The sequence below is a fragment of the Micromonospora sp. SCSIO 07396 genome (genome assembly GCF_053667945.1).
In genome coordinates this window covers 7,291,891-7,347,217 of record NZ_CM132210.1, presented here as the reverse complement: position 1 = coordinate 7,347,217, position 55,327 = coordinate 7,291,891, and the positions used below count along the sequence as shown (strand labels likewise).

The window sequence follows — 55,327 nt, the reverse complement described above, 5'->3', positions numbered from 1 at the left end:
GACCGGGTCGAGGATCTCGTCGTGCGGGGAGAACTCGGCCAGCAGCCCCTCGGAGGACTGCTCCCCGGCGGGCACCAGCTCCGGCTGGATACCGAAGGCGCGTACCGCGTCGGCGGTGGCCTCACCGATGCATGCGATCTTGACGCCGCCGAAGTGCCGGGCGTCGAGACCGTGCTCGGCGAACTTCTCCCAGACCGCCCGGACCGCGTTGACCGAGGTGAAGATCACCCAGGCGTACCGGCCGTCGACCAGCCCCTTGACCGCCCGCTCCATCTGGGCGGGGGTGCGCGGCGGCTCGACCGCGATGGTCGGCACCTCGCACGGGATCGCCCCGTACGCGCGCAGCCGGGCACTCATCGCCCCGGCCTGCTCCTTGGTCCGGGGGACGAGCACCTTCCAGCCGTACAGCGGGCGGTTCTCCCACCAGCTCAGCTTGTCCCGCTGGCCGACGCCCTCGCCGACGGTGAGCACCACCCGGCCGGTGAAGCCGAGCGCCGCCGCGACGAACGAGTCGACGCTCGACGTGGTGGTGTACTGCGTCTCGCCGGTGCCGTCGCCGGTCACCCCGACCCCGGTGGTGCCGTCCACCCCGGCGGCCAGCAGGCCGTCCCGCACGGCCGCGAGGTCACCGGCGTCGACCGCCAGCGCCAGCGACCCCCGGGCGACGGCGGCGGCGAGCGCGTCGAAGTCCAGCGTGCCGACGTCCTCGACGTCGGCGGCGGTGCGTACCCCGGGCAGCGGCACCCCGGCGTAGGTGGCGACGCCCTCGGCTTGGCCGACGCCCGGCACCACCTCGAAGTGCGCGGCGGTCCGCGCGACCGCCTGCACCTCCTTGACCACCGAGTCGTGGCCGAACGGGTCGCCGGCGACCAGGTGCACCGCGTTGAGCCCGGAGCGGGCCGCGCTGATGAGCATCTTCGCCACGTCGCCCGGTACGCCCTCGGCGGGGCTGAACTGGGCGTCGGACCGGGCCTGGGCCCGGACCACGTCGAGCAGCGTCTCGGGGACTCCCCGGTCGTAGACCACCTGGTCGGCGTCGACCAGGGCGTCGTGGGCCCGGCGGGTCAGCAGGCCCGGGTCACCGGGTCCGGCGCCGACGAACGCGATGCGGCCGACGGGCTTACGGGTGCGGGTCATTCTGTGCTCCCAAATTGCTGGGTCCCCGGGCCGGTGCTTCCTTCGTGGCCGAGGATCGAGTCGGCGCCGAGTTCGAGGAGTTCGGCGGCGAGTGCCTTGCCGATCTCCGCCGCGTCGGCGGGCGTTCCGGTGCGGGACAGCCGGAGGTCTCGCGAACCGTCCGGGCTGATCACCGCCCCGCGCAGGTAAATCTCGTCACCGTTCTCGCCTTCGGCGAGTTCGGCGTAGGCGGCGACCGGGGCGGAGCACCCGGCCTCCAGGGTGGCCAGCAACGCGCGTTCCGCGACGACCGCGGCCCGCGACGGTGCGTGGTCGAGCACGGCGAGCAGCTCGACCAGGTCGGAGTCGTCGGCCCGGCACTCCACGGCCAGCGCGCCCTGGGCGGGCGCGGGCAGCATGAGCATCGGGTCGAGCGTTTCGGTGATCACGTCGGTGCGGCCGAGCCGGGCCAGCCCGGCCCGCGCCACGACGACGGCGTCGAGGTCGGCGTCCGGGCCGAGCACCCGGGCGAGCCGGCTGTCGACGTTGCCCCGGATCGGGGTGACCTCCAGGTGCAGGCCGAGGGCATGCAGCTGGGCGATACGGCGCAGCGCCCCGGTGCCGACCACGGCCCCCGCCGGCAGCTCGGCGAGGGTACGCCCACCGGTGGCGACCAGCGCGTCGCGCGGGTCCTGCCGGGGTGGCACGGCCGCGACGTGCAGCCCGCTCGCCCCGGCGGTGGGCAGGTCCTTGTACGAGTGCACGGCCAGGTCGATGGTGCCGGCGGTCAACGCGTCGCGCAGCGCCGAGACGAAGACGCCGACGCCGAGGCGTTGCACCGGCGCGGACGACCGGTCCCCGGCGGTGACCACCTCGACCAGCTCGACGGCGCGGCCGGTCGCCGCGGTGACCGCCTCGGCGACGTGGCCGGACTGGGCCATCGCCAGGGCGCTGCCCCGGGTGCCCAGGCGCAGGGGGGTACTCATCGCTCACCTCCGGTGGGCGGCTGGTCGGTGTCGGTCGCCGGCGCGTCGGCGCCCCCGAACGGACCACGGCCGTCGACGGTCTCGACCACGTCGGGCACCGAGTCGACCCCGGAGGTCTGCGGCACCTGGAGGTCGAACAGCTCGCGCAGCAGCGCGGCGTACTGGTCGCCGCCCGGCTCGGCGGCGAGCTGGCGGACCCGGACGGTGGGCTGGTGCAACAGCCGTTGCACCACCCGGTGCACCGTGCGGGCCACCTCGGCACGCTGGTCGTCGCTGAAGTCGGGGCGACGCTGGGCGAGCCGGCGCAGTTCGGCGGTGACCACGTCGTCGGCGCGACCGCGCAGGGCGGCCACGGTGGGTGCCACGTCGGCTCCGCGCAGCCAGCTCAGAAACGCCTCGACCTCGGCGGTCACGATCCGGCCGACCTCGGCGGCGTCGGTGGCGGCTGGGCCGTCGGCGAGCAGGGTGGCCATCCGGTCGATGTCGATCACCTCGACGCCGGGCAGCCCGGCCACCTCGGGGGCGACGTCGCGGGGCACGGCGAGGTCGAGCAGGACCAGCGGTCCACGGTCGGGGTCGCGGCGGTCGAGCGCCTGGGTCACCACGTCGACGGTGAGGACCGGTTCGGTGGCCGCGGTGGCAGCCACTACGATGTCCACTGTGGAGAGCGCGGGGACGAGTCCGGCGATCGGGACGGCGTTCGCGCCGTACGACTCGGCCAGCCGGACGGCCCGGTCGGCCCCCCGGTTGGTGACGGTGAGCGGCCCGGCGGCCCGGCGGGACAGCGTCGCCACGCTCAGCGCGCCCATCGCGCCCGCCCCGACCACCAGGGCCGGCCGGCCGGCGAGGTCGCCGTCGAGCAGTTCGGCGGTGAGGTCCAGGGCTGCGGTGACGACGCTCTGGCCGGCCCGGTCGATGCCGGTCTCGGCGTGCGCCCGCTTGCCGACCCGCAGCGCCTGCTGCATCAGCTCGTGCAGCAGCCGCCCGGCGGTGTCCGCGCCGGAGGCCCAGTGGTAGGCGTCGCGGAGCTGGCCGAGGATCTGCGCCTCGCCGACCACCATCGAGTCCAGCCCGGCGGCGACCCGGAAGACGTGGTCGACGGCGGCCGAGTCGTAGTGCACGTAGAGGTGGCTGGCGAAGGCGGCGGGCGGCGCGCCGGCCTGCTCGGCGAGGACGGCGCAGACGTCGCCGAGACCGCCATGGAAACCGGACACGGCGGCGTACACCTCCACCCGGTTGCAGGTGGAGACGAGCACCGCCTCGGCGACGTACGGCTGGGCGACCAGGCGGTCCAGGGTGCGGGTGAGGTCGGCGGGGGCGACCGCCAACCGCTCCAGCGTCGCCACGGGAGCGGTGCGGTAGGACGCGCCGACGACGAGCAGCTTCACGTGCCGATCGCCTCCTGGGTGTCGGGGGTCGCGAGCCCGCCGGGCAGGGCGGTGAGGGCGGAGCCGCCGGCGGCGGGCAGCGCGGTCAACGACGCCTTGCGGTGCTCGTGGAAGGACAGGATCTGAAGCTCGATGGCGAGATCGACCTTGCGCACGTCGACCCCGTCCGGCACCGAGAGTACGCACGGCGCGAAGTTGAGGATGCTCGTGACGCCGACGGCGACCAGCTGCTCGGCCACCGCCTGGGCGGCCGGCGCGGGGGTGGCGATCACGCCGATCGAGATCGCCTCCTCGGCGGCGACCCGGGGCAGCTCGTCGACGTGCCGGACGACCAGCCCGTTGATCATCTCGCCGACCCGCGACGCGTCGGCGTCGAACAGGGCGGCGATCCGGAAACCCCGGCTGGCGAAGCCGTCGTAGCCGGCCAGGGCGTGACCGAGATTACCCACCCCGACCAGGGCGACCGCCCGGCGCTGGGTGAGCCCGAGCACGAACTCGATCTGGTCGATCAACAGGGCGACGTCGTAGCCGACCCCCCGGGTGCCGTACGAGCCGAGGTGGGAGAGATCCTTGCGGAGCTTGGCCGAGTTGACCCCGGCCGCCCCGGCCAGCCCCTCGCTGGAGACCGTCTCGTGGCCGGCGTCGGCGAGGTTGTGCAGGGCGCGGAGATACTCGGGGAGCCGTGCGACGGTCGCCTCCGGGAGGTCCGGGAGCGCCGGTACGGCACCGGCGCGGCCGGGCGCGCCAGGGTGACGGTGCTGACTCATGAGACTCCGTGCGGTGCGATCCTCGGCCGGCTCCGGTGCCCGCCCGTTGGGGGACCCCCGCCGGTGACCGGGCGAGCCGGCCGTGCTAGCAGGGCGCGTCGAAACTACAGAGTAGGCGCTTGTGAAGACGTGCACAAATCGCGATCTTGCTGAATCGCGGCCGCCCTGCACCTGCTCCCCCATCCCACAAGATCGATCGGGCACGCCAGCGGTGCCGCCGCGCGATTATTGCGCAATCCCGACTTCTCTCACCAATCGCGCTCGCTCGATGACCCAGCGTGATCCACGCCACCCTAGAGCTGGGGGGTGGTCAGGTCGCGCAGCAACCGCTCCTCCTCCACCCGCCAGTAACCGTGCTCCTTGCCGTCGAGCAGCACCACCGGCAGTCGGTCGCCGTACTCGCGCTCCAGCTCGACGTCGCCGGTGACGTCCTTCTCCACCCACCGGTCCCCGGTGACCGCCACCACCCGGTCCAGCGCGGCCTTGGCGTCCTCGCACAGGTGGCAACCGGGCCGGGTGATCAGGGCGAGCCGGGCGGCAGTGGACATCGGGACCTCCGGGTGAGGGCGGCCGGAGTCGGCCGCGACGGGGATGCGCACGGTGGCGGACCGCTGCGCACCGGTGCCGGATGCCCGGCGGCGGGCCGGGCCCACCCGCCCAGTCTCGCCCGTCCCCCGGTGCGGCACACCCGGGACGGCCGAGCCGGTCGCGCGGTGGCTGAGTCTGACACGCCGTCGGCCGCCCGGCCAGGCCCACACACCGGACGGTCACGCAGCGTCGACCGGACCACCCGATCGGGGCCGGCGCAACCACCCGCGCAGCCGCGCCGGGCGGACCTGTGGACACTGCCCGGCGGACCGGACGCGCGGGGCCCCGGCGGCCCTCCACCACCCCCCTGGGCTGCAATTTCCACCAGGGAACAAGCCGTGACGTGAAAGTCAACCGACCACGACGGACAACCGGTCCGCCAGGGGTCGGCGAGCCGGGCAAATACTTTGGCCCTGTGTAACGGACTTGGCACACGCGGGTGACGTTGGCCCTATCATCACTCGGGTCGGCTCACCCCATTTGCCGTGAGTCGACACCCCTCAGCCCGAGGAGGCCCCCGTGCCTGTGCGCGCATTGGACCAGCACCTCAAGGGGATCTGCCGCGCGTCGGCACCCCCCCACACGGCCCTGCCCGTCCGGGGCAGACCCGGCACGGCGGCCGTCCACCGCCGTCCGGTCACCGTCGTGACCCGCTGCGGGGAGGCCCGGTGACCGCCTTCGGCTACCCGGATCGTCCCACCGGACTGACCGGGCCGACGCCCCGGGCCACCGTCAACGAACGGCTCGACCCGGCCCGCCCGGAGGCGACGCCCCGCCGGCCGCACCAGCGTCCGCACCCCAACGAGGCGGCCCCCCGGCCCGCCGCCCCCGGCGGCAACGCCACGCCGGCCGGCCGGGTGACCTCCCACTCCCGGCCCCCGATGCCGACGCAGACCCGACGGATCGGTGAGCCTCCCGCCGTCACCGACCCGGCCGGTGGGGAGACCGCCGTGATCCCGGTGGTGCCGGCCGACGACACCGCCGTCATCCCGGCCGTGCCCGCCGACGACACCGCCCTGATCCCGGCCGTACCCGACGGGCCGCCGCCGGCGCCGGCCGCCGAGCCGGCCGGCACCGCGGCGACGCCCGCCGGCACCTCCCCCACCGGCTTCCCGAGCCGCCCCGACCCCTCCGACCCGGCCACCGAGGTCTGGACCCTGGTGGAACGGGCCCAGGCCGGCGAGGCCGAGGCGTTCGGCCTGATCTACGACCGGTACGTCGACACCGTCTTCCGGTTCGTCTACTTCCGGGTCGGCAACCGGCAACTGGCCGAGGACCTCACCTCGGACACCTTCCTGCGCGCCCTCAAACGGATCGGCAGCTTCACCTGGCAGGGCCGCGACCTGGGCGCCTGGCTGGTCACCATCGCCCGCAACCTGGTCGCCGACCACTTCAAGTCCGGCCGCTACCGGCTGGAGGTGACCACCGGCGACGTGCTCGACGCCGACCGGGAGGACCGGGGGCCGGAGGGCAGCCCCGAGGCCGCGGTGGTCGAGCACATCACCAACGTCGCGCTGCTCACCGCCGTCACCCGGCTCAACCCGGAGCAGCAGGAGTGCATCGTGCTCCGCTTCCTCCAGGGCCTCTCGGTGGCCGAGACCGCCCGCGCGATGGGCAAGAACGAGGGAGCGATCAAGGCGTTGCAGTACCGCGCGGTCCGCGCGCTGGCCCGGCTGCTGCCGGACGGATTCCAGCCCTGACCTGCAGCGACGATCACTCTTCGTGATTTCGCTCCCGACCGCCCCGTAACCGGGGCCCGGCACGGAGCGTTTCTCCGGGTGCGGCCGGTGGTTGTCCGGCGCCCCCGGACCCGTCCCGGTCCGGAGCAGCGCCGCCGACCACGACCCTGGTACGACGGTGCACGCCGCCGCCGGTCGCGTGGAACCACCGCGGCCGACCGGCCGTGACCAGCGAGAGGGGGTGCCTGCGGTGGACAGCGACCTTTTCTCCCGTCGTCGGGCCGTACGCTTCGCCCAGCTTCTCGACGAGGCCAACGGCGGCCGACGCCACCACGTCCGGTCCCGTGCCGACGACCAGCTCACCAGGCTCGTGGCGGTCGGGCAGCGACTCGTCGCCGAACGACCCGACATCCAGGTGGACGTCGAGTTCCGCGCCGGCCTGCGGGCCATGCTGGTGGCCACCGCCGAACGCGAGCACACCGCCGAGGCGGTCACCGACGGCACACCGCAGGCCACCGGCCGGGGTTCCCTGCTGGGCGGGGCGACCGCCCGACGGGCCCGGGCCCGGGGTGCCATCCTGGTCGGCATCGCGGCCGGGGCGGTCGCCGTCTCCGGCATCTCGGCCGCCAGCGAGAACGCGGTGCCGGGTGACGCCCTGTACGGCATGAAGCGCTCCACCGAACGCGCCCAGCTCGCCCTGGCCAGCTCGGACGTCAGCCGGGGGCAACTCTTCCTCGACTTCGCCCGGACCCGGCTCGACGAGGCGGCCACGCTCCGCGACGACGCGACCGGGTTCAGCGCGGTCCTCGACGACATGGACGCCGACACCCGCCAGGGCGTACGACTGCTCACCGGCGGTGCCGTGCAGCACGGCGATCCGGCGGCGCTGGACGCGGTGAACACCTTCGTCAGCGGGCAGCGCCGGGCGGTCGGTGGCCTGCTCGACGGGGCCGGCGTCGCCGAGCGGGACCGCACCCGGCAGTCCCTCGCCCTGCTCGACGCCATCCGCAAGCGCTCCGACGCGCTGCGTACCGCGCTCGCCTGCGCGCTGCCTGCCCCGGTCGGCAGCGACGCCCTCGGCCCGGTGCCCGGCACCTGCCCGACCTACCGCTGACCGGCGACGGAGCCGCACACCACAGTTCCCGCGCCGGCCGGTCGGCCACGGTCCGCGCCGGACTAGGCTCGATCACGCAGGGCCGCTCGTCGCAGGGAGGTGCCATGATGGCCGACACCCGCAGGGTCACGGTCAGCACCGACGCCCACGGGCACACCACCGGCTGGGCGGAGGCGACGGCCACCGGGCCCACGCCGACCCACTCCCGCGCCGCCGCGTTCTTCGACGTCGACAACACGATGATGCGCGGCGCGTCGATCTACTGGTTCGCCCGGGGGCTTGCCGCCCGCCGCTACTTCACCACCGGTGACCTGGCCCGGTTCGCCTGGCGGCAGGCCCGGTACCGGCTGCTGGCCACCGAGCACGCCGGCGACATGTCGCAGGCCCGGCAGGCCGCCCTCGCCTTCGTCGAGGGCTGGCGGGTCGACGCCGTCGAACGGCTCGCCGAGGAGATCTTCGACGAGTTGATGGCACCCCGGATCTGGGCCGGTACCCGTCGGCTCGCCCAACGGCACCTCGACGCCGGGCAGCGGGTCTGGCTGGTCAGCGCCGCGCCCGTGGAGATCGGCCGGGTGATCGCCGCCCGGCTCGGCCTGACCGGCGCGATCGGCACCGTCGCCGAGGTGGTCGACGGGGCCTACACCGGTCGGCTGGTGGGCGAGCTGATGCACGGGCCGGCCAAGGCCGAGGCGGTCACCCAGCTCGCCACCGTCGAAGGGCTCGACCTGCCCCGCTGCACCGCCTACAGCGACTCCTGCAACGACCTGCCGATGCTCACCACGGTGGGACGCGCGGTGGCGGTCAACCCGGACGGCGCGTTGCTGCGGGTGGCCCGGGAACGGGGCTGGGAGGTGCGGGACTTCCGCACCGGTCGCCGGGCCGCGCGGATCGCCGTACCGTCGACGGCCGCGCTCGGGCTGCTGGCCGGCGCGGTCTCCGCCGGTCGGGCGCTGCACCGACGTCGCCGCCCGGCCTGACCCGGACCGCCGCACCGCTGCCGGGGGCCGGGGGCCGGGTTCGCCGCACCGCTGCCCCGGGGGACCGGGCCGCGCAGCACTGCCCCGGGGACCGGGCGGTCGGCGGCGTGGGCTCAGGGGCCGAACGGGTCGGGGCGGCGTTCCAGCAGCTGGTGCAGGGTCTGTTGGATGGTCTCCCGGACCTGGTCGGCGAGGTTGAACACGACGAGCGGGTCGTCCGCCGAGTCGGTCAGGTGGGCGGTCGGGATCGGCGGGCAGAACTCGATCAGCCACTTGCTCGGCAGCGGCACCATGCCCAGCGGCCCCAGCCACGGGAACGTCGGGGTGACCGGGAAGTAGGGCAGTTTGAGCAGCCGGGCCAGCGGCTTGATGTCGGCCAGCATCGGATAGATCTCCTCGCCGCCGACGATGGCGACCGGGACGATCGGGGTGCCGGTGCGCAACGCCGCCGAGACGAAGCCGCCCCGACCGAAGCGTTGCAGCTTGTAACGGTCGGAGTAGAGCTTGCCGATGCCCTTGAACCCCTCGGGGAAGACGCCGACCAGCTCACCGTTGCCGAGCAGCCGCTCGGCGTCCGGGTTGCAGGCGACCGTACCGCCGGTCTTGCGGGCCAGCTCGGAGACCACGGGCATCCGGAAGACCAGGTCCGCGCCGAGCAACCGCAGGTAGCGGTGGGCGGGATGCTGGTCGTGCAGGGCCGCGGAGAGGATCAGCGCGTCCAGGGCCACCGTGCCCGAGTGGTTGCCCACCACCAGGCCGGCGCCGTCGGCGGGCACGTGCTCCAGGCCGGTGACCTCGGTACGGAACCAGTCACGGTAGAGCAGCCGCAGCAGCGGGTGGAAGACCGCCCCGGTCAGCTCCGGGTCGAACCCGAACTCGTCCACCTCGTACTGGCCGGACAGGCGGCGGCGCAGGAACGCCAGCCCGGAGGCGACCCGACGGTCCCACGGGTCACCAGGCCGCTCCACCCCCGGCGAGCGCCCACCCGCCGGATCGGAGGCGGCCGGACCCGGGTTGGCCGGGGTGGGACGGGGCGTCGCGGGGACGGTCGGGTCGGGGCCCGACCCGTTGCGCGAGGCGGGGGTGGGTGACGTGGTGAGCCGGCGGTGGCCGTTCTGCGCGGTCACGTACGTTCCCGGACTGCGGAGCGGACCTGCCGGATGCTCTCCAGCACCAGCTGCTCGGCGGTGGCGAGCTGATCCGGGGTGACCACGACACCGCCGTGGTGGGCCCGGATGAAGTCGTCGAACGCCGCCGCCGTGGTGCGCGGGGTGAAGCCGTACTCCCGGGTCAGCCGGCGGGTGTCGACCACCCGGCCGTGCACGATCAGGTCGACCTGGTCGAGGCCATAGCGGCCGAAGCCGAGGTTACGGGCGATCGCGGCGGCCCCGGACAGCCCCGGCTCCCACACCGGCACGGCCACCCGGCCAGCCCGGCGGATCGCCTGGGACAGCGAGAGCACCCCCGGCCCGGCCACGTTGTACGTCCCCGGATGGTCCTCGGCGACTGACCGGTGCAGCACCTCCAGGGCGTCGTCGAAGTGCACGAACTGGAGCCGGGGGTCCCGGCCGAAGACGGTGGGCACCACCGGCCGGGAGAAGTAGCGGGTGAGCGTGGTGTCGGCGGTGGAGCCGATGAACGGGGCGAACCGCAGCACCGTCGCGGTCACGTCGGGCCGGCGGCGGCGGAAGCCCCGCACGTACCCCTCGATGTCGAGGATGTCCCGGCCGAAACCGCCGCGCGGCACCTCGCGGGGCTCGGTCTCCTCGGTGAAGACCGCCGGGTCGCGGAAGGACGCGCCATAGGCGGCGGTCGACGACCGGACCACCAGCTTGCGCAGCCGGGGTGCCCGCTGGCAGGCGGCGAGCAGTTGCATGGTGCCGATGACGTTCTGTTCCTTCATCGCCGCCCGACCGCCCTGCTGCGGGTCGGGGGCGGTGACCAGGGCGAGGTGGACCACGGCGGCGACGTCGAGGTCGGCCAGCAGGCCGCCGAGCGAGTCGAGGTCCAGCCGGATGCGTTCCACCCGGTCGAGCAGGCCGGCGAACTCGGGGCCGGGGGTGGCCGGGTCGATGCCGATCACCCGTTCGATCCGGGGGTCGGCGGCGAGCCGGGCGGCGACGTGCGCGCCGAGGTAGCGACCGACCCCGGTCACGACGACGACCCCCGGAGCACCTGGGGTGCCACCGGGGGTCATCGCGCACGCCCTGACCGGCAGGCGAGATCGAGCCGGGATGTCCGCGGCCTGATCACTGAGCCTCCGGGGGTCGACAGATGGCAAGTGGTGCCGGACGCCGGGGGTGACCCGGCGTCGGTCACTTGCCGAGACGGCGACGCTGGACGCGGGTCTTGCGCAGCAGCTTGCGGTGCTTCTTCTTAGCCATGCGCTTGCGGCGCTTCTTGACCACCGAGCCCATACGACAGCCTTTCAATGCAACGTTCGGGACGGACCCTCGGCGTCGAGATGGTGACGCCGGTGGCCGCTTACGGACAACGGACCTGGACCAGCCTGGTGGCGTCGGGGCGCACCGGCGCACGGTCAGATCGGGCTCCAGGGTAGCCGGAGAGCGTCAGCAGGACCAACGCGCCCCCGTCGATGCCCGTTACGTCGCGATCGGCGGGCTCAGGCGGTCTCCTGGAACGCCCCCCGCAGATAGTCGTGCACCGCGTGCTCGGGCACCCGGAACGACCGGCCCACCCGCACGGCGGTGAGTTCACCGCTGTGCACCAGGCGGTAGACGGTCATCTTGGAGACCCGCATCACCGAGGCGACCTCGGCGACCGTGAGGAACCTGACATCCGACAGCCGACCGTCGGAGGACTGCGACCCGGCCATGGCTCACCCGACCCATCCCATGCCCGGCGCGCGCCACCCGACGGAGCTCCCGAACGGGCCGGCAACGCGCGTGTTACCAGTACGGTAGCGGGACGGCTGTGACCTGCGCGATCCCTTCCCACAACTGACCGCGCCGCAGGCGTCGTTCACCCGGTCGTGACCCGGTGTTTCCGGGCCGGCCCGGGGCCTACTTCTTCGAGGCCAGGGCCCGGCCGAAGAAGACCAGGTTCGCGGGGCGCTCGGCGAGACGACGCATCAGGTAGCCGTACCAGTCCTCCCCGTACGGCAGGTAGGTGCGTACCGTGTAGCCCTCGCCGGCCAGCCGGGCCTGCTCCTCGGGGCGAATGCCGTACAGCATCTGGAACTCGAACTCGCCCGGCCCCCGGTCGAACCAGCGGGCCCGGTCCTCGCCGATGGCGATCAGGCGCGGGTCGTGGGTGGCCAGCATCGGGTAGCCCGCCCCGGACATCAGCACGTTGAGACAGCGCACGTACGACTTGTCGACCTCGCGGGCCGACTGGTACGCCACCGACTCCGGCTCGGCGTACGCGCCCTTGCACAGCCGGACCCGCGACCCGGCACCCGCCAGCTCCCGGCAGTCCGACTCGGTCCGCCGCAGGTACGCCTGGAGCACCGCGCCTGTCGACGGATGGTCCTTACGCAGCTTGAGCAGCGTGTCCAGGGTCGAGTCGGTGGTGGTGTGGTCCTCCATGTCCAGGGTGACCGTGGTGCCCGCCTGGTCGGCCGCCGCGCAGATCGCCCGCGCGTTGTCGTAGGCCAACTGCTCGTCGAACCGCTGGCCGAGGGCGGAGAGCTTCACGCTCACCTCGGCGGCCGGGGCGAGCCCGGCGGCGTCGAGCGCCCGCAGCAGGGCGAGGTACTCGTCCCGGGTGGCGATGGCCTGCTCTGCGGTGACGGTGTCCTCGCCGAGGTTGTCGAGGGTGACCCGGAGGCCGTCGGCGACGAGTTCGCGGGTGGCGCGCAACGCGTCGTCGGTGCCGGTGCCGGCGACGAACCGGCGGACGACGTCCCGGGTGAACGGGGCCGTCGCGACGAGCCGCTCGACCTGGGATGACCGGGAGGCGGCGAGGATGACGGAACGGAGCATGAGCCGAGCGTAACGCCCGGCCGTGGGACCGCGCCCGGCGGCGGGGCGGACCGGTTCCGGCCGAGGTACGGGCCGGTCAGGGGACGCGCCGGTGGCGTGGATCAGTTACAACCATGAACGTGGAACGACACCCCCGCCGCCGGCTGCGGTCGGCCTCCGTGCAGCTCGGCGCGCTCACCGCGCTGGCACTCGCCCTGTCCGGCTGCAACCTCACCTCCGACGACGACGATGACGACTGCGCCCTCGGGCCGATCGGCGGCGGGGACACCGTGGCGCTCGCCATGCAGGTGCCGACCGTCGGCATCGACCCCCGGGCCGCCGCGCCCGACCCGGTGGCCGGCGCGCTGCCGGAGCGCGGCGGGTTCGGCACCCATCTCGCCTCCTGCGGCGGCTGACGGTGCGCCGGGAGCGGGTCACCCCCCGCCCGGACTCCGACGCGGTGATCCGCACCCAGGGCCTGGTGTACGTCGACACCGAGCTGCCCGACGGCGAGATCATGTCGTACTGGGACGAGTCCGCCGCGTACGCCTTCGACCTCGACGAGGTGCTGCGGCTGGAGGAGGCGACCGAGGAGCTGCACCGGATGTCGGTGGCCGCCGCCGAGCACGTGGTGGCCCGCAACCGGTACGCCGAGTTCGGCATCCCCGCCTGGGCGGCGCAGGCGGTCGCCCGGTCGCTGCACGAGCGCCCACCCACCCTGTACGGCCGGTTCGACCTCGCCTACGACGGCACGTGGCCGCCGAAGCTGCTGGAGTACAACGCCGACACCCCGACCGCCCTGGTCGAGGCGAGCATCGTGCAGTGGTACTGGCTGGAGGACACCCGGCCCGACGCCGACCAGTGGAACAGCCTGCACGAGCGGCTGGTCGGGGCGTGGGCCAAGATCGGGGCGGGGCTGCACGACCGGCGGGTGCACGTGTGCTGGTCCAACGAGGAGGAGTCCGGCGAGGACCAGATCACCGCCGGCTACCTGGCCGAGACGGCCCGGCAGGCCGGGCTGGACGTGACCCTGCTGCCGATCCAGCACGTCGGCTGGGACGGCCGGCGCTTCGTCGACGCCGCCGACCGGCCGGTCACCACCTGCTTCAAGCTCTACCCGTGGGAGTGGATGCTGGCCGAGCCGTACGGCCGACCGGCGCTGGAGCCAGGCACGCCGACCACCTGGATCGAACCGGCCTGGAAGCTGCTGCTGTCGAACAAGGCGCTGCTGGCCGTGCTCTGGGAGCTGTTCCCCGGGCACGAGTACCTGCTGCCGGCGTACCTGGACTCGCCGCGCGGGATGCCGGAGTACGTGGCGAAGCCGCTGCTCGGCCGGGAGGGTGGTTCCGTACGCATCGTGACCGGCGACACGGAGATCAGCAATCCCGGCATCTATGGCGACGAGGGTTTCTGCTATCAGGAGTTCCGGCCGTTGCCGCAGTTCGACGGGGGTCGGATGGTGCTGGGCAGCTGGATCGTCGACGGTGAGTCGGCAGGCGTCGGCATCCGGGAGAGCGAAAGTCTGATCACCGACGGTTACGCGCGCTTCCTGCCGCACTACATCGACGCGCCGCGTGCCGCGTGAGTCGACTACCGTTGGTCGGGTGAACTTCGACGCGTACGCCAGGACCGGGGTTGACCTCGTCAACGCCCGCCTGGACGGCCTCGACGACCTGCGGGCCCTCTTTCCGGACGAGAACGCGTGGATGCGCGACGAGGTGGCCGACCGGGACCTGGCGGTCTTCCGACGGGCGCAGAAGCGGTTGCGCGACGTCTTCGAGTACGGCACCTCGGGGCGCGACGCCCAGGCGGTGGCCGAACTGAACGCCCTGCTGGAGGCGTTCCCGGTGCAGCCGCGCATCTCCGGCCACGACTCCAGCGACTGGCACATGCACGTGACCAGCCGGGGCGCGTCGGTCAGCGCCGAATACCTGGCCGGCGCGGCGTGGGGCCTGTCGGTGTGGCTCTGCGAGTACGGCAGCGCCCGGTTCGGGGTCTGCGCCGACGAACGCTGCGGCAACGTCTACCTGGACACCTCGTCGAACTGCTGCCGCCGGTTCTGCTCGGAGCGCTGCGCCACCCGCTCGCACGTGGCCGCCCACCGCGCCCGCAAACGCGCCGCCGAACAACCCACCCTCACCCCGGTCCCCTGACCCCTCCCCCTCCCTCCCTGCCGCGCCCTGCCCTGCCGTGCCGCCTCGGTGATCAAGAGGTTTACGTCAGATTCACGCCCGAACATGACGCAAACCTCTTGATCACCGGGGCGAAGCGGGCGGGGGACGGGGAGGGGGAGGGAGGGGGCGGGGTGGGGGTTAGGCGTTGAGGGGGGTGGGGGCGGTCAGGTGGGCTCGGGCGAAGGCGAGGGATTCGCGGAGGTCGGACTCGCGGACGGCGCGGCTCTTGGCGCCCCGGGTGGTGACCTCCACCGCGACCGAGCCGGTGAAGCCGCGTCCGGCCAGGGAACGGAGCAGTTCGGCGCAGGGTTGGGTGCCCCGGCCGGGCACCAGGTGCTCGTCGCGGCCCTCGCCGGTGCCGTCGCCGAGGTGGACGTGGGCCAGGCCGGCACCCATCCGGTCGGCCATCGCCAGCGGGTCGCTGTGCGACGCGGCGCAGTGCGACAGGTCGAGGGTGTACGCGGGGTAGCCGACCTCGGTCGGGTCCCAACCGGGCACGTACGGCACGAACTGCCGGCCGGCCATCCGCACCGGGTACATGTTCTCCACCGCGAAGTGCAGCCCGGTGAACCGGTCGGCGACGGTGTGCAGCCCGTCGGCGAAGTTGCGGGCGTAGTCGCGCTGCCAGGTGAACGGCGGGTGCACCACCACCGTGGGCGCCTCCAGCGTGTCGGCCAGCTCGGCGGCCCGGCGCAGCCGTACCCACGGGTCGGGGCTCCACACCCGCTGGGTGACCAGCAGGCAGGGGGCGTGCACCGACAGCACCGGGACGCCGTAGTGCTTGGCGAGCCCACGCAGCGCGCCGGCGTCCTGGCTGACAGCGTCGGTCCAGACCATCACCTCGACCCCGTCGTAGCCGAGTGCCGCGGCGAGCTGGAACGCCGCCGCGGTCCGCTCAGGAAAGACCGAGGAACTGGACAGGAGCACCGGGACGCGGGAAGTCACATCCCCGAGGGTAACCGGGGCCGCCACCACAGTTCCGGACGAGCAGCGGCAAAAGCCGCGCAACGACCGGCGTACGTCACATCGGTTCGAGCTGATCCAACCGTCTGAGGATGACGCCCTCACGCAGCGCCCACGGGCAGATGTCCACCGCCGGCACGTCGAGCCGGCGCAGCACCGCCTCGGCCACCACCGCCCCCGCCAGCAGCTGGTGGGCCCGGCCGGCACTCACCCCCTCCAGCTCGGGCAGTTGGGCCGGCGGGATGTGCCTGACGAACCCCAGCACCTGCCGCAGCCCCGTGCGGGTGAGGCTGCGCCGCGCCCACAGGCCGGCCGAGGAGGGGGCCGCCCCGGTCAGCCGGGCCAGCGTCCGGAACGTCTTGGAGGTGGCCACCGGGCGTTCCCAGCCCACCCCGGCCAGTTTCTCCACCACCGGGTCGAGCTGCGCGTCGACGTACTCGCGCAGTTCCTCCACGGCCTCGGCGGTCGGCGGGGTCAGCCCCGACGGGTCGACGTGCAGCCGGTCCCGGCTCAACCGGCCGGCGCCCAGCGGCAGCGACACCGCCACCTCCGGGTCCTCGTCGATGCCGGCGGCCAGCTCCAGCGAGCCGCCGCCGATGTCCATCGCCAGCAACCGCCCCGCCGACCAGCCGAACCAGCGCCGGACCGCGAGGAACGTCGCCCGCGCCTCGTCCGCCCCGGACAGCACCTCCAGCCGTACGCCGGTCTCCTCGCGGACCCGGGTCAGCACCTCGGCCGCGTTGGTGGCGTCGCGCACCGCGCTGGTCGCGAAGGCCAGCAGGTCGTCGGCGGCCAACGCGGTGGCCGACGCACGGGCCGCCCCGACCGCCTCGACCAGCGCGTCGGCGCCGGCCCGGGTGAGCGCGCCGTCGGGGCCGAGCTGCTCGGCCAGCCGCAGCACCACCTTCTCGGAGTGCGCCGCCCACGGGTGCGCGCCGTGGTGCGCGTCGACCAGTAGCAGATGCACCGTGTTGGAACCGACGTCGAGCACACCCAGCCGCATGAGAAGACCCTAGGGCCGCCACGTTTCGACGGCACGCCGGCCGGCCGGTTCACTCACGCGTACGCTGGTCCGGGTGACGAGCCAGGTGGAGCTGCACGTGCTGGTGGACGACCCCGACGACCCCCGCAGCCGGGAGGTCGGGCTGGACTTTCCCCGGGAGTGGATCGAGTTCGTCGACCCGGCCGACGAGCGGCATCTGGTGCGCGCCGACCTCACCTGGTTGCTGTCCCGCTGGACGTGTGTCTTCGGCCGGGGCTGCCACGGCATCGTCGCCGGGCGGGCCACCGACGGCTGCTGCTCACACGGCGCGTTCTTCACCGACGACGACGACGAGAAGCGGGTCCGGGCGGCCGTCAAGCGGCTCACCCCGCAGACCTGGCAGCACTTCCGCAAGGGTACGAAGAACTGGACCGCGACCGACACGATCGACGGCAAGAACCCGGCCCGGCGGACGGCCACCCGGGGCGAGGACGCCCCGTGCGTGTTCCTCAACGACGCCGACTTCCCCGGCGGGGGCGGGTGCGCGCTGCACGGCCAGGCGCTGCGCGACGGGGTGCACCCGCTGGAGTACAAGCCGGACGTCTGCTGGCAGCTGCCGATCCGTCGGGACCAGGAGTGGACCACCCGCCCCGACGACACGAAGGTGCTGGTGTCGACGCTCGCCGAGTTCGACAGGCGGGGCTGGGGCGCAGGCGGGCACGACCTGGACTGGTGGTGCACCTCGTCGACCGACGCGCACGTCGGCACCGAGCCGATGTACCTGTCGTACGGCCCGGAGCTGACCGCGCTGGTCGGCGCGCCCGCGTACGCGAAGCTGGCCGAGCTGTGCGCGGCCCGGCTGGGCCAGGGCCAGATCGCCCCGCACCCGGCCAGCCCGCAGGGGTGAACGGTGTGCCGGCCTACGGCTCGAACTTGTAGCCCAGCCCGCGCACGGTGACGATGAACCGGGGTGCCGACGGCTCCGGTTCGATCTTGGAACGCAGCCGCTTGACGTGCACGTCGAGGGTCTTGGTGTCACCGACGTAGTCGGCACCCCAGACCCGGTCGATCAGTTGCCCCCGGGTGAGCACCCGGCCGGCGTTGCGCAGCAGCAGCTCCAGCAGCTCGAACTCCTTGAGCGGGAGCTGCACGGCCGCCCCGTCGACGGTCACCACGTGCCGTTCGATGTCCATCCGGACCGGGCCGGCGGCCAGCGTCGGGGCACCCGACTCGGTCACCTCGGGGCTCTGCCGGCGCAGCACCGCCCGGATCCGGGCCACCAGCTCCCGGGGCGAGTACGGCTTGGTGACGTAGTCGTCGGCACCGATCTCCAGCCCGACCACCTTGTCGATCTCGCTGTCCCGGGCGGTCACCATGATGATCGGCACGTGCGAGCGCTGCCGCAGCTGCCGGCAGACCTCCGTCCCGGACATCTCCGGGAGCATCAGGTCGAGCAGCACGATGTCCGCGCCGGTCCGGTCGAACTCGGTGAGGGCGGAGGTGCCCGTCGCGGCGACGGAGACCTCGAAACCCTCCTTGCGGAGCATGTACGACAGGGCGTCGGAGAACGACTCCTCGTCCTCGACCACCAGTACGCGGCTCAACGGGGTGTTTCCTTTCCTACGGTCAGGCCCGGCGCAGGGACGGTCGGGCCGGGCTCGATACCAGCGGACGGCAGTAGCGACTCCAGGGCGTCCGGTGGGCTGGCGGGTAGCCGGAGGGTGAATGTCGACCCCCCACCCAGGGTGCTCGCCACCTCCACCCGGCCGCCATGGTTGCTGGCGATGTGTTTGACGATGGCCAGGCCGAGGCCGGTGCCACCGGTGGCGCGGGACCGGGCCTGGTCGGCCCGGTAGAACCGTTCGAAGATCCGGTCGACGTCGGTGGGGGCGATGCCGATCCCCTGGTCGGTGACGGAGACGGTGACGTGGTCGTCGTCGGCCCGGGTGACGACCCGCACGGTGGTGTCCTCGCCGGAGTAGGTGATCGCGTTCTCCACCAGGTTGGACACGGCGGTGGCGAGCTGGCTGTCGCTGCCGTACGCGGTCAGGCCCCGCTGTCCTTCGGTGACCACCTGGACCCGGCGGGCGGTGGCCGAGGTGCGGGTCCGGTCGAGCACCTCGGCGATCACCCAGTCGACCGCGACGGGTTCCGGCGCGGGTTGCGGCTCGGCGCCCTGGAGCCGGGTCAGCTCCAGCAGTTCCTGCACCAGCCGCCCGAGCCGGGTCGACTCGTGCTGGATGCGCTCGGCGAACCGGCGGGCGGCCAGCATGTCCTCGGAGAGGTCGGGTGCGCCGTCGGCCGGCTCGGTGGCGTCGACGAGCGCCTCGGCGAGCAGTTGCAGCGCCCCGATCGGGGTCTTCAACTCGTGGCTGACGTTGGCCACGAAGTCCCGCCGGACCCGGGCGAGCCGGTGCGACTCGGTGACGTCGGCGGCTTCGACGGCGATGTACCCGCCGCCGATGCCCATCGCCCGCAGGTGCACGCCGAGCGGGTTCTCCCCGGCGTTGTCGCGGCCACGGGGCAGGTCGAGCTCGATCTCGCGGCGCACCCCGGTCCGCCGGACCTGCCCGGCGAGGGTACGGATCAGCGGGTGGGCCGCGATGGAGCCGGGGGTGGCACCGGTACGGAGCAGCCCCATCGCCCGTGCGGCCGGGTTCACCAGCACCGGAACGTCGTCCGGGCCGAGCACCACGACACCGGCGCGCAGCGAGTCGATGGTCTTGCGGCCGAGCCCGCTCAGCCCGCCGGACTGGTCGTCGGGAATCGCACGCCTCCCCAGGTCCCCGTGGGGGCCCTCGCCCCCGGACGGCGTCGCGCGACGCCGCCAGGTCTGGACGGGGCGCGCCAGCAGCAGCCCGGCGACCAGTCCGGTCACCAGGGCCACCACGATCGCCACCGCCCACTCCACCCGGCGATCGTAGGGTCATTGTTAACCTGGCTATCGCCCATAACAGGACGAACCACTCTCGCTTTGGGAGAAATTCACTCCCGGGCCCCGCGTCGTTCATCCGGGTTCATCTGGGCTCCCGTCGCCCCCGCCTACGGTGGGTTCCGCACCTGCTCAACCCGTACGCCAGCGGTCCCCCCGACCACCGGCGGCACCGACCCCAGGAAGTGACGATGCGCGACGAGTTCCGGGCCGACCTGCAGATCGTCAGCCAGCTGCTGGTGGACATGGCCGACGGCGTACGCGCCGCGATGCGCCAGGCCACCCGCGGCCTGCTGACCGCCGACCGCGAGGCGTCCGAGGCCGTGATCGCGCGGGACGCCGAGATCGACGACCTCTACCAGCACGTCGAGGAGCGGGTCTGCGACCTGCTCGCCCGGCAGGCGCCGGTCGCCTCCGACCTGCGCGCGATGATCACCGCGCTGCACGTCGCGGCCGACCTGGAGCGGATGGGCGACCTGGCCGACCACGTGGCGAAGACGGCGCTGCGCCGGCATCCCTCCCCGGCGGTGCCGGCCGAGCTGCGGCCCGTCTTCACCGACATGGCCTCGGTCGCCGACCGGATGGCCGAGAAGATCGCCAAGGTGCTGGCCACCCCCGACGCCGACATCGCCGCCGAACTGGACCGCGACGACGACGTCATGGACGACCTGCACAAGAGCCTGTTCGGCATCCTGCTCGGCGACGGGTGGCCGTACGGGGTGGAGACCGCCATCGACGCCACCCTGCTCGGCCGGTTCTACGAGCGGTTCGCCGACCACGCGGTCAACGCCGGTGAGCGGGTGGTCTACCTGATCACCGGCGAGACCGCTCCCGCCGCGGGCTGACCCGCACCGCGTGAGAGAGGGACCCAGCCCGGCGAGCTCCGCCGGGCCGGGGCCCTTCCGTCAGCTCAGCGGCCCTGGTTGGCGACCGCGGCAGCAGCCTCCTTGGCGGCGGCCGGGTCGAGGTAGGTCCCGCCCAGGGCGAGCGGGCGCAGCTGCGGGTCGAGGTCGTAGCGCAGCGGGATGCCGGTGGGGATGTTCAGCTTGGCGATCGCCTCGTCGGAGATCTGGTCGAGGTGCTTGACCAGGGCACGCAGCGAATTGCCGTGCGCCGCCACCAGCACCGTACGGCCGGCGAGGATGTCCGGCACGATCGAGTCGTACCAGTACGGCAGCATCCGGTGCACCACGTCCTTGAGGCACTCGGTGCGCGGCATCAGCTCGGTCGGCAGCAGCGCGTAGCGCGGGTCACCGACCTGGGAGAACTCGTCGTCGTCGGCGATCGGCGGCGGCGGCGTGTCATACGAGCGACGCCAGAGCATGAACTGCTCCTCGCCGTACTCGTCGAGGGTCTGCTTCTTGTTCTTGCCCTGTAGGGCGCCGTAGTGGCGCTCGTTGAGCCGCCACGACCGACGCACCGCGATCCAGTGCCGGTCGGCGGCGTTCAGCGCCAGCTCGGCGGTGCGGATCGCCCGGCGCATCACGCTGGTGTGCACCACGTCCGGCAGCAGGCCGTGCTCGCGCAGCAGTTCGCCGCCGCGACGCGCCTCCGCCTCGCCCTTGGCCGTCAGGTCGACGTCGACCCAGCCGGTGAAGAGGTTCTTCGCGTTCCAGTCGCTCTCGCCGTGCCGCAGCAGGACCAGCGTCCCGACGGTGGGCCCCTCGCTCGCAGTCATGCCGATCATCCTGCCGCACCGCGTCCGGGGACACGCGGGCGGTGGTGGTGACGACCACCACGTGGAAAAACGGATGACCGGTGTCCGACCCCGGAACTAGGTTGTAAGGCGCTTCAAGGACAGCGGTCATTACCTGAGCGGGGGCGCGGGCGTGCGGACGGTGCGGGGTTGGTTCCGGGAGACCACAGGCGGGCTACCGAGGACCTTCTGGTACCTCTGGACGGGAACGCTGATCAACCGGCTCGGTTCGTTCGTGCTGGTCTTCCTCGCCATCTACCTGACCCAGGCCCGCCATTTCTCGGCCGCCCAGGCCGGCCTGGTGATGGGCCTGTGGGGGGTCGGCGGCGCGGTCGGCACCACCGTGGGCGGCACCCTGGTCGACCGGTGGGGACGGCGGCCCACACTGCTCACCGCCCACCTGGGCGCGGCCACCATGATGCTGATGCTGGGCTTCGCCCGGCCGCTCTGGGCGGTCGCGGTGGGCGCACTGCTGCTCGGCACGTTCGCCGAGGCCGCCCGGCCGGCCTTCGGGGCCATGATGATCGACGTGGTGCCGGAGCGGGACCGGTTGCGCGCGTTCTCGCTCAACTACTGGGCGATCAACCTGGGCTTCGCCTGCGCCGCCGTGCTCGCCGGCCTCGCCGCCGAGGCCGGCTACCTGCTGCTGTTCGTGGTCGACGCGGCCACCACGCTGGTCACCGCGCTGATCATCTTCGTCAAGGTCGGCGAGACCCGCCGCCCGACGGCAGGCACCGCCAAGGGCGTGCCCGCCCCGGCCGGTCCGCCCCGGGTGGGCGCGCTGCGCACCATCGCCGCCGACCGGGTGTTCCTGGGCTTCGTCGTGCTCAACCTGTTCGGCGCGCTGGTCTTCCTCCAGCACCTCTCGATGCTGCCGATCGCGATGGGCGACGCCGGTCTGTCCCCCGCCACCTACGGATCGGTGATCGCGCTCAACGGGGTGCTGATCGTGGTGGGGCAGCTCTTCGTCCCCCGGCTGATCCGGGGACGGAGCCGGTCGCACGTGCTCGCCCTCGCCTCGGTGGTGATGGGCGTCGGCTTCGGGCTGACCGCGTTCGCCGACGCCGCCTGGTTCTTCGGGCTCACCGTGCTGATCTGGACGCTCGGCGAGATGCTCAACTCCCCGTCCAACGCCACCCTGATCGCCGAACTCTCCCCCGCCGAACTGCGCGGTCGCTACCAGGGGGTGTTCTCGCTGTCCTGGCAGGTGGCCGGGGCGGTCGCCCCGCTGCTCGGCGGGCTGGTGCGCGAACACGCCGGCAACGCCACGCTCTGGCTGGGCTGCGCCGGGATCGGCGCGGCGACCGCGCTGGCCCACCTGCTGTCCGGGCCGGCCCGGGAACGTCGGGCGGCCCGCCTGCGCCGCCCCGGGACTCCGGTCGTGCCGGTCACCGCAGTTGCGCCGCCGGCCCCGCCGTCGGCCGAGGCCGGGGTGCGGAGCGCACCCGCCGAGCCGGTCACGGCCCGTACCCCCGCCTGAGTACGCCCACCGCCGCCGACCCCACCCCCTGGGCTGCTTCATCGGCCCCTGCCCGCCCGCACCGACCGAACCCCACCCGCTCGAATCCCACCCGGCCGAACCCCACCCGGCCGGACTTCGCCTGCCAGGACGACCACCTGCCAGGACGACCATCCGGCCGGGCCCGCCCCTGCCCACCGGGATCCACCCCTGCCCGCCCGGATCCGATCCGCCGGAACCCCGGCGACCCGAAGTGCCGCAGGTCATCGCGTAGCTGGGCGGGGCAGACATACACCGAGCGCGTCCTTTAGACCTGATGACCTCAGCGACTCACACCGGCTTCGACGTCGGCACGAGTGCCGCCCAGCACCCGCCGCCCGCCGCCCGGGTGCAGCAGCCCTCTTCGATGAGGGCTTGGGTCCTGTCGCCTGTCACGAGTCACTCATCACCGGTCGCCGGTCGCCCCTCGCCCGTCGCCGGTTGCCGTCGCCGCTCGCCCCTCGCCCCTCGCCGGTCGCCGGTTGCCGTCGCCGGTCGCCGCTCGCCGGTCGCCGCTCGCCGGTCGCCGGTCGCCGGTCGCCGGTCGCCGGTCGCCGGTCGCCGGTCGCCGGTCGCCGGTCGCCGGTCGCCTGAATCGTTGACGACATCAGCTCGAAAGGACGCGCTCGGGCCATCCGGTCCTCCGGGCCGAGGGCTGGAACCACGTTCCGCGACACCATGGAGCTTGCTTGCCCGGTCGGCCGAACGGGGCCGAGGCCGAACGGGGCCGAGGAGGAGCAGGGCCGCGGAGCGGCGGGGCTGCGGAGCGACGGGGGCACGGAGCGACGAAAGAAGCCACAACGGCAGAGCGCCCACCGGCGACCCGATGGTCGCGGTGGGCGCTCGTACCGCCTGCCCGGCGGCGGCGGGCGACCCTCACCCCCGTAAGCGTCGCCCGCTCGCGCCGCCGGTTCCCGGGTGGCACCGTCCCCCAACGGCGTGCTCCACCCGATTTGCGTCTCGCTCGGTGCACGGATCTGATCGATCCGCCGCTCCCCCGAACGTTTCCGAGCGTGACGCGGTGCAATAAAGTTAGTTCGCCCGGATTCCGGATTCAACCTTCGAGCACTGTCTCGCCGGTCACAACACCTACCGTCCCTGCTCGGTGCCGCTGCTCCGGGCTCCGTGACTGCCAACACGCGGCTACCCGGCAGCCATTCCGGTAAACCCCTCAGCCGGCTTCCCGATCGGGTGACTCGGTGCGGAAGAAATTGCTCTGCCGGCCGTCCCGCAACTGCTCCTGGAAGATCAGGTTCAGCCTGCGGCCGTCGAACGTCCGGAACCAGTCGTCCCAGCTCACCACGCGCAGCCGACGACTCTCCCGGTAACCAGGCAGGTCGAAGGTGAGCACCCCCGGCCGGCCGTTACGCTCGGTGCCCGCAATGGTCGCCGGCTTTGCCCCCCGGGCCGCGGCCCAGTTCCGGATCACCTGGTGGTTGGTGGTCACCAGGCTCCGGCCCGGACGTTCCGGACGGTCCGCCGGAGACGTGATGACCTGCGCGGAGCGTACCGAACGGGAGGTGGACCGCCCGGTGCGGACACCGGTGGCGCGGGCGGCCTTCGCCCGCGTCGCCTTCGCCGCTGCCCGCGACGGGGTGGCCTTCGCCGCCCCGGCGGTGCCCGTGCGGGCCGGCGTCTTGCGGGCCGGCGCCCGGCCGGACGGGCCGGTGCTGCGTCGGGCGGCACCGCCGGCCCGACCCTCCGCGCGCAACGTCCGCGCGAGCGTCTTCACCAGTTCCGGCTTGCGCAACGCGGAGATCCCCGAGACCCCCCGCCGGCGCAGTTGACCCCGGATGTCGTCGACCCGCATCCGGGAGATCTCCGACTCGGAGATGCCCGGCGTGTTCGGGGTCCGGTTGCCGGCCTGACGCGTGGTCCTGGTCGCCGTCGCGCCGCGACCTGAGCTGTTCCGCTGAGCCATGACACGCTCCTCGACAGTCCGTCCTCGGCCTGCGGCGGGTCCCACACTGCCGCGCCGCAGCGCTGCGGCATACCCGTCAGGACCGGTCCGAACCACCTGACGACGGGGTGAACAGGTGGGCGAAGGCGGCCAGGTTCGCCGTCGACTCGCCCCGCTTGACCCGCCACTCCCACTCCCGGCGGATGGAACTACCGAAGCCGATCTCCAGCATCGTGTCGAAGGACTCGTCGGCGTAGCTGAGCACCGAGCCGAGCAGCCGGTCCAACTCGTCGGCGTCGACGGCCGACGGATTGACCCGCCCGGTCAGGTAGACGTCCCCGACCGCGTCGATCGAGAACGCGACCCCGTACATCCGGGCGTTGCGTTGCAGCAGCCACGCCCACAGCTCCTCACGCCGCTCGTCGGGTTGACGCATCACGAACGCCTCGACCCGCAGCGCGTGCTCACCGACGATCAGGTTGCAGATCGTCTTCAGCTTGTGGGTGCCCGGCAGGGTGACCGCGTACGAGCCCTCACCGGTGGCTTCCCAGTCCAGCTCCCGTTCGGTGCAGACCGCCTCGATCAGGGCCGCCAGCTCGCTCTTCGCGCTCATCGGACCCACTCTACGGCCGCCGTGGCCGCCCCACCCGACGACGCCGGGCGGGGCACCCGGTCACCAGGAGCCGGTGAGCGCCGGCCCGTCGGCCAGCCGGGCCGCCAACCGCTCCCGGTGCCCGGTGACCGCCTCTCCGTACACGGCGAGCAGCCCGGACACGGTGCGCTCCCAGGAGAAACTGCGGGCGTGCCGGGCAGCCCCCCGGCCCAGCGCCTCCCGGCCGGCCCGGTCGGGCAGCAACCGGGCCAGCGTACGGGCCCAGTCGCCCGGGTCGTGGCCGCGCACGAGCACGCCGCTGACCTGGTCCCGGACGGCGGTCACCAGGCCACCCACGGCGGCGGCGACCACCGGCGTGCCGCAGGCCTGCGCCTCCAGGGCCACCAGCCCGAACGACTCGTTGTGCGAGGGCACCGCCACCAGGTCGGCCGCCCGGTAGAGGGCGGGCAGGTCGTCACCGGTGCGCGGCGGCAGGAAACGCACCCGGTCGGCGACCCCCAACGACCCGGCCAGCTCGATCAGCGAGGTGGGCCGGTCGAGGCCGCTGCCGCTCGGGCCGCCGCAGATCACCACGGTCACCTGGTCGGCGAGGACCGGATCGCGCTCCCGCAACGCGGCGACCGCGCGGACCAGCACGTCCGGGGCCTTCAACGGCTGGATCCGGCCGACGAACGCGACGACGTACCCGTCGGTGGGCAGGCCCAGCCGGCGACGGGCGGCGCGGGTGGCGACCTCCCGGTCCCCGACGACGGGCCGGAACCGCGCCAGGTCCACCCCCGGCTCGACGACCGCCACCCGGGCCGGGTCGGCGGCGTACCTGTCGACCAGGTCGGTGGCCTCCGCCCGGGTGTTCGCGACCAGCCGGTCGGCCTCGGCGACCACCTGCTCCTCGCCGATCACCCGGGCCTTCGGCTCCGGCCGGTCGCCGGCGGCGAGCTGGGCGTTCTTCACCTTCGCCAGGGTGTGCGCGGTGTGCACCAACGGCACCCCCCAGCGCTCCTTGGCCAGCCAGCCGACCTGCCCGGAGAGCCAGTAGTGCGAGTGGATCAGGTCGTAGTGGCCCGGCGGGCGGGCCGCCTCGGCCCGCAGCACCCCGGCGGTGAAGGCACAGAGCTGACCGGGCAGTTCCTCCTTGGTCAGCCCCTCCAGCGGGCCGGAGGTGACGTGCCGGACGTGCACGCCGGGGGCCATCTCCACCACCGGGGGCAGGTCACCGGAGGTGGCCCGGGTGAAGATCTCCACCTCGACGTTCGCCTCGGCGAGCCGCCGGGCGACCTCCAGGATGTAGACGTTCATGCCACCCGCGTCACCGGTGCCCGGTTGGTGCAACGGCGAGGTGTGCACCGACAGGGTGGCGATCCGGCGGGGCCGGGGCCACGGCAGGGCACCTCGCTGACGCCCGACACCGGTGTGCTGATCCGCCACGTCCGCTCCCTCTGTCAGGGTTGATGCCGTCCCGCACGACCGGCGCTCCTCCGTCAACCTGCACGCCGGATGCAATCTTCCCCATCGGGCTTCGGAAATGCCTCGCCCCGGGCCGTGGGCGTGACGGACCTCATCACCGGACCCGGGGCGGCCGGTCCCGTCGCCAGGGTGAGAATGGCGTGATGACCTCTGTCGCGATCGTCACCGGGGCGTCCAGCGGGATCGGCGCGGCCACCGCCCGCCGGCTCGCCGCCGAGGGTTTCCACGTGCTCGCCGCCGCCCGCCGCACCGACCGGCTCGCCGCGCTGGTCGCCGAGATCGCGGCGGCCGGCGGCAGCGCCACCGCCGTGGCCTGCGACGTCACCTCGGACGAGTCGGTGGCCGGGCTGGCCCGCGCCGCCGACGACGCCCCCGGGCCGGTCACCGTCCTGGTCAACAACGCCGGCGGGGCACGCGGGCTGGACCCGGTGGAGACCGGCTCGGTCGCCGACTGGCAGTGGATGTACGACGTGAACGTGCTCGGCACGTTGCGGGTCACCCAGGCCCTGCTGCCGGCCCTGGAGCGCTCCGGCGCCGGGACGGTCGTGATGGTCTCCTCCACCGCCGGCTTCACCGTGTACGAGGGCGGCGGCGGATACAGCGCGGCCAAGCACGCGCAGACCGCCGTGGCAGGCACCCTGCGGTTGGAGCTGTGCGGCCGGCCCGTCCGGGTGGTGGAGATCGACCCCGGGATGGTCCGGACGGAGGAGTTCAGCCTGAACCGCTTCGGCGGGGACTCGGCGAAGGCCGACGCCACCTACGCCGGGGTGGCGCAGCCCCTGGTGGCCGCCGACGTCGCCGAGTGCGTCGCCTGGTGCGCCACCCTCCCGCACCACGTCAACGTGGACCGGCTGGTGGTCCGCCCGCTGGCCCAGGCCGCCCAGCACAAGGTGCACCGGGTCGGGCAGTGACCCGGGATGGCTGACCGGGGCCGGCAGCGGCCGGTAGGGGTGGTGACCCGGGGAACGACGAACCCCAACCGGCTCCGCCGGGTCGACAACTGGATCGTCGAGACCTGCGGCGACCGGTTACGGGCCGCCGCCGACCCGCTGGTGGTGGACCTCGGTTACGGCGCCACCCCGGTCACCGCCGTCGAACTGCGCGACCGGCTGGCCGCCCGGGTCCGCGCCGACGTCCGGGTGGTCGGGCTGGAGATCGATCCGGTACGGGTGGCCGCCGCCGCGCCGGCCGCCGACCCGCCGGGGTTGACGTTCGCCCGGGGCGGCTTCGAACTGGCCGGGTTGCGGCCCACCGTGGTCCGGGCGTTCAACGTGCTCCGCCAGTACGACGAGCGCGAGGTCGCCGACGCCTGGCGGACGGTCACCGACCGGCTCGCCCCGGACGGGGTGCTGGTGGAGGGCACCTGCGACGAGTTGGGTCGGCTGGCCGGCTGGCTGCTGATCGACGCCACCGGCCCCCGGACGCTGACCCTGGCCGCCAAACTGACCACGCTGGAGGGCCCGGCCCAGCTGGCCGAGCGCCTACCGAAGGCGCTGATCCACCACAACGTGCCGGGTGAACGCATCCACGCCCTGCTCCGCGCCCTGGACAACGCCTGGCACGCCGCCGCCGGGCTGGCCCCGTTCGGTCCCCGCCAACGGTGGCTGACCGCCGTCGGCACCTTGCGGTCCGCCGGCTGGCCCGTCCTCGACCGCCCCCACCGCTGGCGGCACGGCGAACTCACCCTCCCCTGGCCCACCATCTCCCCCACCTGACCCCACTCCCCACCCGCACCCACCCGCGCCGCCCCGCCCGCGCCCACCCGCCCCATTTGTGTTGATCAAGACCTTTACGTCAAATTCGATCAGCAGCCTGACGTAAATCTCTTGATCACCCGACCCACCTGCCCACCTGCCCCGCCCCAACGGGCCTCGCAGGGGTGATCAAGAGGTTTACGTCATCCAGCCGCCCGAGAATGACCCGAACCTCTTGATCACGCTCGCCGACCACCGACCACCTCAACGCCACCCGTCCCCGCCGAGGGTGGGGCCCGGCGATCAAGAGGTTTGCGTCATGGGGGCGGGCAGGGATGACGTAAACCTCTTGATCAACACGGGCGGGCACGAGCGCGGACGCGGGGCAGGGTGGGTCAGAGGGTGCAGTTGATGAGGACGGGTTCGGGGTGGAGGGGGACGGCGAAGCGGGTGTGCACGCCGTCGCGGATCTCCCGGGCGAGGGCGATCAGGTCGGCGGTGCGGGCGGTGCCGCTGTGGTTGGTCAGGGCCAGGGTGTGCTTGCCGGAGATGGCGGTGCCGCCCGGCCCGGGATGCCCCTTGGCGAAGCCCGCCTTGTCGATCAGCCAGGCGGCGCTGACCTTCACCAGGTCACCCGGGCAGGGCCAGGAAGGGGGCTCGCCGATGTCGGCGGCCCGCTCGCGCAGCAGGTCGTACGCCGCCCGGTCGAGCACCGGGTTGGTGAAGAACGAGCCGACCGACCAGGTGTCCGGGTCGGCGGGGTCGAGCACCATGCCCTTGCCGGCGCGCAACGCGAGCACCGTGTCCCGGGCGGCGGCCAGCGGCACCCGGTCGCCGACCTCGACGCCGAGCGAGCGGGCCAGTTCGGCGTAGCGGACCGGCCCGGACAGCGGCGAGCGGTCCAGCCGGAAGTCGACCGAGAGCACCACCCAGCGGTCGCTGTACTTGAAGATGCTGCCCCGGTACGCGAAGCCGCAGTCGGCGGCGGCGACGGTGGTGAGCCGGTCCTCGGCGCGGTCGTACACCTGGACGCCGGTGATCCGTTCGGCGACCTCCTGGCCGTACGCGCCGACGTTCTGGATGGGGGTGGCGCCGGCCGAGCCGGGGATGCCGGAGAGGCACTCCAGGCCGGACCAGCCGTTGCCGACGGTGGCGGCGACGAGGTCGTCCCAGGGTTCGCCGGCTTCGACCCGTACGGTGACGGTGTCGGTGTCCTCGGCGACCACGGCGAAGCCCCGCGACCGGATCAGCACGACGGTGCCGGGGAAGCCGGCGTCCCCGACGACCACGTTGCTGCCGCCGGCGAGGACCAGCACCGGCTCGTCGCGCCGGTGCGCCTCGCGGACCCGGTGGACGATCTCGTCGGCGCTGGTGGCGGCGACGCAGCGGGCGGCGGGGCCACCGAGGCGCAGGGTGGTGTATTCCGCCAGGGCGGCCGGATCGGCGGGTTCGGCGTCCGTTGTCGGTTTGGCGTAGACGTCTGACACGCCTTTCACCCTAGGCTGAGGGGTAGCCGCGGCACCCACTGGTCGCCGGGTCACCCCGGGGAGGATTTGCGATGAGCAGACTGCACGCCACGAAGGACTTCTGGATGGGAGCGCTCCGGGTCGACGGCCCGGCGTTCGCCGCGGCCGTCGCCGAGGCCCCGCCGGAGACACCGGTGCTGTCCTGCCCGGGGTGGACGGTGGCGGACCTGACCCTGCACCTGGCCGGCCTCTACCACTGGGTGCACTCCTTCGTCGGCTCCGGGGACACCGCCCAGCCGGCCCGCCCCGACGACACCGCCGAGATGCCCGCCGGTGTGTCCCCCCTCCAGCTCTGGCAGTACCAGTACGACCAGCTGATGACCCTGTTCGACGCGCTCGACCCGGAGGCCCCGGCGTGGAACTGGGCGCCGCAGCCGAAGAAGGCCGGGTTCTGGCCCCGGCGGATGGCGCACGAGACCGCAGTGCACAGGTGGGATGCCCAGCTCGCCATCGCCGCCGGTGACCCGATCGAGGCGAAGCTCGCCGCCGACGGGGTCAGCGAGGTGCTGGACACCTGGCTGCCGTCCGGCCGTCGGCGCAACCGGGGGCAGTGGCAGGGGGTGGTGCACCTGACCGCGACCGACGCCGCCCAGGACTGGTACCTGCGGATGCGCGGCGAGGGGGTGGCCCTGCTGGACACCGCGACGGTCTTCGGGCACGACGACCACCACGCCCGGGTGCAGGTCACCGGGTCGGCGAGCGACCTGCTGCTGGCGCTGTGGGGCCGGGTCAGCTTCGACACCCTCGGCGTTGCGGGGGACCGTTCCCTGCTGGAGGGCCTGCGCGTCGGCTGACGCCCACCCGCGACCGCGCGTCGCCGTACCGAGAGCGGCCGTCCCACCCGGGACGGCCGCTCTCGGCGTTTCCGGGCGGCTGCTTCCGGCGTTGCGGTGCAGACCCCGGGACGGCCGGCCCCGGCATCCGCGACGAGGTTCGAGAGAGCGCTCTCTTGACAGGAACCCATCGACCTACCACCCTGTCGTGAGAGCGCTCTCTCATCGAGATCGAATCCGGGCCGACGATCCGCGCGGCCCGCTCATACGCAGGTCCACACCCCACCACCCGACCTGAGAGGGGTCCCGACCCATGGGTGTCATCTCCCGCCGCCGCCTCACGGCGGTCGCCCTGGTCACCGTCACCGCGTTGCTCGGCACCACCGCCTGCGGCGGCGACGACGAGGCCGCCGACGGCGGCCCGGTCACGCTGACCGTCGACGTGTTCGGCCAGTTCGGCTACGAGAAGCTCTACCGGCAGTACGAGGCCGACCACCCCGGCGTCAAGATCGTCGAGCGGGGCACCGGCGGCAACCTCGACGAGTACTCCCCCAAGCTCACCCAGTGGCTCGCCGCCGGCAAGGGCGCCGGTGACGTGGTCGCCATCGAGGAGGGGCTGCTGGTCGAGTACAAGGCAAACCCGCAGAACTTCGTCAACCTGCTCGACCACGGGGCCGCCGAGCTCAAGGGCAACTTCCTGGAGTGGAAGTGGAACGGCGGGCTGACCGCCGACGGCAAGCAGCTCATCGGCCTCGGCACCGACGTCGGCGGGATGGCGATCTGCTACCGCAAGGACCTCTTCGCCGCCGCCGGCCTGCCCACCGACCGGGAGGCCGTGTCCGAGCTCTGGCCCACCTGGCAGGACTACGTGCGGGTCGGCGAGCAGTTCACGGCGAAGAACACCGGCGCGGCCTTCCTCGACGCCGCCACCAACACCTTCAACACCATCCTGTTGCAGACCGCCGGCAACACCACCGGCTACAGCTACTACGACACCGCCGACAAGCTGGTGGTCGACAGCAACCCGGCGGTACGCCAGGCGTACGACACCACCGTCGACATCATCGACTCCGGCCTCTCCGGCCGGTACGGGGCCTGGTCGGAGGAGTGGGTGTCGGCCTTCAAGCAGGCCAAGTTCGCCACCATCGCCTGCCCGGCCTGGATGACCGGGGTGATCGAGGGCAACGCCGGCCCGGACGCCAAGGGCAAGTGGGACATCGCCCAGGTGCCCGGCAGCGGCGGCAACTGGGGCGGCTCCTACCTGGCGGTGCCGAAGCAGAGTCGGCACCAGGCCGAGGCGATCGAGCTGGCCAAGTTCCTGACCAGCGCCAAGGGCCAGATCGGCGCGTTCCAGGAGAAGGGGCCGCTGCCGTCGTCCCCGCAGGCGCTCGACGACCCGGCGATCGTCAACTCGACCAACGCGTACTTCTCCGACGCCCCGGTCGGCACGATCTTCGCCGCCGGCGCGAAGAGCCTCAAGCCGGTCTACATGGGGCCGAAGAACCAGGCCGTCCGCACCGAGGTGGAGAACGCCGTGCGCACCGTCGAACTGGGCCAGCGCAACCCCGCCCAGGGCTGGGCCGACGCCACCGCCAACGCGAAGAAGGCCGCCGCCAAGTAACCCGCCCGGGTCCGTCCGGGGGCGAGGTGGCGGGGTCAGCACGCCGGGACGCCGCCACCCCGCCCCGGACGGACCCGGCAGGCGGGGACCGGGTGGGCGCGGAGAGAGGGAGCTGCGGGAGATGGTTGTTCAGGTTGACGGTCCGCCGCCGGGTGCGGTGACGACCCGGAGCAGATCGCCGGAGCGGGGGCACCGGTTGGCCCGGCTCGACGTCAGGTACTCGCCCTACCTGTACGTGACGCCGTTCTTCCTGCTCTTCGCGGTCTTCGGGCTCTATCCGCTGGCGTACACGTTCTGGGTGTCGCTGCACGACTGGGACCTGTTGGGGGTGGACCCGGCCTTCGTCGGCGCGCAGAACTACACCCAGCTGCTGGCCGACGCCGACTTCTGGAACTCGGTGGTGAACACGCTGGGCATCTTCGTCATCTCCACGGTGCCGCAGCTGCTCGCCGCCCTCTGGCTGGCCAACCTGCTCAACCGGCGGCTGCGGGCGCGGACCACCTGGCGGATGGCGGTGCTGGTGCCCAACGTCACCTCGACGGCGGCGGTGGCGATCGTCTTCGCGGTGCTGTTCGGCCGTGAGTTCGGCATGATCAACTGGCTGCTCGACCTGGTCGGCGTCGACGCGATCGACTGGAAGGCGAACCGGTTCGCCGCCTGGACGGCGATCTCCGCCATGGTCGACTGGCGGTGGACCGGCTACAACGCGCTGATCTTCCTGGCCGCGATGCAGGCCATCCCCCGCGACCTGTACGAGTCCGCCTCCATCGACGGGGCCGGCCGGGCCCGGCAGTTCTGGTCGATCACCGTGCCGCTGCTCAAACCCACGATCATCTTCGCGGTGATCATCTCCACCATCGGTGGGCTGCAACTGTTCACCGAGCCCCGGCTGTTCAACTCCGGCACCAACGCGATCCGGGGCGGGCCGCTGCGCGAATCCCAGACGATGACCATGTACATGTTCGAGAACGCCTTCGCCCCGCACTACAACTTCGGCTACGGCTCGGCCGTCGCCTGGCTGCTCTTCGCCCTGATCGCGGTGGTCGCGGCGATCAACGTACTGATCCTGCGCCGGCTCGGCGGCGGCGCCCGCAAGGGGGACCGATGACCCGGATCTGGTCGGCCGGCCGGCTCACCTACCCGGCGCTGACGCTCACCGCCCTGCTGTCGATCTTCCCGATCTACTGGATGTTCGTGGTCGCCAGCCGCAGCAGCGACGCGATGGGCCAGGTGCCGCCACCGCTCACCCCCGGCGGCAACCTCGGCGCGAACATCACCCGGCTGTTCGCCAACCCCGACGCGCACTTCCTCACCGGCCTGCTCAACTCGACGATCGTCGCGGTCAGCGTCACCTTCTCGGTGGTGCTCTTCTCCACGCTGGCCGGATTCGCCTTCGCCAAGCTGCGGTTCCGGGGACGCAACGCGCTGCTCATGGTCATCGTCGCCACCATGATGGTGCCCACCCAACTCGGGGTCATCCCGCTGTACCTGCTGATGACCAAGCTGAACTGGAACGACCGGCTGCCGGCGGTGATCGTCCCGGCCCTGGTCACCGGGTTCGGCGTGTTCATGATGCGCCAGTACGCGGCCCAGGCGGTCAGCACCGAGCTGATCGAGGCGGCCCGGGTCGACGGCTGCCACACGCTGCGGATCTACTGGAACGTGGTGCTGCCCGCGCTGCGCCCCGCCGCCGCCGTCCTCGGCCTGCTCACGTTCATGACGACCTGGAACGACTTCCTCTGGCCGTACGCTGTGCTCAACGACCCGGAGAACCCGACCGTGCAGTTGTCGCTGCGGGCCCTCTCCGACGGTTACTACCAGGACATGTCGCAGGTGTTCACCGGCACGGCGATCGCGACGCTGCCGCTGCTGCTGGTGTTCGTCGTGTTCGGTCGCCAGATCATCGGCGGCATCATGGAAGGTGCGGTTAAGGCGTGAACGATGTTCGATTTCCGGAGGGCTTCGTGTGGGGCGCGGCGACCGCCGCGTACCAGATCGAGGGGGCGGCCCGCGACGACGGTCGCGGCGAGTCCATCTGGGACACCTTCAGCCGTACGCCGGGCAAGGTGTTCGCCGGGCACACCGGTGACGTCGCCTGCGACCACTACCACAGGTACGCCGACGACGTGGCGCTGATGGCCGAGCTGGGGCTGGCCGCGTACCGGTTCTCGGTGGCCTGGCCCCGGATCAGGCCGGACGGCACCGGCCCGGTCAACCCGCGCGGCCTGGACTTCTACGACCGGCTGACCGATGCGCTGCTCGACCGGGGCATCGACCCGATCGTCACCCTCTACCACTGGGACCTGCCGCAGGCGTTGCAGGACCGGGGCGGCTGGGCCAGTCGGGAGACCGCCGAACACTTCGCCGACTACGCCCTGGCGGTGCACGCCCGGCTCGGCGACCGCATCCGCACCTGGACGACGCTCAACGAGCCGTGGTGCTCGGCCTACCTGGGTTACGGCAACGGGGTGCACGCTCCCGGCGAACGCGACGCCGGGGCGGCGTTCCGGGCCGTACACCATCTGCTGCTGGGGCACGGGCTGGCGGCGCGGGCGCTGCGGGCGGCGGGCGCGCGGACGGTCGGGATCACCCTCAATCCGGCGGACGTCGCGCCGGCCGACCCGGCCAGCGCCGCCGACGCCGCCGCGGTACGCCTCGTCGACGGCCTCCAGAACCGGATCTTCCTGGACCCGCTGACCGGCGCCGGCTACCCGGCCGACATGCTCGAACACGTCGCCCGGATGGTGGAGCCCACGTTCGTCCGGGACGGCGACGAGAAGATCATCGCCGCGCCGCTGGACCTGCTCGGGATCAACTACTACTCACCCACCTACGTCGCGGGCCGCCCGGACGGGGCGGGCAGCAGCGCCTACCCGGGCACCGAGGGGGCGGTGGAGTTCCTGCCCGCCACCGGGCCGGTGTCCGACATGGGCTGGCAGATCGAGCCGGCCGGGCTGACCCGGCTGCTGGTACGGCTCGCCGCCGACTACCCGGGGCTCCCGCTGATGATCACCGAGAACGGCGGCGCGTTCCCCGACGACGGCAGCAGCCCGGCGGCCGACGCGGCGGGCCGGATCCACGACGCCGACCGGATCGCCTACCTGGACGGGCACCTACGGGCCGCGCACGAGGCCATCTCCCGCGGCGTCGACCTGCGCGGCTATCTCGTATGGTCGTTGCTGGACAACTTCGAGTGGGCCGAGGGCTATCGGAAGCGGTTCGGGATCGTCCACGTCGACTATCTGAACCAGCGGCGCACCCCGAAGTCGAGCGCCCGGTGGTACCAGGAGGTGATCTCCCGGAACGGGCTGTGACGAGGTGGTGGTGGCGGGTATGACGGCGGCACAGCGGCCCACCCTGGAGGAGGTCGCCCGGCAGGCCGGCGTCTCCCGGGCGACGGTCTCCCGGGTGGTGAACGGCTCCACCACGGTCGCCGAGCCGATCCAGGAGGCGGTCCGCCGGGCGGTGGCCGAGCTGGGGTACGTGCCGAACCTGGCCGCCCGCAGCCTGGTCACCCAGCGGACCGACTCGGTCGCCCTGGTGCTGCCGGAGGCAGCCACCCGGGTCTTCTCCGACGACCAGGTCTTCCCCGGGCTCATCCGGGGCGCGGCCCAGGAGCTGGAGGCGGCCGACAAGCAGCTGGTGCTGATGCTGGCCGGCTCGCCCGCCGGGCACGACCGGGTCACCCGCTACACCACCGGCCGGCACGTCGACGGGGTGCTGTTCGCCTCGCTGCACGGGGAGGACCCGCTGCCCGGCCGGCTCGCCCGCCTCGGCATCCCGGTGGTGTGCAGCGGCCGGCCGCTGGACGCCGCCGACGTGCCCTACATCGACGTGGACCACATCGGCGGGGTCGCCAGGGCGACCCGCTACCTGATCGACAACGGTCGTCGTCGGATCGCCACCATCGCCGGCCCGCAGGACATGGTCGCCGGCATCGAACGCCTCGCCGGCTACCGGGACACCGTGGTCGCCGCCGGCCTGCCCCAAATGATCGAGTACGGCGACTTCACCCGCGAGTCGGGGACCCTCGCGATGCGTCGGCTGCTCGCCGCGTACCCCGATCTGGACGCGGTCTTCGCCGCCTCCGACCTGATGGCGCACGCGGCCCTGCGGGCGCTGCACGAGGCGGGCCGGCGGGTGCCGGACGACGTCGCGGTGATCGGCTTCGACGATATCGAGACGGCCGCCTACACCGAGCCGCCGCTGACCACCGTGCGGCAGCCGATCGTCGAACTGGGCCGGAAGATGACCCGCCTGCTGCTGGCCCTGGCCGACGGCGCGGAGGTGGAGCGGGCGGTGGTGCTGCCGACGGAGCTGGTGATCAGGCAGTCCGCCTGACCCCGCCCCGGTCCCGTACGCTGCGCTCCCTGCCCACCGCGCTCCCACCCACGGTGCCCGTCCGCCCACTGCGCTGCCGCCAGCCCTTCCGGGCACCGCACCCGACGGTCGAACATCGACAACCTCGTCACTCTCAGCGACATTCCGTCGACCCCTCACCTCTCCCGCTCAGCCGCTTTGCTCTGCTGCCATCCGCGCGACAGGCACCTAGCGTGACCGGGCTGATGCGACGACCGCCGAGCGCTCGCAGTGAAGCAGCAGCTCAGGCTTCTGTCGCTTCCACGGCAGCAGAGCAAAGGAAGCGAGGGTGACATGTCGGGGCGAGCCTGAAGTCACGGAGGGTGAAGAAGGGACGATCCGGGGGCTGCCGTCGCTCAGAGTAGCGAGCAGTATGGGTGCGGAAAAGCCGTCGCCCGCCACACCGGCCCGTGCCTACGCTCGCGGGCATGTCTGACGCTGCCGCATCGCCGCCCGCGCCGACCGGCACCGCCGAGCCGACCGGACCCACCGCACCGACCGGCACCGCCGGGCAGCGCCGGCCCTCGGTCCCGCCCGCCCACGGCCCCTCCGCGCGGTCCACCGGGCAGCCGGGCGCGGGGTGGCGCATCCGCACCGCACAGCCCGACGACGCGCCCGGCGTGGTGGCGCTGCGCTCGCTGGTCCATCCGTACCTGGTGCGGGGCGTCGCGTCGACCCGGCAGATGATCGCCCAACCGCCGCCCGAGGAGGACTGGACGGCCTGGGTGGCCGAGGCGGACGGCCTGATCGTCGGCTGGGCCTCGGCCTACCGGAACGCGCACACCACCGTGCCGGACTTCGGGGACGTCTCCACGCTGCACGTGCACCCGGAGCACCGGGGCCGGAGCATCGGCACCGCGCTGCTCACCGCCGCACTGGACCACCTGTGCTCGCTGCGGGTCCGTCGGGTGCGCACCTGGGTGCAGACCGACTCGCTGCCGTACGCCCGCCGGCACGGGTTCGCCCCCAGCCGGGAGCTGCGCTACTCGGCGCTCGACCTCCACCCGGCTCCGCCGATGCCCGAGCCGCCCGCCGGGGTACGCCTGCTCCCCCTCGCCGGGCTCGACCCGTACCAGGTCCACCTCCTCGACGCCGCCGCCGCGGTGGGCGAGCCGGGCGACGTGCCGGTGGACGCGACCAGCTACTCCCTGTGGCGGTCGGAGTGCTGGGACAACCCGGGACTGGACCGGGAGGCCGGCACGGTCGCCGAGGTCGACGGCACGCTGGTCGCACTGAGCCTGGTCAAGCGGGACGGCGACCGGATGTGGTCCGACTTCACCGCGACCAGGCCGGAGTACCGGGGTCGGGGGCTGGCCCGGCTGACCAAGCAGGCCGCGCTGCACCGGGCCGCCGGTCGCGGGGTACGCACGGCCTACACCTCCAACGACGAGGCCAACGCGCCGATGCTGGCGGTCAACACCCGCCTCGGCTACCGGCCGGTGGCCTCCGCCTGGTCCTGCCTGCGCGACCTGCCCTGACCTCAGGTCCGGCCAGGCACGTCGGGCCGCCGGGCCGCCGGGCAGCCACGGGTCAGCTCTCCTCGATGTGCTGGCCCAGCGAGCGGCGGGCGAGCAGCGCCGCCCCGGCGACGGCGGCCGGCATCACCAGCACCGCACCGAGCGGGATCAGGAAACACAGGAAGACCGCCACGCCGAAGCCGAGCGAGGTGGCCCGGTCCGCCTTGAGCCGGGTCCGCCGATCCGGCAGGCGCAGCCCCCGGCGGGAGAACGGCGCACCGACCAGCTCCACGGCGAGCAGCCAGCCGCCCACCGCCGCGCCGACCACCGGCACCACGGTCTGCCCGACCACCGGGATGAAACCGGCCAGGAACAGCGGGATGCCGAACAGCACCGAGAGCCCGATCAGCCGCAGCGAGTCGACGACGCTGCGCCGCAACGACGCCCCGAACGGCACCTCCACCGCGCCGGGGGTGCCACCGAGGCGGTCCTCCACCCGCTCGGAGATCTTCTCGTAGAACGGGTCACCGATGACCAGGGTGACCGCGGTGAACCCGACCACGGTGAGCAGCCCGCCGAGCCCGAGGAAGGCCAGCCCGGCGATCACCCGGACCAGGCTGCGCGGGGTGTCCGACCAGTCGTCGGCGAACGGGGTCACCCACGCCGCCAGCTCGTCCACGAAATAGATCAGGGTGGCGAACGCGGCGACGAAGAGCGCGGCGGACAGCAGCGCCGGCACCACGCCCAGCAGCATCAGCCCCGGGCTGCGGACGTACAGGCCGAGGCCGCGCAGGAGCAGGCCCACGCCGCCGAAGAAGCGACGGGTGGCGCCGGTCACCGGCGCGGCGATCGTACGGGGTCCGTTCACGACCGCAGAGCCTATCGGCCGTACGCCATCGCCACCGGACACCCGGTGACGCCGCGCGCCGGGTCGGGCCGGCAGGATGCAGGGGTGCGCGCCGCCCGGTTGATCTCCCTGGTGCTGCTGTTGCAGGCCCGGGAGACGATGACCGCCGCCGAACTCGCCCGGGAGTTGGAGGTGTCCGAGCGGACCGTCTACCGGGACGTGCTGGCGTTGTCCGCCGCCGGGGTGCCGGTGTACGCCGACCGGGGACGCGCCGGCGGGTACCGGCTGCTCGGCGGCTACCGGACCCGGCTGACCGGGCTGACCCGCGACGAGGCGGAGGCGCTCTTCCTCGCCGGGCTTCCCGGCCCCGCCGGTGACCTGGGACTGGCCGACGCGGTGGCGTCCGCCGAACTGAAGGTGCTCGCCGCGTTGCCGCCGAGCCTGCGCGACGCCCCGGCCCGCACCGGGCAACGGTTCCACCTGGACGTGCCCGGCTGGTTCCGGGAGTCCACCCCGCCCCGCTGGCTGGCCGAACTGGCCCGCGCGGTGTGGCGGGACGGCGTGGTGGTGCTGCGGTACCGGCGCGGCGAACGGGAGGTGACCCGGCGGGTCGAGCCGTACGGGCTGGTGCTCAAGAGCGGCACCTGGTATCTCGTCGGCCGGGTCGGTGACGCGATGCGTACCTACCGGGTGGACCGGGTGGTCGACGTCGTGCCCGACCCGGCGACGTTCGTCCGGGACGACGGTTTCGACCTGGGCGGCTACTGGCGGGAGCAGGCCGAGGCGTTCCTGCGGGGCATGCTCGCCGAGCGGGTCACCGTGCGGGTCAGCCCCGTCGGCCTGCGCCGGCTGCGGTTCCTCGCCGACACCCCCGTCGCGTACGAGGAGGCGCTGGCCGCGGCCGGCGCACCCGACGGGCAGGGGTGGGTGGTGACCCGGTTGCCCGTCGAGTCCGTCGAGGTGGCGTACGCCCAGTTGCTCGCCTTCGGTCCGGAGGCGGAGGTGCTCGACCCGCCGGAGCTACGGGCCCGCCTGGTCGACGCGGCGGCCCGCTCAGCCACCCTCTACGGCGTCGCCCCCGGGCCCCCGGATCAGCGGTAGCCGGTGGGGTCGGCGGGCCGGTCCGCCTCGACCACCTCGCTGAGGTAGCGGAAGGCGTCCGGGCGGCTGCCGTCGAGGTCGGTGAAGCCGTACACCCGGGCCAGTTCGCCGGCCGAGACGGACGCCTGGTTCCAGCGGGCCCGGTCGGCGTCGGCGGCCAGGGCGACGACCGCGCGCCCGACGAAGGCCGGCGTCTCCGAGATGACGAAGTGCGGGTCCTTCGCCGCGCCGTCGCGCCAGGTCTCCTCGGTCACCCCGAAGTGCTCCAGCATCGCCTCGGACCGGATCCAGCCGGGGGTGAGCGCCACGGCGGTGCACCCGTGCGGTGCCAGCTCGTGCCCCCAGCTGTACGCGAGCCGGGTCACCGACACCTTCGCCAGGTCGTAGAAGACCGACAGCCGGTAGTGCGTGTCGTTGTACGCCCGGGTGCCGTCGCCGATCTCGACGACCAGCCCCCCGGGGCGGCGGATCAGCAGCGGCAACGCGAAGTGGCTGGTGACGATGTGGGTGTCCACCGCCAGCCGCAGGGTGCGGAACCCGGTGTCCAGCGGCTGCTCCCAGACCGGCTTGTCCCAGGTGATCAGCGGGTCGGCCCCCCACACGTCGTTGACCAGCACGTCGAGCCGGCCCTGTTCGGCGTCGATCCGGGCCACCAGGTCGCGTACCTGCTCGGGCACGAGGTGGTCGACCCGGACCGCGACGCCGGTTCCCCCGGCGGCGGTGACCAGCTCGGCGGTCTCCTCGATGGTCTCGGGACGGTCCAGCTCGGAGCGGCCGGCCCGGCTGCTGCGGCCGGTGGCGTAGACCGTCGCCCCGGCCGCGCCGAGCTGGATGGCGATCTGCCGGCCCGCGCCCCGGGTCGCGCCGGCCACCAGCGCGACCTTTCCGTCCAACGGTGTCGTCGTCATACCGTCGAGGGTGGCAGTGATACCTGACAACCGAAGTCCGGTTTCACGCGACGCTTCGATCCGGCATGCTCCCGGCATGCACCTGCTGCTCTCCGGAATCGTCGGCTCGGTCGCCTACGGACTGGCCGGCCCCGGCTCCGACGTCGACCGGATCGGCGTCTTCGCCGCCCCGACGGTCGCCTTCCACGGCCTGCGTCCGCCCCGGGAGTCGGTGGTCACCACCGACCCGGACGTCACCCTGCACGAGGCCGGCAAGTACGCCCGGCTGGCGTTGAGCGGCAACCCGACGGCCACCGAGCTGATCTGGCTCCCCGACGACTGCTACGAGACCCGCACCGAACTCGGTGACCGCCTGGTCGCCATCCGGTCGGCGTTCCTCAGCGCACCGCGCGTCCGCGACGCCTACCTCGGGTACGCGAGTCAGCAGTTCCGCAAGCTGACCACCCGGGACGCGACGGTGGGCGGTCGACGCCGCCGGGCCAAGCACGCCCGGCACCTGGCCCGGCTGCTGCACCAGGGGCGCACCCTCTACGCCACCGGCGTGCTGGAGATCCGGCTGGCGGACCCGCAGTGGTTCCGGGCGTTCGGCGAGCGGGTCGCGGGCGGCGCGCTGGCCGAGGCGCAGGCGCTGGTCGCCGAGGCGGAACGGGACTTCGACCGGCTCCGCACCCCGCTGCCCGACCGGCCCGACGAGGCCACCGTGGAACGCTGGCTGCGTGCCGTCCGCGCCGCCCACCTGCCGACGGCGGACGCCGACGCTAGTCGTTGAGGAAGGTGGAGATCCGGTCCCGCAGGTCGGCGCGGTCGGTCCAGGCGAACCCGGGGCGGTCGTAGACGTGCAGGGTCGCCTGCGGCAACGCATCGGCCAGCTCGGCGGCGATGTGGGTCGGGTGCAGGTCGTCCCCGACGCAGCCGATCACCAGGGCTGGGGCGGTCACCCCGGCCAGCGCGGCGAGGTCGGCCAGCGGGGACTGCTCCGGCAGGTCGGCCAGCCCGGCGGCGAGCCCGTCGCGGAGCAACTGGTCGAGCCGCTGCCGCAGGTAGGCCCAGCCGGCCGGGGTGTTGCGGACCGACGGCGGCAGCTCCAGGGCGACCACGTCCGCCACGGCCGAGGCGTCGCCGCCGGACACCGCCGCCAACAGGTCGGCCAGCCGCTGCTGGGCGATCGGGCCGCGCGGCCGGTCGAGGACGGCGGGCAGCAGGAAGACCAGCTTGTCGAACCGGTCCGGGCTCTCGGCGAGCAGCCGGCACAGCGCGCCCGCGCCGAGGCTCGCCCCGAACGCCCGGGTGGCGCCGCTGAGGTCCGCCACCGCCCGCAGGTCACGGGCCAGGTCGAGGTAGCTCCACGGGCCGGGCGGCGCGTCGGAGCGGCCATGGCCCCGGAACTGGAAGAAGACCCGGCGGCCGGCGACCGCGCTGCCGAACGGGCGGGTGGTGGCGATGCCGTTGCCGAATCCGTGCGCGAACACGGTGACCGGGTCACCGACGCCGGTGACCAGCCGTTCCAACTGCACGTCGTGCGGGGTGGCGACCAGCTCGGTCTCCGGCTCCGGCAGGGCGGGTCGCCCGGTGCGCGGCGCGCCCGGCCCCGGGCCCCAGGTGCGGGGTCCGCCGTCCGGCGGTGGCGGCCAGCGGAAACCCCTCACCAGAACCCTTTGCCGTCGTGCAGGTCACGCAGCCCCACCCGGACGTCGAGCAGGTAGATCAGGCCGGCAGCGATGCCGATCAGCCCGAAGATGCTCAGCGCGCCGAAACCGAGCAGGGTGAGCAGCATGCAGACGGCCAGGATGGCGATCCAGCCACCCTTGGGGAGGGTCCCGATCGCCGGGAAGGCGTCCGAGCGCTGGGTGAACGCGTGCACCAGCGAGATGCCCTGCACCGCCAGTGCGAACACGAGCAGGACCAGGTCGATCACGTAGACGAGGTGGAACACGAAGATCGGCGCGGCGATGGCCATGTCGGCCAGCATATGCCGACGGCCCCGGAAACGTCCGTCAGGACGCCCCCGGGGCCGGTGTCGGCGACCGTCACTCGGCGGCCGGGCGGGTCCGCTTCGTGGTCTTCGGCTTCGCCGGCGTACCGGTCGTGGTCGACCCGGTCGCCGCCGGCTTGGTGGCCTTGGCGGCCTTGCTGACCCGGGTCCGGGTGGTCTTGGCGGCGGCCGGCTTGGCCTCGACGACCTCGGCCACGTCCGCCGGGGTCGGCGTGTGGTCGGTGGCGGTCACGTCCGAAGGGCCGGTCGTGGCGTCCTGCGTGGTCCCCGTGCGCACGGTGGCGTCGGTCGCCTCGATGTCGGCGTTGACGGTCTCGGCGGCCTCCAGCACCCCGGCACCGACCACCCGCTCGCCCCGGGCGATCAACGCACCGTAGGCGGCCAGCGCACGCTCCTGGGCGGCCTGCGCCCCGGCGACCACGACGGCCGCGTTGCGGGTGGCGGCGCCGCGCAGCCGGTCCAGGTCCAGCTCGGCCCGCAGCTTGTCCAGGTCCAGCTCGGCGCGGAGCTTGCCCAGGTTCAGCTCGGCGCGCAGCTTGTCCAGGTTCAGCTCGGTCGGGGCGACCCGCTCACGCAGGCCGGTGGCGGTCAGGTTGGCGGTACGGAACGTCTCGGTGGCCTTCTGCCGCAGCTCGACCCCGGTGACGACGGCCCGGCCACCCAGCTCGGCGACGACCTTGGTGCCGTCGGCGACGACCCGGTTGCCCAGTTCGGTCGCCACGCTGGGCAGCTTGCGCAGCTGCTGGTAGGCCAGCTCTCCGGCGCCGGCGGCGGCGTAGAGCGGGGCAGGGATGCGGTTGGTCTTCGGCTGGGTCATGACAACTCCTCCTCGGCCGCTCCGGCGGCCCTGCTGGTGCTGGTCGTGGGTGCGGCGTCCACCCGGCCGGTCCGGGTGCCGGTGGCCGGAAACTCCAGTGCCGCCGCGGTGTCGGCGGCGCTGCCCGGGGCGGGGGCGGTGCCCGCCTCGGTGCGGGCGACCGATTCGAGGACGGCCTCGGTCGGGGTGCCCTCCGGGGTGACCGGGCCGGTGGCCGCCGGGGTGATCCCGGCTGCCGCCTCGGTCGGCACGGCCGGTGCGGACGGGCCACCCGCCGGGGCCGGCGTGGCCGGTCCGGGGTTGGTGACCGGTCGGTCCGCCATGGCGGCGGTCCGGTCCGTGACGACCGGCTGAGCCGTGCCGGGGGCCTCGTCGGTGGCGGCCACCGGCTCGTCCTCGGCGGGCGGGTTGGTGGCGGCTTCGGCCTCGGCCAGGCGGGTGTTCTCCCGGCGGAAGGTCTCGTAGATCTGGCTGAGGGACTGTTTCTGGGCCATCGTGAGGTCGGGGTCGACCGCGATGGCGGCGAGCACCCCCTGACCCTCCTTGTCGTCGAGCAGCCCGGCCCGCAGGTACATCGCCGGGGTGGAGACCCGCAACGCGCTGGCCAACTGCTGGAGCACCTCGGCGCTGGGCTTGCGCAGCCCCCGCTCGATCTGGCTGAGGTAGGGGTTGCTCACCCCCGCCTGCTCGGCGAGTTGGCGGAGCGAGATCTTGGCGTTCCGCCGCAGGTCACGGATGAATCCGCCGACGTCGGGTAGATCCTTGGGTGCGGCCATACCCCAACCGTAGTCCGCGCCGCTAGCTCCAGCAAGCAAAACGCTAGCCAGAGTTAGCGAGGTAACAAACCGCGTTGCGGCACCCGATGTCCGGTCCGTACCTTGCTCGGCGTGACCACGAACATCGCCGTCAACGGCACCACCCTGGGGTACGACGAAGCGGGCAGCGGCAGCCCGGTGCTCCTGCTGCACGCGGGGATCGCCGACCGGCGGATGTGGCACGGCGTACGGGACGCCCTCGCCGACCGGCACCGGGTGATCTGCCTGGACCTGCGCGGCTACGGGGACTCCGCGCTGCCGCCGGAGTCCTTCGCCCACCACGACGACGTCCGCGCGGTGCTGGACGCGCTCGGCATCGAACAGGCCGCCCTGGTCGGGTGCTCGTTCGGCGGGGCGGTGGCGATCGACACCGCGCTGGCGTACCCGCAGCGGGTGTCGGCGCTGGCGCTGTTCGGCACCGCCGTGTCCGGGCACGAGTGGTCGGCGCAGACCGAGGAGTTGTGGGACACCCTGGTCGGTGAGGTCGACGAGGCGGATCTCGCGGCCAGCGCGGCAGGTGAGGTGCGGTTCTGGGTGGTCGGGCCGTACCGCCGCCCGGAGGACCTGGACCCGGCGTTCATCGCCGCCGCCGAGGAGTCCGACCGCCGGGCCCTCGCCGCCGAGCAGGCGCTGAGCGCGGTCGACGTCGTCGAACTCGACCCGCCCGCCATCGGCCGGCTCGGCGAGCTGCGGATGCCGGTGCTGGTCACCGCCGGCGCCGTCGACATCCCGGACATCATCGGACTGGCCGACCGGATCGCCGCCGAGGCCCCGGACGCCCACCGCCTCCCCGACGTACCCGACGCGGCCCACCTGGTCCCGCTGGAACGCCCGGCCCCGGTCGCCGACGCCCTCCGCGCCTTCCTCCCCTGACAGTCGCGGGGGCGGATCACCAGACGGGGCGGACCGCACCGACCGGGAGGCCCCCACCCAGCAGGGGAAGCTCGGCGTACTCGGTCAGGACAGGGGCCTGTACGCCGAGCCGGCGCAGCCCGGAGACCAGCACCGGGGTCCGGGCCCGGGTGGCCCCGTCGTCGATCTTGACAGCGACCGCGCCGACACCGGGCAACGCGGCGGCGATCACGCCCTCCGCGCCGATCTTCACCAGCATCCCCGGTACGCCCCGCATCAGCCGGGTGTCGTCCGCCCCGGTGCCGCCGACCAGTTCCGGGTACGCCCGCATCGCGTCCGCGACGGTGCGCTCCGGGGAGCCGGGCTGAGCGCTCACCAACCGCAGGAAGGCCCGCGCCAGCCCGGTCAGCGAGATCGCCAGCACCGGCGCACCGCAGCCGTCCACCCCCACCGCTGCCGCCGGCTCACCGGCGTACTCCTCGATGGTGGCGGTCAGCCGGCGCTGCAACGGGTGTTCCGGCCGCCAGTACCCGTCCAGCGGCCAGTCGGCGGCCAGGCAGGTCAACAGCATCCCGGCGTGCTTGCCGGAGCAGTTCATCGCCAGCCGGCTCGGGCCACCGCCGGCCCGGAGCACGGCCTGCCGGGCGGCCTCGCCGAACGGCAGGTCGGGCGGGCAGTGCAGGGCCTCCGGGTCGAGGCCGGCGGAGCGCAGCAGCGTCGCCACCCGGGCCAGGTGGAACTCCTCACCGGCGTGGCTCGCCGAGACGAGCGCGACGTCGGCCGGGTCGGTCGTCGTCAGGCCGGCCCGGAGCATGCCGAGCGTCTGCAACGGCTTGCTCGCCGACCGGGGGAAGATCGGGGAGGTGCCGTCCCCGGCCCCGGCCACCGGGGCGCCGGTGGCGTCGAGCACCACCGCCGAGCCCCGGTGCACACCCTCCACGAACCCCGACCGGACCACCTCGGCGACCGGCTCGCCACCCTCGTACGTCTTGGCCACCCTGGGAAGGTACCGACGGGGGCCGGAGCGGCCGACACCCGGGTGACCTGCGGCGTCAGCCACCGAGGTAGGGAGCGCCGGGCCGGGTACGGCTTACCGACGCCGGGCCGGGCGGCGGGCTACCGGCCGAGCAGCCGGCGGGCCTCGGTGGTGGTCAGCGGCGGGCGCTGGGCGAGCTGGGCGAACCCGACCGCGCGGGCGACGAGCTGCATGTTGGACTCCACCGGGCGGCCCTTGGCGTACGTCACGGTGTCCTCCATGCCGACCCGCAGGTGACCGCCGGTGGACAGCGACGCCAGCATCACCGGGATCGTGCTGCGCCCGACGCCGGTGGCCGAGAAGGTGGTGCCCGCCGGCAGATCCCGCAGCATCTGCTGGGCGGCGACCAGGGTGGCCGTGGTGCCCGGCATCCCGCCCGGCACCCCCATCACGAAATCGACGTGCACGTGCCCGCCGTGCGGCAGGCCGTACCGGTCGAGCAGGCGGGACAGGGCGGCGAGGTGACCGAGGTCGAAGATCTCGTACTCGGGGAGGATGCCGCGTTCCTGCATCCGGGTGTGCAGGTCGACGATGAACTCCCACCGGTTGAGGAAGACGTCGTCGCCGAAGTTGACGGTGCCCATGGTGCAGGAGGCCATGTCCGGGGCGGCGTCCAGAACGGCCAGCCGGTCGGCCTCCGGGTCGGTCACCGCGCCGCCAGAGGAGAGCTGCACGATCAGGTCGGTGCCCTCGCGCAGCGCCGCCACCGTCTCCCGCAGCCGTCCCTGGTCGAGGGTGGGACGGGCCGCGTCGTCCCGGATGTGGACGTGGATCACGGAAGCGCCGAGCGCCTCGCACTCCTTGGCGGTGAGCAGCAACTCGTCGAGGGTCACCGGCAGCGCCGGCACCTCCGCCTTGGCCGACTCCGCGCCGGTCGGGGCAACCGTGATCAACGTCCCTGTCGTCATGCCGGGATGGTAGCCGTCCCGACCGCCCCAGGTCGATGGCGCAGCCAGGCAGGACAGGAAGAACCGCACGCTCGAAGCGGAATACGCGAAGGAATTCCCGCCTGCGTGGCGGCGGAGGGGCATCCTTGCCGTCCGCCGGGTCGGCCACCCCGGGTCGGCCACCCCCGGGTCGGCCACCCCCGGGTCGGCCTGCCCGGGTCGGCTACTCCGGGTCGATGGCGGCGGCGGTGTCGCCCACCGACAGCCGGGCGTCGTCGGCGAGGTTGCGCTTGACCACGGCCAGCGCGACCTGACCCAGTTCGTAGTGGTGCACGGCGGTGCCGACGAAGCCGACCGTCCGGCCGTCCAGGGTGACCGGGGTGCCCGCCGCCGGAAGCTGGTCGGTGGTCACCCCGTCCAGGTGCAGCAGGACGAGCCGACGCGGCGGCTTACCCAGGTTGTGCACCCGGGCGACCGTCTCCTGCCCCCGGTAGCAGCCCTTGTCCAGGTGTACCGCCGGGGCGATCAGGCCCACCTCGGCGGGGATGGTCCGGTGGTCGGTGTCCACCCCGGCCCGGGGCCGTCGGGCGGCCACCCGTACCGCCTCGTACGCCCACAGCCCGGCCGCCGGCACCCCGCCGGCACGCAGCTCGGCGACGACCCCGTCCAGGGCGGGCCGGGGCACCAGCAGGTCCACCCCCAGCGGGACCCGACGGGCCCAGCCGCCACCGGTCAGCGGCTGCGCGTCGTACCGGATGGTGGGGCGGGGGGGCAGCTCGCCGGAGCGGAACTTCGGACCCGGCACCGTGAGCGCCTCGGGTGCGGCCAGCCCGGTCACGCCGAGCGTGGCGACGGCGTCGGTGGCCTGCGGCCCGACCAGCGACAGCAGCGCGTGCCCGGCGGTGGCGTCGTGGGTCTCGACCTGGCTGAAGAACCGCATCTTCTCCAGGTACGTCAGCAGGCCGGCGGTCATCCCCGGCTCGGTGTCCAGCCAGGTGGTCGTGCCGTCCTCGGTCACCATGGCGTGCTGCTCGACGTGCCCGTGCGGGCTGAGCACCAGCAGCTCGGTGCCCTGCCACGGGCCGAGCGCGGCGAGGTGCTGACTGGTCAGGGTGTGCAGCCAGCCGATCCGTTCCGGACCGGAGACGGCGACGACGCCCCGGTGCGAGCGGTCCACCAGACCGACCCCGGTGGCCAGGGTGCGCTGCTCGCGCAGCGGGTCACCGTAGTGCGCGGCGACGCCCCGTACCCCGGCCGCCCGGTGCTCGGCGTCCGGCTGGTCCCGGCTGGCCTCGTCGATCGCCTCGACGGCGACCGCCCCCCCGATGTCGATCATGTCGGTTCCCCGTCCTCGCAGTTGTCGCAGACGCCGAAGAGCGCCACGTGCCCGATGTCCACCCGGAAGCCCCGCCCGGTGGCGAGCTGGTCGGCCAGCGGGCGCATCAGCTCCGGGTCGATCTCGTCGATCGCGCCGCACTCGCGGCAGACCAGGTGGATGTGCTGGTGCTCACCCGCCGCGTGGTAGGTCGGCGAGCCGTGCGACAGGTGGGTGTGGGTCACCAGGCCGAGCCGTTCCAGCAGCTCCAGCGTGCGGTAGATGGTGGTGATGTTGACCCCGGCGGCCACCTCCCGGACCGCCGTGTGCACCTGCTCCGGTGTGGCGTGCCCCAGGTCGAGCACGGCTTGGAGGACCAGTTGCCGCTGCGCCGTCAGCCGCAACCCGCGGGAGCGGAGCATTTCCGCCAGCGAGGATTCGGACACCGTCCGATCATAGTTCGGCCGTCGGCCCGCGCCCGGCCACGTCGCGCCGCCGCTAGGCTCGGCGGTCGTGGTGGCATCGAGGATCGCCGTGCTCGGCCGGGGCGTCGTCCCCGCGACGGAGCCGGTGCTGCGCGGCAACGACCTGGGTGCACTGCACGGCGACGGGCTGTTCGAGACCATGCACCTGCGCGACGGACGCCCCTGGCTGCGGACGGCCCACCTGGCCCGGCTGCGCACCGGCGCCGCCGCCCTGGAACTCCCGCTGCCCCCCGACGCGGTCCTGGTGGACCTGCTGGACGCCGTCGTCGACGGCTGGCCCGCCGGGGTCGAGGGCGCGCTGCGCCTGGTCTGCACCCGGGGACCGGAGGGTGGCGGGCTGCCCACCGTCTACGCCACCCTGGCCGAGGTGCCGGCCGCCGCGAAGCGGCTGCGCCACACCGGGGTCACCGTCGCCACCCTGCCCCTCGGGGTGCCGGCCACCGCCCGCCCCGAACTGTCCTGGCTGCCCACGGGCATCAAATCCATCTCGTACGCGACCAACAGCGCCGCCCGCCGCTGGGCCGCCCGCAACGGCGTGGACGACGTGCTCTGGGTCTCGACCGACGGCTACCTGCTGGAGGCACCCGGCGCGAACGTCGTCTGGCTGGACGGCGACACCCTGTGCACCGTCCCGGCCGCGCGCACCGGCATCCTGCCCGGCACCACCTGCGGCTGGCTGCTCGACCAGGCCGCCGAGCTGGGCCTGACCCCGGCCGAGCGGATGGTCACCCCGGCCGGGCTGCACGCCGCCGCCGGAGTCTGGCTGACCTCGTCGGTACGTGGCCTGGTCGAGGTCAGGACCCTCGACGGCACGCCCCGCCCGCCATCCCCGCACACCCCCCGCCTCCGGGAGCTGCTGGGCTTCACGTGATCCACACGACGGGCCGAGGTTGCGGTATCCCCGCTCGCGGTAACCGCAACCTCGGCTCACCCGAGACGTCAGCCGGCCACCCGGATCAGCCGGGCCGACAGGTGCGGGGAGAGGCTGTGGCCCATGCCCGCCATCTCCTGGGCGTAGAGCAGCGCCCCCTCCACGATGCCGAAGAGCCGGGCACCCGCCGTCACCTCCTTGGCGGTGGCCGTACGCACCACCGCGTCGGTGGCGAACTCGATCTGGGTGCCGGTGCGCTTGCCGATGTGCAGCTCCATGATCCCCGTCGGGACGGTCATCAGGGCCTCCAACTCGTCGGTGACCCGCTCGCCGTCCAGCACCGGACGCCACCAGCCCACCTCACGCCCGGCCGGACGGACCGGACGGCTCTGGTCGTCGAGCAGCCAGGCCCGGGACTCGTAGAACAGGAACGGCCGGCCGTCGTGGCTGATCCGGATCTCCTGGGCGTAGTCGAAGTCCTCGATGGTGGGGAACCCGCCCCGGCCCCGACCGCGCCACACCCCGACGTACGGCAGCAGCCCGTCCAGCGACGGGTGCAGCTTCGGGCCGACCCGCAGATCGTGGCTCTCCTGGTACGGGTACTCCTCGACCGGCGGCGCGTTCAACCACGGCGGCTGAAGGGGATTCTCGCTCACCGGATCTCCTTCGTTCGCGACTGCGGGGCTCGCAAACCCGGCTCACTCCTCGCGCTCACCGGATCACCTTCGTTCGCGACTGCGGGGCTCGCAAACCCGGCTCACTCCTCGCACTCACCATTTACCTCTCGACAGGCGTACGGCCAGGTAGACCAGGCCACCGGCGAGCGCGCCCAGGCCAGCGACCAGCAGGCTGACGAACCCGATCTCGGTAACCATCATGGTCATCCTATGCTGGGCGGCATGGGCCGCACTCTCGTCGTCAAGGCCACCGCCGGAGCGGACGCCCCGGAGCGGTGCGCGCAGGCGTTCACGGTGGCCGCCACGGCCGCCGCCGCCGGGGTGACCGTGTCGCTCTGGCTGACCGGTGAGTCAACCTGGTTCGCCGTGCCCGGTCGGGCCGGGCAGTTCACCCTGCCGCACTCGGCACCGCTCGACGACCTGCTTGACGTCATCCTCGCCAGCGGCCGGGTCACCGCCTGCACGCAGTGCGCCGCCCGCCGCGACATCGGCCCGGACGACGTGCTGCCCGGTGTCCGGATCGCCGGTGCGGCCGTCTTCGTCGAGGAGGCGATGGCCGAGGGCGCGCAGGCCCTGGTCTACTGACCCGGCCACACCTGCCCGCACCGGGCGGTGCCGATGTTGCCCCTGTCTGTAGGCATTTTGCCTACCATGCGGAGGTGAGTCGGGCGACGGAGGAGTTCTTCGCGGCACTGCCGGCACGTGCCCCGGCGGTGCTGCGTGCCCCGGTCACCGGAACACTCCAGATAGACCTGGTCGACGACGACCACACCGACCACTGGCTGGTGCGGATCAGCCCCGGTCGGGCGGTGGTGGAACGGGCCACCGGCCCGGCGGACGCAATCTGGAGCAGCAGCTCGGACCTCTTCGAACGGCTGGTCACCGGGCGGGCCCAGGGGGTCTCGGCGGTGCTGCGCAACGAGTCCACGTTCAGCGGCAACGTGATGCTGTTCCTCGTGTTCCGGCAGTTCTTCCCCGCCCCGCCCGGGGTGCGCGACCCCCGGGAGACCGCCCGTGAGCAGACCGGGCGGACGTGATGCAGCAACGGGTCAGCATCCTCGACGGCAACACGTTCCTGGTCTGCGACGGGCGCGGGGACGTCGAACCGTCGTTCGACTTCCCGACCGGGTTGTTCTCGTTCGACACCCGGTTCCTGTCCACCTGGCTGCTCACCCTCGACGGCGAGCGGCTGCACGCCCTCTCGGTCGACGACGCGCACTCCTACCAGACCCGGTTCTTCCTCGTCCCGGGCGAGCCGACGCACTACCTCGACGCCAAGGTGTCGATGATCCGTACCCGGTCGATCGGCGGCAACTTCACCGAGGAACTCACCGTGCTCAACCACTCCGGCCGGGAGATGCATTTCGACCTGCGGCTGGAGATGGGCTCCGACTTCGCCGACCTCTTCGAGATCAAACACCAGCGGCCGAAGAAGGGCCGCACCAGCGCCGTCGCCGGGGACAACGCGCTGCGGCTGACCTACCGGCGCGAGGCGTTCCACCGCGAGGCGACGATCACCAGCAGCACCGACGCCCACGTCGACCAGGCCGGGATGACCTGGTCGATCACCGTCGCGCCGCACTCCGAGTGGAACACCCGGCTGACCGTGACGCCGATCATCCACGGCGCGCGGGGCGAGGACGTCCGGGCGATCACCGCGCTCGGGGCGGTACGCGGGCCGTCGGTCATCCGCGCCGAACAGGAGGAACTGGTCAGCCGGGCACCGCAGCTCGGCTGCGACTGCGAGCCGCTCGCCGGGGCGTACCGGCAGAGCCTGCACGACCTGGCCGCCCTCCGGTACGAATCGATCACGTTGGGGGTACGGCTGCTCGCGGCCGGTCTGCCCTGGTTCATGACCCTGTTCGGGCGGGACAGCATGCTCACCTCGTTGCAGGTGCTGCCGTTCCTGCCGGAACTGGTGCCGCCGACGATCCTGATGCTGGCCGGGCTCCAGGGCCACCGGCTCGACGACTTCCGCGACGAGGAACCCGGCAAGATCCTGCACGAGCTGCGGTACGGCGAGACCGCCGGCTTCGAGGAGCAGCCACACTCCCCCTACTACGGGGCCGCCGACTCGACCCCGCTGTTCGTCATCCTGCTCGACGAATACGAGCGGTGGACCGGGGACGCGACACTGGTCAAGCAACTGGAAACCCCCGTCCGGGCCGCGCTGCACTGGATCGACACCTACGGCGACCTGCTCGGCACCGGGTACGTCTGGTACCGCAGCCGCAACCCGGAGACCGGCCTGGAGAACCAGTGCTGGAAGGACTCCTGGGATGCCATCTCCTACGCCGACGGCCGGCTGCCCGGTTTCCCCCGGGCCACCTGCGAGATCCAGGGGTACGCCTACGACGCCAAGCGGCGCGGCGCCCGGATGGCCCGGCTGTTCTGGAACGACCCCGAGTACGCCGACCGGCTGGAACGGGAGGCGGCGGCGCTCAAGGAGCGTTTCAACCGGGACTTCTGGATTCCGGAGAAGGAGTACTTCGCCGTCGCCCTGGACCCGGACGGCCGGCACGTCGACTCGCTCACCTCCAACATCGGCCACCTGCTGTGGAGCGGCATCGTCGACGAGCCCCGGGCGGCCCGGATCGCCGAACACCTGCTCGGCCCCCGGCTCTACTCCGGTTGGGGGGTACGCACCCTGGCCACCGGCGAGGGCCGCTACAACCCGATCGGCTACCACGTCGGCACGGTATGGCCGTTCGACAACGCGTTCATCGCCTGGGGGCTGAGCCGGTACGGCTTCCGGGAGGAGGCCGGGCGGATCTGCGAGGCGATGCTCGACGCCTCCCGGTTCTTCGGCGGCCGGCTACCGGAGGCGTTCGCCGGCTACGAACGGACCCTCACCGACTACCCGGTGCAGTATCCGACGGCGTGCAGCCCGCAGGCCTGGTCGGCCGGCACCCCGCTGCTGCTGCTGCGGGTGATCCTCGGCCTGGAACCGCAGGGCGAACACCTGATCATCGACCCGCTGGTGCCGGAGGGGATGGGCCGGGTCGAACTGCTGGACATCCCGGGCCGGTGGGGGCGGGTCGACGCCCTGGGCCGCAGCCGCACCCCACGCGAGCACGGACCCCGGCACTGACCGGCCGGGCGGGTCAGCCGGGGCAGCCGGTGGAGGCGGCGACCCGCACCTGCGCGCCGGTGCCGTCGGCCAGCACGGTGGCCGGGCCGCTGCGGTAGGCGTACACCTCGGGGAGGTCGGCCACCGGGGGGCCGGCGGCCAGCGGACGCAGGCCGGTCAGCGCGACCGGCGCGTCGCCGGCCGAGACGGCGACGGTACGCGCGGTGCCGCCGCCCGGGCAGGGCGCGGTGACCTGTTCCGGGGCGGACCGCGCCGGGCGGCCCAGCGCCCGCAGCGCGGCGTCCAGCGTCGCATCGGCGGGGGCCGCCGACGGCTGCGGATAGCCGACGCCGACCGGGCGGCACCCGCTGTCGGCGGTGAACCGGACCCGGCCGCCGCTGGTGACCCGGCCCTGCACGGCGACGAACTCCCCGGCGTCGGCGCGTAGCCGGGGACCGGACGCGCCGGCCCGCACCCCGGCCCGCCAGCCGGCCGGCAGCCGTTCGGCGACCCGGTCCAGCAGGGCCCGCTCGCCGCCCTCGGCGACCAGCACGTCCAGCCCCCGGCTCAGGGTCGCGCCGTCGGCCATCGGGGTGATCCGGCAGCCGCGCTCGATCTGCGGGCCGGTCATGGCCCAGGCGCCGTCGCCGACCGCCGCGACCAGTTCACCGAGCGCCCGGTCGACCACCGGCCCGGCCTCGGCGAGGGTGCGCTGTTCCTTGACTGTCGGCGGATCGTGCCGGGCCGACCACCAGGTGAGCCCGCCCACCACCACCGCCCAGGCCACCGTCACGGCCACCAGCCAGGCCAGCCGGCGGCGCGGTGCGGACGGACCGGTCGGTGGGGCGTACCCCTGCTGGACGGCACCGTTCACCGGGCCATCGTGTCACGCCCCCGCCGCCGGCCCGCCCGCCGGTGTCCGGACGTCAGGCGCACGGTACGGCGAGCCGGTAGCCGACGCCGCGTACGGTCTGCACCTGCGGGCCGCCGGCCACCTCGCGCAGCTTGCGGCGCAGCCGCTTGACCGCCGAGTGCAGGATGGCCGCGTCGCCCAGCCAGGTGCCGCCCCAGACCGAGCCGAAGATCCGTTCGTAGCTCCACACCGACCCGGGGTCGCCGGCCAGCCGGGCCAGCAGTGCCCGTTCCAGCCGGGTCAGCGCCAGCGGCTCCCCCCGCCAGGTGACCAGGTGGCGGGCCGGGTCGACGACGAGGTCGCCGCAGCGCACCGGGACCTGCTCCGGCGGGGGCGCGGGGGCCGGCACCGGCGTGGTCGGGAAGAGCATGGCGCGCAACTCGGCCAGGTCGGCGCAGATCACCACCGGGCCGAGGTCGTCGAGCCGGCGGACCACCCGCTCCCGGACCGCGACGTCAGCGCTGACACAGACCACGAAAGGGATGTCGACACCGGTCACCCGTCCTCCCCAGGACCGCACCCGCCGCCCGCCCCCGACGCCCGTCTGCCC

At 73.4% G+C, this 55,327-nt stretch carries 57 protein-coding genes and 1 pseudogene (1 of these 58 cut by a window edge); 25 read left to right on the top strand and 33 right to left on the bottom strand.

Annotation, left to right across the window (positions count from 1 at the left end; all coding sequences use genetic code 11):
• The 5 genes from ACWCHM_RS32390 to ACWCHM_RS32370 all read right to left on the bottom strand — a co-directional run.
• Positions 1–1,137, bottom strand: partial view of a uroporphyrinogen-III synthase gene (locus ACWCHM_RS32390; protein WP_454221142.1) — the 5' portion only. It extends 444 nt beyond the left edge of the window; the window shows 1,137 of its 1,581 coding nt (coding positions 1–1,137); its start codon is at positions 1,135–1,137; its stop codon lies beyond the left edge, outside the window.
• Positions 1,134–2,102, bottom strand: coding sequence for a hydroxymethylbilane synthase (gene hemC, locus ACWCHM_RS32385; RefSeq protein ID WP_421490007.1), 969 nt, complete (start codon positions 2,100–2,102; stop codon positions 1,134–1,136). The genes ACWCHM_RS32390 and hemC overlap by 4 nt, the downstream gene beginning before the upstream one ends.
• The gene (locus ACWCHM_RS32380; RefSeq protein WP_204957615.1) at positions 2,099–3,490 is read right to left on the bottom strand and encodes a glutamyl-tRNA reductase; all 1,392 of its coding nucleotides are present in this window, start codon (positions 3,488–3,490) and stop codon (positions 2,099–2,101) included. The genes hemC and ACWCHM_RS32380 overlap by 4 nt, the downstream gene beginning before the upstream one ends.
• The gene (locus ACWCHM_RS32375; protein WP_145921832.1) at positions 3,487–4,257 is read right to left on the bottom strand and encodes a redox-sensing transcriptional repressor Rex; all 771 of its coding nucleotides are present in this window, start codon (positions 4,255–4,257) and stop codon (positions 3,487–3,489) included. Before ACWCHM_RS32375 ends, ACWCHM_RS32380 begins: the two co-directional genes overlap by 4 nt.
• 293 nt (positions 4,258–4,550) lie before the next feature.
• Positions 4,551–4,805 carry a glutaredoxin family protein gene (locus tag ACWCHM_RS32370; protein WP_145921833.1) on the bottom strand — a complete coding sequence of 85 codons (255 nt, stop codon included), beginning with the start codon at positions 4,803–4,805 and terminating at the stop codon, positions 4,551–4,553.
• Between the two features lie 708 nt (positions 4,806–5,513).
• Here ACWCHM_RS32370 and ACWCHM_RS32365 point away from each other — a divergent pair.
• The 3 genes from ACWCHM_RS32365 (at position 5,514) to ACWCHM_RS32355 (ending at position 8,615) form a co-directional block, all read left to right on the top strand.
• The gene (locus ACWCHM_RS32365) at positions 5,514–6,545 is read left to right on the top strand and encodes an ECF subfamily RNA polymerase sigma factor, BldN family (RefSeq protein WP_454221139.1); all 1,032 of its coding nucleotides are present in this window, start codon (positions 5,514–5,516) and stop codon (positions 6,543–6,545) included.
• A gap of 229 nt (positions 6,546–6,774) precedes the next feature.
• Positions 6,775–7,638: a DUF5667 domain-containing protein gene (locus ACWCHM_RS32360; protein WP_421490005.1), complete on the top strand. Its 864-nt coding sequence runs from the start codon at positions 6,775–6,777 to the stop codon at positions 7,636–7,638.
• Between the two features lie 107 nt (positions 7,639–7,745).
• Positions 7,746–8,615, top strand: coding sequence for an HAD family hydrolase (locus ACWCHM_RS32355; protein ID WP_204958170.1), 870 nt, complete (start codon positions 7,746–7,748; stop codon positions 8,613–8,615).
• A gap of 113 nt (positions 8,616–8,728) precedes the next feature.
• On the opposite strand, the gene ACWCHM_RS32350 is transcribed toward ACWCHM_RS32355, so the two are convergent.
• The 5 genes from ACWCHM_RS32350 to ACWCHM_RS32330 form a co-directional block, all read right to left on the bottom strand.
• Positions 8,729–9,583 (bottom strand): lysophospholipid acyltransferase family protein, encoded by an 855-nt coding sequence (locus tag ACWCHM_RS32350; protein WP_281903373.1) that lies wholly within the window; start codon positions 9,581–9,583, stop codon positions 8,729–8,731.
• Positions 9,584–9,738: 155 nt separating this feature from the next.
• A complete protein-coding gene (locus tag ACWCHM_RS32345) occupies positions 9,739–10,812 on the bottom strand; it encodes an NAD-dependent epimerase/dehydratase family protein (protein WP_204957612.1) in 1,074 nt (357 codons plus the stop codon).
• 118 nt (positions 10,813–10,930) lie between these two features.
• Complete coding sequence (locus tag ACWCHM_RS32340) at positions 10,931–11,032, bottom strand: 30S ribosomal protein bS22 (protein WP_007465623.1); 102 nt, start codon at positions 11,030–11,032, stop codon at positions 10,931–10,933.
• A gap of 206 nt (positions 11,033–11,238) precedes the next feature.
• Positions 11,239–11,451: a helix-turn-helix domain-containing protein gene (locus ACWCHM_RS32335; RefSeq protein ID WP_088646105.1), complete on the bottom strand. Its 213-nt coding sequence runs from the start codon at positions 11,449–11,451 to the stop codon at positions 11,239–11,241.
• A 187-nt stretch (positions 11,452–11,638) separates the two neighbouring features.
• A complete protein-coding gene (locus tag ACWCHM_RS32330; protein WP_454221136.1) occupies positions 11,639–12,559 on the bottom strand; it encodes a proline dehydrogenase family protein in 921 nt (306 codons plus the stop codon).
• A 119-nt stretch (positions 12,560–12,678) separates the two neighbouring features.
• Here ACWCHM_RS32330 and ACWCHM_RS32325 point away from each other — a divergent pair, with 119 nt between their 5' ends.
• The 3 genes from ACWCHM_RS32325 to ACWCHM_RS32315 are packed head-to-tail and all read left to right on the top strand — an operon-like array spanning position 12,679 to position 14,691.
• Positions 12,679–12,954, top strand: coding sequence for a hypothetical protein (locus ACWCHM_RS32325; protein WP_281902590.1), 276 nt, complete (start codon positions 12,679–12,681; stop codon positions 12,952–12,954).
• Between the two features lie 2 nt (positions 12,955–12,956).
• A complete protein-coding gene (locus tag ACWCHM_RS32320) occupies positions 12,957–14,123 on the top strand; it encodes a glutathionylspermidine synthase family protein (protein WP_421405815.1) in 1,167 nt (388 codons plus the stop codon).
• 19 nt (positions 14,124–14,142) lie between these two features.
• Positions 14,143–14,691 carry a CGNR zinc finger domain-containing protein gene (locus tag ACWCHM_RS32315; protein ID WP_454221133.1) on the top strand — a complete coding sequence of 183 codons (549 nt, stop codon included), beginning with the start codon at positions 14,143–14,145 and terminating at the stop codon, positions 14,689–14,691.
• A gap of 159 nt (positions 14,692–14,850) precedes the next feature.
• Here ACWCHM_RS32315 and ACWCHM_RS32310 read toward each other — a convergent pair whose 3' ends face one another.
• Positions 14,851–15,657: a sugar phosphate isomerase/epimerase family protein gene (locus ACWCHM_RS32310; RefSeq protein WP_204957608.1), complete on the bottom strand. Its 807-nt coding sequence runs from the start codon at positions 15,655–15,657 to the stop codon at positions 14,851–14,853.
• A gap of 76 nt (positions 15,658–15,733) precedes the next feature.
• Positions 15,734–16,678: a Ppx/GppA phosphatase family protein gene (locus ACWCHM_RS32305; protein WP_204957607.1), complete on the bottom strand. Its 945-nt coding sequence runs from the start codon at positions 16,676–16,678 to the stop codon at positions 15,734–15,736.
• A 73-nt stretch (positions 16,679–16,751) separates the two neighbouring features.
• On the opposite strand from ACWCHM_RS32305, the gene ACWCHM_RS32300 reads away from it, so the two are divergent.
• Complete coding sequence (locus tag ACWCHM_RS32300; protein WP_454221131.1) at positions 16,752–17,564, top strand: hypothetical protein; 813 nt, start codon at positions 16,752–16,754, stop codon at positions 17,562–17,564.
• Positions 17,565–17,577: 13 nt separating this feature from the next.
• Here the strand turns inward: ACWCHM_RS32300 and ACWCHM_RS32295 are convergent, their stop codons facing one another.
• The gene (locus tag ACWCHM_RS32295) at positions 17,578–18,261 is read right to left on the bottom strand and encodes a response regulator transcription factor (protein ID WP_067314784.1); all 684 of its coding nucleotides are present in this window, start codon (positions 18,259–18,261) and stop codon (positions 17,578–17,580) included.
• Positions 18,258–19,568: a sensor histidine kinase gene (locus ACWCHM_RS32290; protein WP_281902579.1), complete on the bottom strand. Its 1,311-nt coding sequence runs from the start codon at positions 19,566–19,568 to the stop codon at positions 18,258–18,260. The genes ACWCHM_RS32295 and ACWCHM_RS32290 overlap by 4 nt, the downstream gene beginning before the upstream one ends.
• 212 nt (positions 19,569–19,780) lie before the next feature.
• Between ACWCHM_RS32290 and phoU the strand changes: the two genes are divergently transcribed.
• Positions 19,781–20,434 (top strand): phosphate signaling complex protein PhoU, encoded by a 654-nt coding sequence (gene phoU, locus ACWCHM_RS32285; protein WP_204957604.1) that lies wholly within the window; start codon positions 19,781–19,783, stop codon positions 20,432–20,434.
• A gap of 65 nt (positions 20,435–20,499) precedes the next feature.
• Here phoU and ACWCHM_RS32280 read toward each other — a convergent pair whose 3' ends face one another.
• The gene (locus ACWCHM_RS32280; protein ID WP_145921842.1) at positions 20,500–21,267 is read right to left on the bottom strand and encodes a phosphoglyceromutase; all 768 of its coding nucleotides are present in this window, start codon (positions 21,265–21,267) and stop codon (positions 20,500–20,502) included.
• Between the two features lie 151 nt (positions 21,268–21,418).
• On the opposite strand from ACWCHM_RS32280, the gene ACWCHM_RS32275 reads away from it, so the two are divergent.
• Positions 21,419–22,765, top strand: a complete 1,347-nt coding sequence (locus ACWCHM_RS32275; RefSeq protein WP_454221128.1) for an MDR family MFS transporter — start codon at positions 21,419–21,421, stop codon at positions 22,763–22,765.
• Between the two features lie 1,189 nt (positions 22,766–23,954).
• On the opposite strand, the gene ACWCHM_RS32270 is transcribed toward ACWCHM_RS32275, so the two are convergent.
• The 3 genes from ACWCHM_RS32270 to mshA all read right to left on the bottom strand — a co-directional run bounded on the left by ACWCHM_RS32270 (position 23,955) and on the right by mshA (position 26,721).
• Complete coding sequence (locus ACWCHM_RS32270; protein ID WP_454221126.1) at positions 23,955–24,704, bottom strand: hypothetical protein; 750 nt, start codon at positions 24,702–24,704, stop codon at positions 23,955–23,957.
• Positions 24,705–24,780: 76 nt separating this feature from the next.
• Positions 24,781–25,296, bottom strand: a complete 516-nt coding sequence (locus ACWCHM_RS32265; RefSeq protein WP_204957601.1) for a type III secretion system chaperone family protein — start codon at positions 25,294–25,296, stop codon at positions 24,781–24,783.
• Positions 25,297–25,356: 60 nt separating this feature from the next.
• Positions 25,357–26,721, bottom strand: a complete 1,365-nt coding sequence (mshA, locus tag ACWCHM_RS32260) for a D-inositol-3-phosphate glycosyltransferase (protein ID WP_281902571.1) — start codon at positions 26,719–26,721, stop codon at positions 25,357–25,359.
• Positions 26,722–26,903: 182 nt separating this feature from the next.
• Here mshA and ACWCHM_RS32255 point away from each other — a divergent pair, with 182 nt between their 5' ends.
• Both ACWCHM_RS32255 and ACWCHM_RS32250 read left to right on the top strand, forming a co-directional pair.
• The gene (locus ACWCHM_RS32255) at positions 26,904–27,671 is read left to right on the top strand and encodes an SDR family oxidoreductase (protein WP_454221124.1); all 768 of its coding nucleotides are present in this window, start codon (positions 26,904–26,906) and stop codon (positions 27,669–27,671) included.
• A gap of 6 nt (positions 27,672–27,677) precedes the next feature.
• Entirely contained in the window at positions 27,678–28,475 is a 798-nt protein-coding gene (locus ACWCHM_RS32250) for a class I SAM-dependent methyltransferase (RefSeq protein ID WP_421489999.1), read from the top strand.
• A gap of 374 nt (positions 28,476–28,849) precedes the next feature.
• Here ACWCHM_RS32250 and ACWCHM_RS32245 read toward each other — a convergent pair whose 3' ends face one another.
• A complete protein-coding gene (locus ACWCHM_RS32245) occupies positions 28,850–29,941 on the bottom strand; it encodes a UDP-N-acetylmuramate dehydrogenase (RefSeq protein WP_281902565.1) in 1,092 nt (363 codons plus the stop codon).
• A 71-nt stretch (positions 29,942–30,012) separates the two neighbouring features.
• On the opposite strand from ACWCHM_RS32245, the gene ACWCHM_RS32240 reads away from it, so the two are divergent.
• From ACWCHM_RS32240 to ACWCHM_RS32210, 7 genes are all read left to right on the top strand, one after another.
• Positions 30,013–30,774, top strand: a complete 762-nt coding sequence (locus ACWCHM_RS32240; RefSeq protein WP_421489998.1) for a maleylpyruvate isomerase family mycothiol-dependent enzyme — start codon at positions 30,013–30,015, stop codon at positions 30,772–30,774.
• A gap of 292 nt (positions 30,775–31,066) precedes the next feature.
• A complete protein-coding gene (locus ACWCHM_RS32235) occupies positions 31,067–32,374 on the top strand; it encodes an ABC transporter substrate-binding protein (RefSeq protein ID WP_421489997.1) in 1,308 nt (435 codons plus the stop codon).
• 121 nt (positions 32,375–32,495) lie between these two features.
• Positions 32,496–33,482, top strand: coding sequence for a carbohydrate ABC transporter permease (locus ACWCHM_RS32230; RefSeq protein WP_454221121.1), 987 nt, complete (start codon positions 32,496–32,498; stop codon positions 33,480–33,482).
• Complete coding sequence (locus ACWCHM_RS32225) at positions 33,479–34,312, top strand: carbohydrate ABC transporter permease (protein ID WP_454221119.1); 834 nt, start codon at positions 33,479–33,481, stop codon at positions 34,310–34,312. Before ACWCHM_RS32230 ends, ACWCHM_RS32225 begins: the two co-directional genes overlap by 4 nt.
• Positions 34,309–35,688, top strand: a complete 1,380-nt coding sequence (locus ACWCHM_RS32220) for a GH1 family beta-glucosidase (protein WP_204957593.1) — start codon at positions 34,309–34,311, stop codon at positions 35,686–35,688. Before ACWCHM_RS32225 ends, ACWCHM_RS32220 begins: the two co-directional genes overlap by 4 nt.
• A gap of 19 nt (positions 35,689–35,707) precedes the next feature.
• The gene (locus tag ACWCHM_RS32215) at positions 35,708–36,715 is read left to right on the top strand and encodes a LacI family DNA-binding transcriptional regulator (RefSeq protein ID WP_204957592.1); all 1,008 of its coding nucleotides are present in this window, start codon (positions 35,708–35,710) and stop codon (positions 36,713–36,715) included.
• Between the two features lie 446 nt (positions 36,716–37,161).
• Positions 37,162–38,211, top strand: a complete 1,050-nt coding sequence (locus ACWCHM_RS32210) for a GNAT family N-acetyltransferase (RefSeq protein WP_454221117.1) — start codon at positions 37,162–37,164, stop codon at positions 38,209–38,211.
• Between the two features lie 52 nt (positions 38,212–38,263).
• Here ACWCHM_RS32210 and ACWCHM_RS32205 read toward each other — a convergent pair whose 3' ends face one another.
• Positions 38,264–39,058, bottom strand: a complete 795-nt coding sequence (locus tag ACWCHM_RS32205) for an EI24 domain-containing protein (protein WP_454221115.1) — start codon at positions 39,056–39,058, stop codon at positions 38,264–38,266.
• 84 nt (positions 39,059–39,142) lie between these two features.
• Here ACWCHM_RS32205 and ACWCHM_RS32200 point away from each other — a divergent pair, with 84 nt between their 5' ends.
• The gene (locus ACWCHM_RS32200; RefSeq protein ID WP_454221113.1) at positions 39,143–40,138 is read left to right on the top strand and encodes a helix-turn-helix transcriptional regulator; all 996 of its coding nucleotides are present in this window, start codon (positions 39,143–39,145) and stop codon (positions 40,136–40,138) included.
• Here ACWCHM_RS32200 and ACWCHM_RS32195 read toward each other — a convergent pair.
• Positions 40,129–41,046: an SDR family oxidoreductase gene (locus tag ACWCHM_RS32195; RefSeq protein WP_204957588.1), complete on the bottom strand. Its 918-nt coding sequence runs from the start codon at positions 41,044–41,046 to the stop codon at positions 40,129–40,131. The two genes, ACWCHM_RS32200 and ACWCHM_RS32195, sit on opposite strands and share 10 nt — an antisense overlap.
• A 58-nt stretch (positions 41,047–41,104) precedes the next feature.
• Here ACWCHM_RS32195 and ACWCHM_RS32190 point away from each other — a divergent pair, with 58 nt between their 5' ends.
• Positions 41,105–41,815, top strand: a complete 711-nt coding sequence (locus ACWCHM_RS32190) for a nucleotidyltransferase domain-containing protein (RefSeq protein WP_454223238.1) — start codon at positions 41,105–41,107, stop codon at positions 41,813–41,815.
• On the opposite strand, the gene ACWCHM_RS32185 is transcribed toward ACWCHM_RS32190, so the two are convergent.
• The 4 genes and pseudogenes from ACWCHM_RS32185 to ACWCHM_RS32170 form a co-directional block, all read right to left on the bottom strand.
• Positions 41,805–42,692 (bottom strand): alpha/beta fold hydrolase, encoded by an 888-nt coding sequence (locus ACWCHM_RS32185; RefSeq protein WP_454221111.1) that lies wholly within the window; start codon positions 42,690–42,692, stop codon positions 41,805–41,807. The two genes, ACWCHM_RS32190 and ACWCHM_RS32185, sit on opposite strands and share 11 nt — an antisense overlap.
• On the bottom strand, positions 42,689–43,003 hold the full coding sequence (locus ACWCHM_RS32180; protein ID WP_088643267.1) for a DUF2516 family protein: 315 nt from the start codon (positions 43,001–43,003) through the stop codon (positions 42,689–42,691). The genes ACWCHM_RS32185 and ACWCHM_RS32180 overlap by 4 nt, the downstream gene beginning before the upstream one ends.
• 70 nt (positions 43,004–43,073) lie before the next feature.
• Positions 43,074–43,856: a hypothetical protein gene (locus ACWCHM_RS32175; RefSeq protein ID WP_454221109.1), complete on the bottom strand. Its 783-nt coding sequence runs from the start codon at positions 43,854–43,856 to the stop codon at positions 43,074–43,076.
• 179 nt (positions 43,857–44,035) lie between these two features.
• Positions 44,036–44,632 (bottom strand): annotated as a pseudogene (locus ACWCHM_RS32170) (helix-turn-helix domain-containing protein); the annotation flags it as partial.
• A gap of 111 nt (positions 44,633–44,743) precedes the next feature.
• Between ACWCHM_RS32170 and ACWCHM_RS32165 the strand changes: the two are divergent.
• Positions 44,744–45,544, top strand: a complete 801-nt coding sequence (locus ACWCHM_RS32165; protein ID WP_454221107.1) for an alpha/beta fold hydrolase — start codon at positions 44,744–44,746, stop codon at positions 45,542–45,544.
• A gap of 16 nt (positions 45,545–45,560) precedes the next feature.
• Here ACWCHM_RS32165 and ACWCHM_RS32160 read toward each other — a convergent pair whose 3' ends face one another.
• The 4 genes from ACWCHM_RS32160 to ACWCHM_RS32145 form a co-directional block, all read right to left on the bottom strand.
• Positions 45,561–46,520, bottom strand: coding sequence for an asparaginase (locus ACWCHM_RS32160; RefSeq protein WP_454221105.1), 960 nt, complete (start codon positions 46,518–46,520; stop codon positions 45,561–45,563).
• Positions 46,521–46,639: 119 nt separating this feature from the next.
• Positions 46,640–47,467 carry a 3-keto-5-aminohexanoate cleavage protein gene (locus tag ACWCHM_RS32155; protein WP_454221104.1) on the bottom strand — a complete coding sequence of 276 codons (828 nt, stop codon included), beginning with the start codon at positions 47,465–47,467 and terminating at the stop codon, positions 46,640–46,642.
• Between the two features lie 202 nt (positions 47,468–47,669).
• On the bottom strand, positions 47,670–48,782 hold the full coding sequence (gene ygfZ, locus ACWCHM_RS32150; RefSeq protein WP_454221103.1) for a CAF17-like 4Fe-4S cluster assembly/insertion protein YgfZ: 1,113 nt from the start codon (positions 48,780–48,782) through the stop codon (positions 47,670–47,672).
• Entirely contained in the window at positions 48,779–49,183 is a 405-nt protein-coding gene (locus ACWCHM_RS32145) for a Fur family transcriptional regulator (protein ID WP_204958167.1), read from the bottom strand. Before ACWCHM_RS32145 ends, ygfZ begins: the two co-directional genes overlap by 4 nt.
• A gap of 91 nt (positions 49,184–49,274) precedes the next feature.
• On the opposite strand from ACWCHM_RS32145, the gene ACWCHM_RS32140 reads away from it, so the two are divergent.
• Positions 49,275–50,117 carry an aminotransferase class IV gene (locus ACWCHM_RS32140; protein ID WP_454221102.1) on the top strand — a complete coding sequence of 281 codons (843 nt, stop codon included), beginning with the start codon at positions 49,275–49,277 and terminating at the stop codon, positions 50,115–50,117.
• A 68-nt stretch (positions 50,118–50,185) separates the two neighbouring features.
• Here ACWCHM_RS32140 and ACWCHM_RS32135 read toward each other — a convergent pair whose 3' ends face one another.
• Together ACWCHM_RS32135 and mtfM are read right to left on the bottom strand one after the other, a co-directional pair.
• On the bottom strand, positions 50,186–50,773 hold the full coding sequence (locus ACWCHM_RS32135) for an FABP family protein (RefSeq protein WP_204957578.1): 588 nt from the start codon (positions 50,771–50,773) through the stop codon (positions 50,186–50,188).
• A gap of 114 nt (positions 50,774–50,887) precedes the next feature.
• Positions 50,888–50,992, bottom strand: coding sequence for a small membrane protein MtfM (mtfM, locus tag ACWCHM_RS32130; protein WP_067315095.1), 105 nt, complete (start codon positions 50,990–50,992; stop codon positions 50,888–50,890).
• Between the two features lie 12 nt (positions 50,993–51,004).
• Here mtfM and ACWCHM_RS32125 point away from each other — a divergent pair, with 12 nt between their 5' ends.
• The 3 genes from ACWCHM_RS32125 to ACWCHM_RS32115 all read left to right on the top strand — a co-directional run bounded on the left by ACWCHM_RS32125 (position 51,005) and on the right by ACWCHM_RS32115 (position 53,885).
• Positions 51,005–51,379 (top strand): DsrE family protein, encoded by a 375-nt coding sequence (locus ACWCHM_RS32125; protein WP_204957577.1) that lies wholly within the window; start codon positions 51,005–51,007, stop codon positions 51,377–51,379.
• A gap of 74 nt (positions 51,380–51,453) precedes the next feature.
• A complete protein-coding gene (locus tag ACWCHM_RS32120; protein WP_204957576.1) occupies positions 51,454–51,831 on the top strand; it encodes an SCP2 sterol-binding domain-containing protein in 378 nt (125 codons plus the stop codon).
• The gene (locus ACWCHM_RS32115; protein ID WP_204958166.1) at positions 51,831–53,885 is read left to right on the top strand and encodes an amylo-alpha-1,6-glucosidase; all 2,055 of its coding nucleotides are present in this window, start codon (positions 51,831–51,833) and stop codon (positions 53,883–53,885) included. The genes ACWCHM_RS32120 and ACWCHM_RS32115 overlap by 1 nt, the downstream gene beginning before the upstream one ends.
• A gap of 13 nt (positions 53,886–53,898) precedes the next feature.
• Here the strand turns inward: ACWCHM_RS32115 and ACWCHM_RS32110 are convergent, their stop codons facing one another.
• Together ACWCHM_RS32110 and ACWCHM_RS32105 are read right to left on the bottom strand one after the other, a co-directional pair.
• Positions 53,899–54,675, bottom strand: coding sequence for a hypothetical protein (locus ACWCHM_RS32110; protein WP_421490514.1), 777 nt, complete (start codon positions 54,673–54,675; stop codon positions 53,899–53,901).
• 115 nt (positions 54,676–54,790) lie between these two features.
• Positions 54,791–55,276 (bottom strand): winged helix-turn-helix domain-containing protein, encoded by a 486-nt coding sequence (locus tag ACWCHM_RS32105; protein WP_281902534.1) that lies wholly within the window; start codon positions 55,274–55,276, stop codon positions 54,791–54,793.
• Positions 55,277–55,327: the final 51 nt, after the last annotated feature.

What these genes read in the sequence shown, in the direction of transcription:
- hemC (WP_421490007.1), bottom strand. Translation starts at nt 2,102, where the DNA reads ATGAGTACCCCCCTGCGCCTGGGCACCCGGGGCAGCGCCCTGGCGATG.
- ACWCHM_RS32375 (WP_145921832.1), bottom strand. Translation starts at nt 4,257, where the DNA reads ATGAGTCAGCACCGTCACCCTGGCGCGCCCGGCCGCGCCGGTGCCGTA.
- ACWCHM_RS32370 (WP_145921833.1), bottom strand. Translation starts at nt 4,805, where the DNA reads ATGTCCACTGCCGCCCGGCTCGCCCTGATCACCCGGCCCGGTTGCCAC.
- ACWCHM_RS32355 (WP_204958170.1), top strand. Translation starts at nt 7,746, where the DNA reads ATGGCCGACACCCGCAGGGTCACGGTCAGCACCGACGCCCACGGGCAC.
- ACWCHM_RS32345 (WP_204957612.1), bottom strand. Translation starts at nt 10,812, where the DNA reads ATGACCCCCGGTGGCACCCCAGGTGCTCCGGGGGTCGTCGTCGTGACC.
- ACWCHM_RS32340 (WP_007465623.1), bottom strand. Translation starts at nt 11,032, where the DNA reads ATGGGCTCGGTGGTCAAGAAGCGCCGCAAGCGCATGGCTAAGAAGAAG.
- ACWCHM_RS32335 (WP_088646105.1), bottom strand. Translation starts at nt 11,451, where the DNA reads ATGGCCGGGTCGCAGTCCTCCGACGGTCGGCTGTCGGATGTCAGGTTC.
- ACWCHM_RS32330 (WP_454221136.1), bottom strand. Translation starts at nt 12,559, where the DNA reads ATGCTCCGTTCCGTCATCCTCGCCGCCTCCCGGTCATCCCAGGTCGAG.
- ACWCHM_RS32305 (WP_204957607.1), bottom strand. Translation starts at nt 16,678, where the DNA reads ATGCGGCTGGGTGTGCTCGACGTCGGTTCCAACACGGTGCATCTGCTA.
- phoU (WP_204957604.1), top strand. Translation starts at nt 19,781, where the DNA reads ATGCGCGACGAGTTCCGGGCCGACCTGCAGATCGTCAGCCAGCTGCTG.
- ACWCHM_RS32280 (WP_145921842.1), bottom strand. Translation starts at nt 21,267, where the DNA reads ATGACTGCGAGCGAGGGGCCCACCGTCGGGACGCTGGTCCTGCTGCGG.
- ACWCHM_RS32270 (WP_454221126.1), bottom strand. Translation starts at nt 24,704, where the DNA reads ATGGCTCAGCGGAACAGCTCAGGTCGCGGCGCGACGGCGACCAGGACC.
- ACWCHM_RS32265 (WP_204957601.1), bottom strand. Translation starts at nt 25,296, where the DNA reads ATGAGCGCGAAGAGCGAGCTGGCGGCCCTGATCGAGGCGGTCTGCACC.
- ACWCHM_RS32255 (WP_454221124.1), top strand. Translation starts at nt 26,904, where the DNA reads ATGACCTCTGTCGCGATCGTCACCGGGGCGTCCAGCGGGATCGGCGCG.
- ACWCHM_RS32250 (WP_421489999.1), top strand. Translation starts at nt 27,678, where the DNA reads ATGGCTGACCGGGGCCGGCAGCGGCCGGTAGGGGTGGTGACCCGGGGA.
- ACWCHM_RS32240 (WP_421489998.1), top strand. Translation starts at nt 30,013, where the DNA reads ATGAGCAGACTGCACGCCACGAAGGACTTCTGGATGGGAGCGCTCCGG.
- ACWCHM_RS32235 (WP_421489997.1), top strand. Translation starts at nt 31,067, where the DNA reads ATGGGTGTCATCTCCCGCCGCCGCCTCACGGCGGTCGCCCTGGTCACC.
- ACWCHM_RS32230 (WP_454221121.1), top strand. Translation starts at nt 32,496, where the DNA reads ATGGTTGTTCAGGTTGACGGTCCGCCGCCGGGTGCGGTGACGACCCGG.
- ACWCHM_RS32225 (WP_454221119.1), top strand. Translation starts at nt 33,479, where the DNA reads ATGACCCGGATCTGGTCGGCCGGCCGGCTCACCTACCCGGCGCTGACG.
- ACWCHM_RS32215 (WP_204957592.1), top strand. Translation starts at nt 35,708, where the DNA reads ATGACGGCGGCACAGCGGCCCACCCTGGAGGAGGTCGCCCGGCAGGCC.
- ACWCHM_RS32210 (WP_454221117.1), top strand. Translation starts at nt 37,162, where the DNA reads ATGTCTGACGCTGCCGCATCGCCGCCCGCGCCGACCGGCACCGCCGAG.
- ACWCHM_RS32195 (WP_204957588.1), bottom strand. Translation starts at nt 41,046, where the DNA reads ATGACGACGACACCGTTGGACGGAAAGGTCGCGCTGGTGGCCGGCGCG.
- ACWCHM_RS32180 (WP_088643267.1), bottom strand. Translation starts at nt 43,003, where the DNA reads ATGGCCATCGCCGCGCCGATCTTCGTGTTCCACCTCGTCTACGTGATC.
- ACWCHM_RS32175 (WP_454221109.1), bottom strand. Translation starts at nt 43,856, where the DNA reads ATGACCCAGCCGAAGACCAACCGCATCCCTGCCCCGCTCTACGCCGCC.
- ACWCHM_RS32155 (WP_454221104.1), bottom strand. Translation starts at nt 47,467, where the DNA reads ATGACGACAGGGACGTTGATCACGGTTGCCCCGACCGGCGCGGAGTCG.
- ygfZ (WP_454221103.1), bottom strand. Translation starts at nt 48,782, where the DNA reads ATGATCGACATCGGGGGGGCGGTCGCCGTCGAGGCGATCGACGAGGCC.
- ACWCHM_RS32145 (WP_204958167.1), bottom strand. Translation starts at nt 49,183, where the DNA reads ATGCTCCGCTCCCGCGGGTTGCGGCTGACGGCGCAGCGGCAACTGGTC.
- mtfM (WP_067315095.1), bottom strand. Translation starts at nt 50,992, where the DNA reads ATGGTTACCGAGATCGGGTTCGTCAGCCTGCTGGTCGCTGGCCTGGGC.
- ACWCHM_RS32125 (WP_204957577.1), top strand. Translation starts at nt 51,005, where the DNA reads ATGCTGGGCGGCATGGGCCGCACTCTCGTCGTCAAGGCCACCGCCGGA.
- ACWCHM_RS32115 (WP_204958166.1), top strand. Translation starts at nt 51,831, where the DNA reads ATGCAGCAACGGGTCAGCATCCTCGACGGCAACACGTTCCTGGTCTGC.